We start from the raw sequence: 57,385 nt of genomic DNA on the forward strand, positions 1-57,385 counted from the left end.
TCGACAACACGCCGGGCCTCACCGTGCTGATGCTCGCCGCCGGCCTGAAGCAGACCGACATGGTGAAGCTGCTCCTCGAGAATGGCGCGAATCGCAACCTCTCCACGAAAGGCAAGTCGAGCTTCCTCGCCCTTTACTTCGCTGCGTGGGCGAACAGCCCCGAGACCATTCAGGTGCTTCTCGGCCAGGCGCCGAGCAAGCGCGATTACTACATCGAAGTCTCCCTCGACGAGCAGCGTGTCTGTTACTACCGCAACGGCCAGCTCGTCCTCTCCTCGGAAATTTCCACCGGTCGCGACGGCTACCCGACGAAGCCCGGCGAGTACGTCATCACCGACAAACATCTCGAGCACCACTCCACGCTCTACCACAACGCCAGCATGCCGTATTTCATGCGGCTGAGCTGCCAGGCCTTCGGCCTGCACGAGGGCTACGTCACCGGCCGCCCGGAATCGCACGGCTGCATCCGCCTCCCCGGCGAAGTCGCCCGCCGCCTCTTCAAGGAAGCGCCCATCGGGACCTGGGTGAGCGTCAAGTAAGGACTCTTACTCTTAATCTTACTCTTACTCCCCTCGGGAGAGATTAAGATTACGATCAAGATTAAGATTAAGAAGCAGACGTTACTTGCTCCGCCCAAACAAGCTCCACCCCGTCCCCTTCTCCGCCTTGTTCTGCTGCACTTTCAGTTGCCCGAGCAGCGACTGCAGGCCGAGATACACCTTGTGCCACGCGCCTTCCACTGCCGGGATCGCATCTGGTCCATCGGCCAGATAGCGCAGACTCGGCGCCTGGGCGAAGAGATGATGCACCTCTTCCTTCTTTGGTCCGCCTTTTTCCGTCGAGGCAATGATCGCCTCGAGACCCTGCGCAATCACGCTCTTGAGCTCCAGGAATTGCATCTCGTCTTCCCGCGCGAATTTTTTGTCCCGCGCCAGGTTCACGTAGTGGTTAAACTGCTTCCAGCACTCGATGTAATTCTCGAGGTGCAGGATGAATTCTTCAATGTTCTTGTAATGCATGGCGGGCGGCGTGTGCGTGTGGGGGAGCTGCATCGTGACGGGTTGGAGGAAGATCAGCGCTCCGCCGCGCAGCTCACGGGCGGTAATGCTCAGGCCGCTGAAATCCAGGTGCAGGTCGGAGAGCGCCAGTTGCGCTTCCTCCGCCTTGCGGAAGATTTTCAGCACTTCCTCGCCGATCTCCAGGATCTTGTTTTCCGAAAAGGTCGAGGGCAGCGTCGAGGCCACGAGCCCGCCCTCGCGGTGAATGGTGAAACAGCCGCTGGGCAGCCGCTCCGGGCTCAACGCTTTGTGCTGGCGGGAGAAAGGTTTTAGGAGGCCCATTTCGCTTCGATCTGTTTCATGGTTTCTCGAATATGCGGCAGGCTGGCCGAGCGCGTAAAGCCTATGCCGAGGTCCTGCTCATCACTGGAAAGAATACCCACGTGCCGCTGCGGCCCCAGCGCCTCGATCTGCTCGAGCTGCCCGGCCTCCAGCTTGTCGCCCAGCGTGCGCAACGCCCGCGTCGTCTCGTGAATCCACGCCGCCATCCGGTCCGGATTCTCCGCCGCCCAATGCTCGAACGTCGTCTTGTCGCTGCCTTCCACGGCGATGACGAATTGCACGCCCTTGTATTTCGAAAACGAGGCCAGCGAATTCGTATCCTCGCCCGTCACCAAATCCGTCGGGCTCGTCTCATCGATCGTCTGCGCCGTTTCCATCAGCAGGTTTTCGTAAGACGAGAAAATCGTCCGCGGCCGCGGCGTATCGTTCGGCAGAATCTCAAAGCTGCCCGCCTTCCAACGCAGCATCTCGAGAAATGCATCCTTGCCCAGGAAATCGCCCATCGCCGCATCGATGATTTCCCCGCGCTGGATCCAGATGCGCCCTTCGCCCGTCGCACTCGCGATTTTCAGAATTGCCGAGCTCTGCGTGAGACACTCGAGCTGCACGATATCCACCAGCGTCTTGCTCTGCACCCCGCGGAAGCCGCCCACATCTTCCTTCTCCAGCATCGACTCGATGCAATCGACAAAGTTGATGATCTCCTTCCCGGTCTTCGGCTTCTCGAGATAGAGGTCGATCCCCATGGCGTAAGCGCGGGCGCGGAATTGTTCATCCTCCGCCGCGGTCATCACCACCACGCGCAAGGTGGGGAATTTGCGCCGCACGATCGCGAGCACCTGGAAGCCATCCATCGTCGGCATGCGCAGGTCGACGAGGAGGAGATTGAACGGTTCGCTCTCGAGCAACGCGATTGCGCGGGCTCCGGCGTCGGCCGTGTGGATTTCCGGCTGACTGGGCAGCCGGGCGAGGATCTCCTGGTAAATCTCCAGGATGTCGTGCTCGTCATCGAGAATGAGAATTTTTTGCCGGGCGGGCATAGGTGGGTGGGAAAGTATTATTTACGTAACTTAACGAGGTACGAGGCGGTCAAGACCGCGAATTTCGTCTCGGATTCTCAGCACGTCACGCGCCAAGTTTCAGAGAGAACAAAAGATTTTTTCAGACGTTTGACTACATGGCATCACTGTTGCTAGCCAATAGCGTCGCCCATCCCAGACGGTCACATGCTTTCGATCTTCAAAAAAATATTCGGTAAAGCCGAGCCCAAAGCCGTTGCGCCCGTGCGTGCCGTGGCCGCGACGGCCAAGGCCGTGCCCGCAGCGCCGCACACCCCGATGCCCACCATCGAGGTTGCCCACCTCTCGCTCGCCTCCATCATCGAACGGTTCCCCGACGAACTAAGAACGCTCGTGGTCAGCCAGCCGGATGCCACCGCCACGGTCGCCCTGCCGATGCCGACCATCCTCAAGCAACTGCCCACCGGCAGTGTGAAGATGTCGCTCGCCAGCCTTCATCGCCAGGCCCACGGCTGCATCGCCCCGCTCCCGGCCGGCGACAAGCGGACCGTCGACATCCCGCTCTCGGAGATTTTCCGCCACGTGAAGCCGGAGGCCCTGCGCCGCCGCAACGACCAGCGTTATATAGATATGCCCGAAGACGCGTTCAGCCTCTTCGGCGATTCCAACAATCCCTACGCGATCGCCCCCGAGCCCGAGCCCGCCTACGAAGAGCAGGCTCAGGAAGAAGTGCTCGACATCGACGAACCCGTCGAAGAAGCGCCCGCCGGAGGCCAGCGCGTCGTCCCGATGGATGACGGCCTGCGCGCGCAGTTCCATAATAATGGTGCTGCCCCGGAAGCCGAGGCCGAAGAGCAGGTCCAGCAGCCGCAAATCCCGCGGGCCATCGCCCCGCCATCCGAATTCAAGATCGCCGCACCCCAGGCCGCTCCAGCGCAACCTCCCCGTTCCACCGCCCAGCCACCGCGTTCGACGACCCAGGCGCCTCGCTCCGGGGCCCAACCGCCGCGCTCCGGCGTGGCCCAACCCCCGCGCTCGGGCGCTCAACCGCCCCGCTCCGGCGTGCAGCGCGCCGCTGCCGCTGCTGCCCCGGTCGCCAAACCCACTGGCCCGACTTTTTCCATCGCCCTCGCTTCGATCTGCGGCGCATGGCCCGACGCCATCAAGGCGGAAATCTCCGCGCTCGACCCGGCCACCACCGTCGCCCTGCCGGAAAATGAACTCTCCGCCGGCCTCGCCAAAGGCCGCGTCAGCTTCGCCTGGAAGCAGATCCACGCCTGGCTCACGCCCGACGCTCCCGCGACCGCTGCCGCCGGCGACACCGCCCTGCAGCTCCCGCTGAAGGTCCTCGCCCCTCTCTTCCTCGCCAATAAAAAGCCCTCTGCGGAACGCAAGACGTTCCGGATGGACGAGACCATCCCGACCCTCTTCGCCGATGCCCGGCCGCCGCAGGAAAAACCCGCGCCGCCGCCACCGCCGGCACCCGAACCGGTCGTCGAAGAAATCCCCGCACCCGTCGTCGAAGAAGCGCCCGCCGCTCCTGCGATGGAAGCCGCGCCCGCCCCGGTCGAAGAACCCGCCCCGGCTGCTCCCGCGGAACCCATTCCGGCTCCCGCTCTCGAGCAACCCGCCGCGCCCGTCGAAGCCGAAAAAGCGCCCGAACCCGCTCCTGCTGCCGAGGCGGCTCCCGCCCCCGCCGCGGAACCGATCCCCACACCGGCCCTCGCCGCTCCCGCCGCACTGGCCGCCGCCGTCGAGGCGCCCACCGCTGCCGCTCCGGTCCTCGAGACTCCTGCTGCGGTTGTTCCCGCTACCGTCGAAGCACCTGCTGCCGCCGCTCCGGCAAAAGCCGCCCCGCAAACCGTCGGCGAAATCTTCGGCAACCCGAAAAAGCAAAGCTGGACCCCCGCCGAGCTCGTCGCCGGCCTCGTCAAGCTCCCCGGTGTCGCCGGTGCCATCGTGGCCCTGCAGGAAGGCCTGCCGGTTGCCGCTTCCCTCCCGGAAGGCGTCAAGAGCGACGTCGTCGCCGCCTTCCTTCCCCAGATTTTTGCGCGTCTGAACCTATATGCGGGCGAAATGAAACTCGGCGATGTGGACGATCTCCTGTTCACCACGCATGGTGCCCACTGCCAGATCTACCGCCTCGGCTACATCTACTTTGCCGTCCTCGGCAAAGCCGGCGAGGCCCTGCCCTGGCACGAGCTGCACCTCATCACCGAGGAACTCGCGCGCCACACGCACAAATAACTACCCAGCCCAGAGACACACATGGCCATTATCAACCAAGCGACCAAGGAGCTTCAGGTAAAGATCGTCTACTACGGTCCTGCCAAGAGCGGCAAGACGACCAACCTCGAGCAGGTGCACTCCAACGTGCAGGTCCCCAATGCCGCCTCCAAGGGCAAAATGACTTCCCTTGCCACCTCCAGCGATCGCACCCTTTTCTTCGACTTCTTCCCCCTCGAAGCCGTCGCCATCAAAGGCTTCAAGACGAAATTCGCCCTCTTCACCGTCCCCGGTCAGGTCATCTACAACGCCACCCGCCAGATCGTCCTCCGGGGCGTCGACGGGATCGTCTTTGTGGCCGACTCCCAGTACGATAAGATGGAGGAGAACATCGAAACCTTCAAACACCTCGAGGAAAACCTCAAGACCCTCAACCTCAACCTGAACGATATTCCCTACGTCATGCAGTACAACAAGCGGGACCTTCCCGAAGTTGCGCCTGTGGAATATCTCGATTTCGTTCTAAATAATCGCGAGATTCAGGTTCCATCCTTCGAGGCCGCAGCCTCCAAATGTGACGGCGTCTTTGAAACGCTGAACATGATCACCCGGATGTTGCTTCACAAATTCCTCAACGACGGCGTGCGGAAATAATTATTATTATTCATTATTAGTCCCGCACTTATTTCGCACTCATATTAATATGGGCCAATTCCCACAGCTCAATCAGGAAGATGTCGATTTCATTAACGGCGTGATGCGTGATTTACTCTCCAAGAGTGAAGCACACGTCGCACTGCTCGTGGAGAAGGCCGGTTACCTCATCCACCAGTGTGGCAACCCGGATTCCATCGATACCACCACTTTCGCCACCCTCGGCTCGAACGCTTACAACGCCGTGCAATTCATGGCCCAGCTCGTGAATGAGAACAACTTCACCAGCATGTACCAGCAGGGCGAAAATTTCAGCACCCTCATGGTCAACGTCGACGAGAACAGCCTCCTCGTCATCGTCTTCCCCACCCACCTCACCGTGGGTTCCATGAAGTACTACGCCAACCCGGCCGCGCGCACTATCTCGGACCGCATCGATTTCGCCACCAAACGCGGCGGCCCCGGCCTCGATCTCAGCGACCTCGACCCCACCGACGTTCAGACGCTTTTCCAGAAAAAGGAATCGCCGTAAGGCGATCCCTCCGCACCTTCCGGGGAGCCTGGCTGGGGCGTGTCGTTCATCTGCTTTACTGAATACTGAATTACTGATCACTGATTACTAGTCCCCGGACGCGGTAAGCAGTATTCAGTAACCAGTAGCCACCACCACGACATCCGCCCTCCTCCCCAGAATGTTCCTCATCCTCAAAGTGCTCACCCAACCGATCCTGCAAGCTCTCCTGGCCACCGCAACGATCGCCGCCACGGCCCTCTTTCTCGGCCGCCGCACCGAACACCGCCTCCAGCAAGTCCGCATCCCCGTCGACTCCCCGCGCCCCCGCAAGTCACGCCGCCGGTAACGCCGAGTGACCCGACGTAGGAACGCGCCGCGACAAGCTCCAAAGATGGGGAACGCGCCGGAGCGCATCCCCCTGAGGGGCTACCTCAGGACCACAGCCGCTTCCACCATTTCACCACGGAGTCGACGTCGTGGGCGTGGGCTTTCTCCACGGCTTGTTCGACCGCTTCGCGGACGACGTCGCTGGTGTGGGCGTAGGCTTTCCGGCCGCGCTTGGCGCCGGTGGCCAGGGTGTCGCGGATTTCATCGACGATCTCCTGCCACGGTTCGCGCCGCAGAGCTGATTCGACCCAGCGGGTCATTTCTTTCGATAGGTCTGCGAGAAAGCCCCGAACGATGTGAACGGCCTTGTCAGCCAGGGTCCAAAATACCGAGGCGTCGACGGATTTCGTCGGGATTCTTCCTCAGATCGACCACCGCTGCGACGACGAGTCGAGACCCGTGTATACGATAGAAGATGCCGTGGTCGAATCTCAGAAGCAGGAGTCGGCGGAATTCGCCGGCATAGAGTGGAGCCGAAGCAGGAAACCGGGCAAGGCGCTGTAGGCCGCTGAGCACGGCTTCGTCGAACTTCGCGCCGAGGCCGGGATTCAGATTTTCATAGTGGACCCACGCGGTCCACAAGTCACTTTCCGCGCCGGCGAGAATGGTTACTTCCACTGCCGCTTACGCTCCGCGAGACGCGCGAAGGCTTCGTCCGCAGGGCTGCCGGTCGTTTCGGGATTGGCCAGGTATTCCGCAAAGCGGGCCTCGAGCAAGGCGACGGTCTGGGCATCAGCAGGAGAGCTTTCCAATTGGCGCGCGAGGTCCCGCCAAAGTTCATCGATGAGGAGCCACTTTTCCTCCGGCGCGAGGGATTGAACGGCGGGCAGTTTTTCCAGCAGCATGGGGCAAGGTTACGCTACGGGAGGGGCCTATTCAATCACAGAGCGAGAAGCGACGGGCAGAGCCACCGAAGGCCTGCGTCACGACCACAACCGCTTCCACCACTTCACTACGGGATCGACGTCGAGGTCGTGGGCTTTTTCCACAGCTTGTTCGACCGCTTCGCGGACGACGTCGCTGGTGTGGGCGTAGGCTTTCCGGCCGCGCTTGGCGCCGGTGGCCAGGGTGTCGCGGATTTCATCGACGATCTCCTGCCACGGTTCGCGCCGCGGGGGCGGGTTCGACCCAGCGGGTCATGATGCCGATGGCAAAGCCGATGCCCAACGCGGTGAGGACCGCCGGGACCGGGTTGGCCCGAATGCAATTGTCCGTCTCGCGCAGCAGGTCCTGCGCACGTTCTTTGGCGTCGTGGGTGTTCATGGCTTCGGTGAAGTGGAGAGTGAAGGTTAAAGTGAGGCCTGATCTAACTCGAAAGCTTTTGAGGCTTTGCGGGCGTCTCTCTTCTGGTGAGAAGCCGAAGGCCGGAACCAACGGCGGCCTCGGGCAGGAAAAAGCGGGTTATTTTTTCTTCTGAAATTCCTCGTAGAGCTTGACGGCGCCGAGGACGAGCAGGAGCGGGCGGGCGAGGGCAAAGACCAGGCGGACGAGCGCGGAAATGAGTCGGCCAATGGGCAGGACGGTGAGGAGCACGCCGGCAAAAAGGGCGATGCCGACGGCTTTGGCTGGGTCTTCGCGCACCAGTTTTTCGGTGCAGGAGCTCAGGTCATCGACGGCTTTGCGCCAGTCGCCGCAGCAGGTGGTGGATGACGAGGTTGGGTTCTGTTCGTCCATAAAAAGGGTGTGGGTGGATGCGGGACGATTGCAGCCGAATGGTTGACGGCTGGCAAACTCTTGCGGCACTCCTCCCAGACTTCGTGGCGGGGGCGCGGGACGGACGCCTGCCAAGGGAATGAAAATATCCGGTTGGCAAGCGGACGGCTTTTGGTATCTTGCGCGGCTCCAAATCAAAAATGGTGGCCATAGCTCAATGGTAGAGCTCCAGATTGTGGTTCTGGCTGTTGCGGGTTCGAGTCCCGTTGGCCACCCCATTTTCCTTCCGGGGGAAATGGGGAAGGACGAATGACGAATGCGTAATGGCGAAGCGGAAGAAGGCGGTCGTTCTCTATCAATCCGTGGAGTGCCGTCTCGGTGGCGGATGCTCAAAGTGGCAGCGGCTTCCAGTTGCTGTCGGACTTTGGCAATTGAAGGCGTCTATAGATGAGTATTCGCCTTCGAATAGGTTTTTTCTCGCAAATATATGATGCCAGAGGGCCTTCATTTTCTAAGTCCGACAGCAACTTCCAGCCGCTGGGCGTAAACGAATCGCCACTTTCTCTGCTGCTTGCGTTCCCAGGCACCTCTCGGTGGGTGTCTCGTTCACGCGCGAGCAAGGAAGCGACGGAGCCCTTCGACAAGCTCAGGGTCTTGAGCCTGTCGAAACGACGCTTCCCCTCCAGTTCCGCTTTGGTGCTGGTCGAGAACGCAATCTACTCCGCCGCTTTCGATACCACCTTCGACCCCGCTTCCCCGGGCGCTGGCGTGAGGCGTTCGTCGGGGAAGACCACTTTCACGTGGAACTCGTGGCCGTCGCTGAACGAGGCGGTCAGCCATTTCCCCACGAAGATCTGCACTTGCTGGCGGGCGATCTCTTTGACCATGGGGATGTGTTCCACGGCGCGCCGGTGCAGGGCGGGGGTGAGAGTGGCCAGGAGGCGGTTGCGGACGGCTTTGTCGTCCTGCCAGACATGCCCTTCGATCGTATAGAAGGTGAGCTTGGATATGTCGGATGCCGGAGTGCTGGGTACGAGCACCGGCGGGTAGACGGTGACGGCGCCGTCCTGCTGCTGGAATTCCCACGGGCCGTCGAAGTCGAGGTAGTAGCCGTATTCCACCGGGACATCGGCCTGGACGACGATGCTGGGCAGCGGGATGAGGCCCCAAGCGAGACTGTTGCTCTCCTTGCGGCGGAAGGTCTCGTGTTCCTGCAGGGTGGCCACTTGCAAACGGCGCGTGCCGGTGAGGGTGGCGGCGCTGCTGAGGAATTCCTCCCGCACATTGCGCTCGCGGAAGGCGTGGGCGACGGTGGCAGCCTGGTGGCCGATCTCTTTGACCATGGCAGTCCCTTTGTCGAGGGCTGCGAGCGGCAGGGTGGCGATGCTTTGCCAGGCCCAGACGCCGGCGCCGATGGCGGCCAGCCCGAGACAGAGGATCACGCGAGGCCAGGCGTGGCGCGCGCTGGACGGCGAGATGGAGGTATCGGGCGACAGGGACATGGCGCGATGCTTTCCGCTATTCCACAGAAGTGCCCACAGGTCAATGGATGCTACTTGGCGTTTGCGGTTCCCGCGCCCAACATGCAAAGATCGGCATGATGGCCCCCAAATGAATCCGCTCGAACAGCGCATCAAATATAAATTTCGTAATTCCCTGCTCCTCGCGGAGGCGCTGACGCATCCCAGCCTCGGCCACGAAACGCAACGGCATCACTTTGACAATCAGCGGCTCGAGTTTCTCGGCGACGCGGTGCTACAGCTCATCTTCACCGAGTATCTTTTCGATCAGTTCCCCAGGCTTCAGCGAGGGGGCAACTGACGGAAGATCCGCGCGCGGATCGTCTCGCGCGAGGGCCTGCGGGTGGCTGGCCGAGCGGATCGGCGTGGGCAAATACTTGATGATGGGCCGCGGCGAGGAATCCAGCGGCGGGCGCGAACGGGCTTCCACGCTCTCAGACGCCTTTGAGGCGCTAATCGGGGCGATGTATCTGGATAGCGATTTCGTGACCGTGCGGCGCATCGTGCTCACGGAATCGCGCGATCTGCTGGAGGACTTGGAAGTGGATCCGCCGGATACGAACCCGAAAGGGCGGCTGCAGGAGCTGTTGCAGGCGATTTCGCCGATTAGCCCGACGTACCCCATTGTCGATCAATCGGGTCCGGAGCATCAGAAGCGTTTTGTGGCCAAGATCGTGTGGGATGGGAAAGAACTCGGTTCCGGCGATGGCCGCAGCAAGAAGGAGGCGGAGACGGCCGCCGCCCGCGATGCGCTTTCGAAGGAGCTGTGGCGTGGGCGCGACGGCAATGGGAAGGCCGCTCAGGGCAACGCGGAGGATGCCCAATCAAAATCCGAATAACCGACCAATAACTGTGAAGAAATGGGGAATAACCTTGGGCATCCCCGACCTATTGGCAGTCATTGGTCGTCGACAGAAAACTTATTCGCAGCCTCGATTCGGCGTGGAACCGCGTAAATGCTTAAGTGGAACGCCATTAGGGCCAGTTATTCACACGCTTAAGAAGAAGAAAGAGATTGGTAAAAATTATTTCATTCTTCTGTACACGGTGAACAACTTTGGTCAGGAAAGCAGCCGTCCCGCCATGGTGCTGGGTGTCTGTTGAACATCCAGAAACAGGTGTTCGGATGTTCTGGAAGTGTTGCCCACAGGGTCTGACTCATCCGGGTCAAGCCTTCCTCCGCGCGGTCATTCTTGGAGTAGAGGGAGTGTAACGACTGGAACGCAGTCGAAAGCCGAGTCTGCGAGACGCCTATGGGACTGCGGGGCAAACCCGGCGGAACAACCAGCGATGATCTCTGGTAAAGCGACGGGGTTTGCCCCACAGTCCCATAGGCGTCTCGCAAGCTCGGCTTTCGACTCCGTGCCCGCCACCTCACCACCGGGCACTCCAAGAATGACACGCGGGGGGAAACGGCTATTCATTTTACAGTATTCAAAAGACTGTAAAATAAACCCCCAGAAAGATCTTTTGACCCGCGAATCACGCAGGTGACCCGGATGAAAAATACTCTATTCGTGCCATTCGCGTGATTCGCGGGCTCTTTTCCACCGCCCCCTTAGAATGCCCCTTCCGGCGGCTTCTCGAAGAGCGGCAGCTCGTCCTTGAAGACCGGTCGCAGTTCCGCCGCGGCGCGGAGGAGGTCCAGGGCCTCCTTTTTTTTGCCGGCGTAAAAGGCGAATACCCCGAGGTGCCATTTGCGGAAGCTCATGATCTCCGGCGGCATGTCCTTGTCGATGAAGGAAAGCCCCATCTGGTAGGCCGAATCCGGCGACAGATCGGACCACGGCATCTTGGCCCCGCCCGCCTTGAGGGTCAGTTGCTGCTGATCTGCGGTGGCTACCCCGCCGGCCACTTTATCGCCCGATTTATTCTCGATCGGCTGCGCGTAGCCTTTCTTGGCCAGATCCTCGATGAGTTGGGACTTGAAGTTCGCCAGCCAGGAAACCTTTTTCGTCAGCAATTCCTGCTCATCACGTGCTTTCTCGGTCTTCAGGTTTGCGTCGCTGATCGCGGTCTTCGCCTCGGCGAACTGGAATTTGTCCATCAGCTCCTGGCGTTTCGTTTTCGCGTCGGTCAACGCCTTGTCATCCGCGGCCATTTCATCTGCGGACGTCTTGTTTTTCGCGGCGATCATCGCGGAGGCCTTCGGCTCGATCTCGGCGATCAAGCCGTCCAGCGTCTCGCTCATCTTCGAGGTCAGCTTCATCTTCGCCCGCGCGGCCTTGGCGGTCTCCACCGCGGCCATCTGATCCTCCGGCGCGGCTTCTTTCGCGGCCACCAGCGCCTTGTTCGCCGGCTCAAATTCCTTGTAGTCGTTGACGAAATTATCGCCGATCGATTTCAGCTTCTTCAGATCGGCAGGACCGTCGGCCCACTCGACCATTTTTTCCGGCGCCGCATCGTTGAATTGCCGGAAAAGAGCCGTCGCGTCGTCATACTTTTCCATGTTCCAATCCTTCAGCCCCAGCGCCAGTAGCGAGATCCCTTCGTACGACCACTTGTCGTAGTCCCGGCCTTGGGCCGGTGGAATCGGATCCTTCGAGTGCAACTGCTGTGCGATATTCACGAACCACTGCGCGATCTGCGAATCCGACCCCGCCTTGGTGAAAGGCCCATCGGACTCGATCTTGCCGAAGACCACCTGTGCGTCGGTCTGCTTGCCGGCCAGCAACAGCGCCAGCCCTTGGTGGAACTCGATCCAGGTCTGCAGCGGCTGGCGGATCTTCGGCACGGTGAGGATGTCCTCAAACGACTTGGCCGCGTCGTTGAAATGCCCGTCGATCATCTGCGACCGCGCTTCGGTGAACCGTACTTCGGGCGAGCCGAGGTAGGGCTTCTTCTCCGCCTTCGGCTTCGGCGTGACGGGTTTTTGATCGCACGACGTCAGCACACCGAGGAACAGCGAGGGAACAACAAGCAGGGTGCAAAATTTCCGGGTCATTGAAAATGGGGCAAAGGGAACGTATTAGCGCGCAAATTATCGCGCTGGCAGATGGAGAACGTCAATAGGTGCACGGTGTCAATCCTTCGATGACACCTTCCTCTGCATCCATTTTGCCACGCGATCAGAATTCTTAATCTTACTCTCTCCGACGGGATTAAGATTAAGAGTAAGATTACGATTAAGATTAAGAGGGCGCCCCTCCGTCCCTCTCTTATTGCTGCCGAACGGTTACCGCCTCGTGGAAAAAACAAAAGAGGGCGCCGGTTTCCCGGCGCCCCCTGGCGTTTGATTTTCGGAAATGGCTTCCGAAGAAGGCCTTAGATGAACTCGTTGATGAGGTTCTCGAGGAATTCCTGGCGTCCGCTGGCGGCGCCGCCGGCTTCACCCTTCTCCAGGGCGAATTTCTCCAGTGAGGCAAAGCTCTCCTTGCCGGCTTCGATGCTCGCGCCGAGACCGTTGTCCCACGAGGCGTAGCGATCCTTGACGAATTGATCGAGACGGCCATCGGCGCGGATGGCCGCGGCGATCTTGAGACCGCGGGCGAAGGCGTCCATGCCGCCGATGTGCGCGTGGAAAAGATCTTCCGGGTCGATGCTCTCGCGGCGGACCTTGGCGTCGAAATTAACGCCGCCGGTGGTGAAGCCACCATACTTGAGGATGCCGAGCATGCACTGCGTGGTGAGATAGACGTCCGTCGGGAATTGGTCGGTGTCCCAGCCGAGGAGCAGATCGCCGGTGTTGGCGTCGATCGAGCCGAGTGCCCCCGAGGCGCCGGCGACTTCCATTTCGTGCTGCATGGAGTGGCCCGCCAGTGTGGCGTGGTTCGTCTCGAGGTTCAGCTTGAGGTGCGGCAGCAGGTCGTATTCGCGCAGGAAGTTCAGGCAGGCCGCGGCGTCGGCATCATACTGGTGCTTGGTCGGCTCTTTCGGCTTGGGCTCGATGTAGAACTGGCCCTTGAAGCCGATCTGCTTGGCGTAATCGACCGCCATGTGCAGGAACTTCGCGAGGTGATCGAGCTCGCGCTTCATGTTGGTGTTCCAGAGCGTGGAGTAACCCTCGCGGCCGCCCCAGAAGGTGTAGCCTTCACCGCCGAGTTCCTTGGTCACTTCCAGTGCCTTCTTCACCTGCGCGGCGGCGAAGGCGAAAGCCTCGGCGTTCGGGCTGGTCGCCGCGCCCTGGGCGTAGCGGGCATGGGCGAAAAGCTGCGAGGTGCCCCAGAGCAGCTTGATGCCCGTGCGCTGCTGCTGCTCCTTGAGCAGGGCGACGATGGCATCGAACCACTGGTTGGATTCCTTCAGCGTCACGGCATGCGGGGCGACGTCGCGATCGTGGAAAGCGTAATAGGGTGCGCCGAGCTTTTCAGCGAACTCGAAGAAGACGGGCACGCGCGCCTTGGCCAGCTCGAGCCCGCTCTTGCCCGCCTCCCACGGGCGGATCGCCGTCGGCCCGCCAAACATATCGGCGCCCTGGCCACACATGGTGTGCCAGTAGACCACCGAGAAGCGCAGGTGATCCTTCATCGTCTTGCCCTCGACGACTTCCCCGGGGTTGTAGTGTTTGAAAGCGAAGGGGTTTTTCGACTTCGCGCCTTCGTAGGCGATCTTGCTGATGTTCGGGAAATAAGTGCTCATAGGGATGGGATTGGGAGTTGATCGTAGCCCGCCTTGGCGTCATGTGTGACGACAAAGCCTATGCCAAATACGCCAGCGCCAGCCCGTCGCGTTTCCTCCCGTGCCCGCCTTCAGCGGTTGGAACGCGAACGCGCCGCGTGGCTGGCCGAGGTGCGGCCGAGCGACCATTTTCACGTGCTGTTCGATCATCTGCCGGGGGTTTGCTTTTACTGCAAAGACCTCCAGGGCCGCTTCATGTTGGTCAACCGCAACTTCATGCAACACTACCAAATGCGCCACGAGAGCGAGATCCTTGGGTTCACCGATTTCGATGTCGCGCCGCTGCACATGGCCTCCGGTTACGTGCGGGATGATGCGCGGCTCCTCTCCGGCAAGGCGCGCCTCGTGGAGCGGGTGGAATTGTGGTTCGACAAGCAGGGCGTGCCGGACTGGTTTCTCGTCACCAAGCTGCCGCTCCGCGATGCCGAGGGCCAGGTCTGCGGGACCGCCGGCGTGGTGCGCCGTGCGGCGGAACACGAGATGCAGTTACCGACGATTCAGAACGTCGCGCATGCCATCGAAATCATCCGGCGTGATTTTGCCGGGCCGATTTTGCTCAGCGAAGTGGCGCGCGCCTGCGGGCTTTCCATGCGGCATTTTCAGCGACGGTTTCAGGACGCCTTCGGATTCAGCCCGCAGGAGTTTCTGATCAAGACGCGGGTCATCGCCGCGATGAAATTGCTCGAGGAAACGAATCTCTCCGCATCCGAAATTGCCGTCCGTTGCGGCTTCGTCGACGGGAGCAGTTTCGCCGAGCAATTCCGCGCGCGGGTCAGCCAGACGCCGAGCGCGTATCGTCAGGCGATGCGGAGTGGCGTGTCTGTGCGTAGACGGCGATGAGAAGTTGGCTCACCCAAACATTCCCCCACCCTGCCCCCACATCGGCGCCTTCACGTCGTGAAAGACGGTGAAAATACGTCCACTTGGAACATGGAGATGATTCGCCACCAAAGTACAAAGCGACGCGGCGATCTTCTCCACACCACCAGCCGGAAACCCAATGCTCTTCAGCTCGACAAACGCCGCCGGTTCATCCGATCCCGCGAAGAGCATCGATTGCGCGGCTTCGAATTTGACCATCACGTATTGCTCCGGTTTGCCGGTGCCGACGGCCACCGCGAGCGATGCCTCTTTCAAAAATTGCTTTTCCGCTCCCGGGGAAATCTCCGCATTCGTCGAGACAGTGAGGTAAGGCATGCGCCGATGAAATCCGATTCCGGTTCCGCTTGGCAAGCGCCCGAACCGCGCGGCTTAACCCGGGCTCCGCAAAGATCAAAACCTCGCCGGCTACTTGCGTGGAGCGCAAATTGTTGTTTCCATCACGACGTGGAAGCGCTCGCTCCAACATCCGACGATGAAGGCGTCTCCGCCCCGGCGTTCAGTCTGGCCCCTGCGTCCTGGTACTACATTGGAACAGTCGCGGAACTGCAGCGCAGTCCGCGGCGCCTGGATCTTCCCGACGGACAGCAATTCGTCGCCTTCCGCGAGCGGGATCGTCCCGCAGCGGTCTTGAGCGGACGTTGCAGCCACATGGCGGCAGATCTCTCCAAGGGCTGTGTGAAGGACGGGCGCATCGTGTGTCCGCTGCACGGTTGGGAATACGGGCGCGATGGGAAATGCGCACACATTCCCGCGCTCTCCGAGATTCCGCCGTTCGCCCGGCAGGTAGCATTCCCCGTCGAAGAACGCGGCGGGTTGGTTTTCTTTTTCAATCGCCCCGAAGCGCGCTTTCCTCTCCCCTTTTTTGAGGGCCGGGACGACACGGAGCTCCTGGCCGCGCCCGCGTTCGAATTTACGGTGGACGCCCCGTGGTATCTGCTGAGCGGCAATGGCTTTGACGTGCAGCATTTTCGCTGCGCGCACGATCGCTCGCTCGTGAGCGATGTCACGATCGACTCACCGCATGCTTTCGCCTGGCGCTTGCGCGCGAAATTTCGCGTCACCGGTAATTCATGGCGCGACCGGATGATTCGCTGGCTCTCCGGCTCGGAAATGGAAATGACCGTCGAGAATTGGGGCGGGAATCTGGTGCTGGTGACTTCCCGATTTCCACGCACCTGCAGTTATGGGTTGGTGAGCTTCGTGCCGCTCGACAAAAACCGCACGTGGGTGCGCAATATCGTCTGGATTCCCCGCCGCCAAAACGCGCTGGCCCGGCGCTGGCTCGATCCGCTCGACGCCATGATCCGGCGCTATTTCATCCGCGAGTTTGTGCGTGCGGATGTGAACAGTTCCGAAGGCCTGCGTTATCATCCGAAACGGATGACCTCGGCAGACAAAGAGCTGGCCGATTATCTCCACTGGCTGCAAAACATTCCGCGTTAACCTCCGCTACCCCGCGCCTTTATGAAGAAGCTATTCGCCCTGTTGCTCCTAACTCTGACCTTTACCCTTCCCGCCTGGAGCGAGCCCGAGGCGTCGAAAAACGACGCCGAGGCCACCGCGGCTATCGCCAAACTGCGCGAAGGCCTCGTGACCAGCTTTAAGAAAGGCGACATCGACAGCCTGCTCACCTATCTCGATCCGCAGGTGGTGGTCACGTGGCAGAATGGCGAAGTCTGCAAAGGCCCCGCGGAGGTCCGTGCCTTTTACGACCGCATGATGACCGGCCCGAAACGCATGGTGCGGGAGATCCAATCCAACCCGGAGGTGATCGGCCGGCATGTTTACGGCGACTGGGCGGTGTCGTGGGGAAATTTGCACGATCAATTCGTGCTCAGTAGCGGCGCTGAGCTGCCCTTCAACAGCGTCTTCACCGCCACCATCGCCAAGCGCGGCGACCGCTGGCTCGTCGTCGCCTTTCATGCCTCCGTCAATGCGTTCGACAATCCGGTGCCCAACGCGGGGTCTCAGAGGCTGGCGGAGTGGGTCGGGGCGGCAGGCCTGTTTGGAGGGATTTTCTTCGGATTCATGGCGCGGCGCATTTTCCCGCCGAAAGAGCCCATCCTATGACGCAAATGCTCGCCCGGTTGCGGATCGAATGGCGGTGGAAGCTATGGCTCACCGTCGCTCTCAATCTCGTCTTCTGGGGCGGGTACGAATTATTCGGGCGCCACGCCTTTTTTCCGCTGCGCCCGGTGCCGATGACCTGGCTGGATCGCCATATCCCTTTCCAGCCAAGTCCCTGGGGATGGATCTATCTCTCGCAATTTAGTTTCACCGCGGTCGTTCCCTGGCTGCTCACCACGCGCGATGGCATCCGGCGCTATGTCGCCGGGTTCGTGATCATGATGGTGGTCAGTTTCCTCATCTACCTTTTCCTGCCGACCATCGCACCGTGGCCGGCGGACGGCGGGTCTACAGTGCCGATGTATATCATCCTCCACGGTTCCGGGCCGATGAATGCCATTCCGTCGCTGCACGCTGCCTTTCTCATCTACATGGGTGCGCTGGCCTGGCGAATGTTCGGCCGCGTAACCCCGTTCTGGGTGATCCTCGTCGCGATCGTTTGGGGCGGAGCGATTCTCTATTCCACGATCGCCACCCGCCAGCACTACGCGCTGGATCTCGCGGCGGGCATGGTGCTCGGCTGGATTGCCGATGCCCTGGCGTGGCGGGGCGCGAGCGCCGCCGCGACGATGCCCGTGAGGGTGGACAGCGCGTCCTGTTCCGGCGCGAGATAGTGATCGAGGCCCCAAAGCGGGCAGACGATTCCCGGCAGACGCGCGCAATCGGCGAGCAGGATGCCCCCGCCATCATTCGGCCCGAGGGCCGCGAGTCGCGAGTAGCCACGATGAGCCCATGGATGAAACAGGTGACGCGCGCACGGAAAACCCAGGACGTGCACGGCCGTGAGGTGTTCCGGCAAAGCCGGCCAGGTATCCAGCACGGTGCCCGGCCCATGGCGTAAATCCTCGAGCGCCCGTGTCGCGCAGCCATACCACCACAGTTGCAAGCGCACGCCCCACCAGCGCAGGGGCTGGCGGCGCAGCCAGGCGATCAAAGGCGTGCCCTGGACCAGGCCGCTGAGGCTGACCCAGGCGGAGACATCGGCAAAGGCGGCGGGCGCCGCGGCCGAAGCCAGCGCCCGCTTCACCTCCGCGCCGCCTTTGCTGAGGCTCACCAGCGCGATTTTCCGGCCGCGCTGCGCGGCCAGCCAGCGGAGGATGACCTCGGCGGTTTCGTCGATCTTGCCAAAACTTGGCGTCGGAATGACGGCCGCTTCGCAGCCCAGCTTCCGGGCGATGGCCAGGACACGCGCGCCGTCTGCACCGGTATTTCGGTGCTGGCGATGAAATGCCCCCGGCACGATGCCGATGAGATCCGCGTTGAGCTCGGCCGGTGGTTGTTGCGCGGCCTGCCAGAACGCTGCGTTGGCGGGCACGCGTTGCACGCGATCGTATAGGACCGCCGTGGCGAAATCCAATCCCTCGCGGTGGGCCAGGTCGGCCAGGCGCGGGGCGCTCAGGCTGGCCAGATCGCGATCCTCGGCGTGCGCGGCGGCGGCCGCGAGCAACCGCTTATCGTCGTCCGCCGTGCGGATCACGGAATGACCTTTCCGGAATGAGGATTGGACACGCGTTCGGTGGCCCGCCGCGGCCCGCGCCACATGCGCACATAAGCCAGGAGCAAAAATCCGCGCCCGGCTTCCTCCTGCGCGCCAGTCTGCGGAAGATATGGCCACGGGAGCGAAGGATTCTGGTGATGGGTGAGGTGCCAGTTGTGATTGAGCCAGAGCAGGTCGAGCGGTTTCCAGATCCACAAGTTCCGCGCGCCGCGCGTGACGTGCCGCTCCGTGCCGTAGTGGTGCACGTATTGCATGCCCGACCACATCAGGCCGAAGCCGGCATACATCGCGAGATAGTGCGCGAGCGGGATGTGCAGGAACCAGACCAGCCCGCCGTGCAGCGCGAGGGCGGCGGCGCATTCCAGGCGAATGATCCACCGATAGCCCGGGTTCAACGATTCCATGAACGCCACCGAAGCCTGGTCGACCTGCCAGTATTTCTTGTCCTCGCGGAAAGGCAGGATGAGAAACACGACGTTGCTCAGCGCGACGATGAGGTAATAGAAGCCGGTGAGGATTCCGTAGAGGACGAGGATTTTCCAAAGCTTGTGATCCTCTTCGAAATAGAAATCGAACGCCTCGTCATCCGTCCGGTTGCGCAGGTGATGCCCGAGATGCCCCTGCCGGATGAGATGAAACGGCGCTGGAAAAAAGAGCGCCATGAAAGCGCCGGCAAAGTCATTCCATCCGCGATGGGAGAAGAGCATCGCATGCTCCGCCTCGTGGATGGTGGAGTAGACGGAATTCATGATCACCCCGAAGACGAGCGCGAGCAGGAGCAGCGGCCATCCACTCGCGACGTGTGATACCTGCCATCCGCAGACGCCGATGGCCGCCAACTGCAGCACGAGAATGCCGAGGTTCAGGCGGTCAGGGATGCGTTGATCTTTCATGATGGGAAACCCGCTGCATAAATGCGATCGAGGGCGGGCAAGATGTCGGCGAGCACCGCAAACTCGGGATGCTGGGCGAAGCGGGCATAAGCTCGCGGCGTGACTTCACGGGAATAAAGCGTGGCCAGGAAGGCGGGGTTACTCTTCAGGCCATCCATTTCTCGATCGAGCGGTTGCCGGTCGAGAAACGGATACTCCGCGACGAGCTGCCGGATCACGCGTCGGGAAGAACGCTTCGGCAAAAGAAAATACTCTCCGAGCATCCAGCGCAGGAGCCACGCATGGAGACGTCGCATCGCCGGTCCGACCCGCGGCCACAGCCAATCCAGCAAATCCTCATCCCATCGCACATGACCGATTTCATCGGCGAGGTGGGCGCGATGCGTGGCGACAAAATGTGGCTCCAGCTCGGAAGCGTGTTCGAGACAACCCCTCGACCAGTAAAGCGAGCGCTCTTCCTGCAGCAGCGTGAGCCAGATCAACAGCGGGAAAAGAAAAGGCTGCGCGGCCGCCGCCGAAATCGCCGCGTCCAACGCCCGCGGCGCGGAAACGAAATACCGCTCGCCCCCTTCGTAGAGCTCCGGTGCGCAACGGAGATTGAGCTCACGAAATTGCGCGGTGTGCCGCTGCTCCTCGGCAAAGAACACGCGCAGGCCCTTCTCCAAGTCGACCGGTGGCGAGCGGCGCAACAAGGCGAGCAAGAATGGGCTGAGAATCCCCTGCTCAAAGAAAGCGATCTGTTCGTTGAAGTAGAGCGCGTGGAGCTGATTGTAGCGCAAGCGCACCGCCCCCGGCAGCCCGGCGTAGATGCGGGTGTGAAAGAGCGGCGTGAATACTTCGGCGATAAAAAGACGCGTGAAATCGATGGCCGCTTCGCCGGGTTCCGGCACGGATGGCCCGCTCTGCGCCGAGGCCCGGCCCGTTGCATGTCGCATCGCGTTCATTTCAAAACCCATTCTTATCCGAAGGCTGGCAATTTCCGAGATTGAAAAACTCAATGGCCGCCGCCGGTATTTTCAATTTTCCCGAACGGGCGTTGGCGGCTACGCTTCGCCCCGTGATCAAGATCGCGTTGATTTCTCCGAAGGGCCCGCTTTACCGGCATCGTGGCGGCATTTGGAAAAAGTCGCTCCGCTACCAGCCGCTCACGCTGACGACGCTCGCCGCCCTGGTGCCGCCGGATGTGCCCGCGGAGCTCGAGCTGATCGATGAAGGCATCGCCAATGTGCCGCTCGATCTGGAGGCGGACTTGATCGGGCTGACGGTCATCACCGGGACCGCGCGCCGGGCCTACGAACTGGCGGATCATTTCCGCGCGCGGGGCATCACCGTGGTGCTCGGTGGGCCGCACGTCACCCTCATTCCCGAAGATGCCGACCCGCATGCCGATGCCGTGGTCGTGGGTTATGCGGAAGATACCTGGCCGGAATTGCTGCGCGACTTCATGAGGGGGTGCTTGAAGAAGTTGTATCGTCAGGCACCCGGTCTCGATCTGGCCGGCCGCCCCTTTGCCCGGCGGGAGTTGCTGCCCAGCCGCCGCTATCTGACCAGCGATGTCTTCGAAGCCACCCGCGGTTGCGTGCATAGTTGCGACTTCTGCGTGGTGCCGACCGCTTGGGGACGGAAACCGTGGCAAAAACCGGTGGTGGAAGTCGTGGCCGACATTCGCCAGCAGGGCGCGCGGAAGTTGATCTTCGTGGACCTGAACCTCATCGCCCACCGGGGTTATGCCCTGGAGCTTTTCACCGCCCTCATTCCGCTGCGTTTGCAATGGTACGGCCTGGCCACGGTGTTGCTGGCGGATGATCCCGAACTGCTCGAACTTGCCGCGCGCAGCGGCTGCAAGGGACTGCTCATGGGCCTCGAATCCATCTCCACCACCAACCTGCGCCAGAATCACAAAGGCTTCAACACGCCGGAGGATTACGGCCGCGTGGTCGAGCGTCTCCATGCGCAGGGCATCGCGCTGCAAGGCTGCTTTGTCTTCGGGCTCGATGACGATCGCCCCGATGTTTTTTTGAAAACCGCCCGCTTCGCCGTCGAGGCCGGGATCGATCTCCCCCGCTTCGCCGTGGTGACGCCGTTTCCCAATACGCCGCTCTACAAACGCCTGGAAGCGGAGGGACGGATTCTGACGAAAGACTGGGAGCTGTACGACGGCCAGCACGTGGTCTTTCAGCCGCGACACATGAGCGTGGAGGAATTGCAGAGCGGCATCGAGGTCGCGTGGAAGCATGCCTACAGTCTGCCCTCGATCATTCGGCGCATCACCCGTTCGCCCGCGCCGTGGCCGGTGCGGCTGGGCACGAATCTCGGCTACCGTTTCTACGCGCAGAACCTGAGTCGCTTTTACAACTGCGACTGGATCATCGGCCGCGCGCCGGCGAAGAAAACAGGCAACGTCGAAGAGGCGGTACCGGTATGAGACTCACCATCATCCATCCCTGCATCGGCCGGCGGCGCGGAGACCGCGGCTACATTCGCACCTGGCAGATGGAGCCGCTCCCGGCGGCGACGGTGGCGGGCCTCACGCCGCGCGACGTGGAGGTGAAATTTTACGACGACCGAATGGAAACCATTCCCTTCGACGAACCGACCGATCTGGTGGCGATGAGCGTGGAGACCTACACCGCGAAACGCGCTTATCAGATTGCCAGCGAGTACCGCCGCCGGCGTGTGCCCGTGGTCATGGGTGGCTTTCATCCCAGCCTGTGTCCCGATGAAGTCGCGCGCTATGCGGAGGCCGTGGTGACCGGCGAGGCCGAGGAATTGTGGCCGCGCGTCCTCGACGACGCGCGTCATGGACGCCTGGAAAAATTCTATCGCTCCACGTCGCGGCCCACGCTCTCGGGTCTGCGCCCCGATCGCTCCATCTTCCGCGGCAAGCGCTATCTGCCCATCGGCCTCGTCGAGGCGGGACGAGGCTGCCATTTCAAGTGCGACTTCTGCGCGGTGCAGACGGTCTTTGCCCAGAGCCAGACCCGCCGCCCGGCGGGCGATATCCTCACCGAGCTCGCCGCCAACCGGCACGGCAAGAAGCTCTTCTTTTTCGTGGATGACAACATCACGTCGAATCTCGCGCAGGCGAAGGAATTCTTCCGCGCGCTCATCCCGCTCGGCATTCGCTGGGTCGGACAATCGAGCATCAATGCGGCCCATGATGAGGAGTTTCTCGACCTGCTCGTGCGCAGCGGCTGCCAGGGCGTGCTCATCGGATTCGAAAGCCTGAATCCGGCCAATCTCGCGGTGATGAACAAGACCTTCAATACAGCGCGGGGTGGCTTCGTGCAGGCGCTGGCCAATCTGCGCAAGCATCGCATCCGCGTCTATGGCACCTTCGTCTTCGGCTACGATGGGGATAGGACGGAGAGCTTTGCCAGCACGGTCGATTTTGCCGAGGAGCACGCGATGTACATTGCGGCTTTCAATCATCTCACGCCGTTCCCCGGCACGCCGCTCTATCGACGCCTCGCGGGGGAGAACCGGCTACTCTATGATGCTTGGTGGCTCGATGATCGCTACAGCTACAATCGCATTCCCTTTCAACCACGCTGCATGAGCACGGAGGAGTTGCAACGCGGTTGCCTCGCGGCGCGGCGGCGCTTCTACTCGTGGAAGAGCATCCTGCGCCGCAGCATCGATGTGGTGAACCGGGCGAACGGTTTCATGTGGCGCAATTTTTTCCTCATCAACGCCATGCACCGCGGCGACGTGAGCATGCGCGATCACTATCCGCTGGGAGACGAATCATGGCAGGGACCGTTGCTCACCGCGAATTGATCACTGCTCGCGGCGTTCGCTTCGCGGTGGCCGAAGACGCGGACGACGCGGCCATCCGCCGACTTCTGCGCGAGAATGCCATGGAAGGCGCGATCTGCGTGACCTTCGAGCGCGAACCGGCCTACGCGCGCGGCGCGAATATTGCCGGTGGGCGTGATCGGACGATCATCGCTTTTTCGCGCGACCGGCTGGTATGCATGGGGCGTTGCACGCGTCGCCCGACCTGGGTGGCGGGGCAGGAAGCGTCGGTCGGATACCTCGCGGAACTGCGACTGGACGCAGGCGCGCTGGGACGCCTCGACATTTTGAAAGGCGGCTACCGCTTTTTCCGCGAGACGGAAGGCGATAACCCCGCGGCTGCTTATTTCACGAGCATCGGAGCGGATAACGATCGCGCGATTCGCCTGCTGGAGCGCGGCGGTCTGGGTTTGCCAGCCTACGAGTTTCTCGCGGAGTTTGAGACGTTTCTCGTCACTGTCGCGCGTCACTCGCGAAGACCGTTGACCGTGGCCTCTCCCGAGCATCTGCCGGCGATGGTGCGCTTGCTGAATGATCACGGGCAACGCCATCAACTCAGTCCGGTCTGGTCGGTTGGGTCCTTGCTCAGTCTCGAACAGCATGGCCTGCCGTTGAGCCGATTTCGCCTGCTCTTCGAGGGGGGCGAGCTTGTGGCCTCCGGCGCTCTTTGGGATCAACGCGCTTTTCGGCAGACCGTCATCCAGCGCTACGCGCCTTTGCTCTCCTTCGCGCGTCCGATCCTCAATGCCGTGGGTCGTCCCTTTGGTCTTCCGCGTTTGCCGCGGCCCGGTGCGACATTGCCGGCGGCGTTTCTTTCACCCCTGGCTTTGGCCGATGGGGCGGCGGCGTTGCTGCCGGATTTTGTCGAAGGATTCTTCGCGCCGGCCGTCGAAGCGGGCGTGGAATTTCTCACCGTGGGCCTGCCGGCGCATTCACCGGAGGCAGCCGCGCTCCGACGCCGCTTTCACCTTCGCACGTGGCGCAGTCGTTTCTATCAAGTCCAGTGGGCCGAGAAATCCGTCGTCGATCTGCGCGGTAACCGTGCAGTCTATTTCCCCGATGTCGCCCTGTTATGAATAGCACCGCCGTCCTGCCCGAGATTCCTGGTTTGCTCCCGCGCGAGTCGCTCTCGATCGATCAGCGTGACGAGATGTTTGCCCTGCTCTCGCGGCATTTCGAGGGAGTGACGCGGCGGCAATTTGAAAGCGACCTCGCGGAGAAAAACTGGGTCCTGGAAATCCGCCGCGACGGATGCCTGTGCGGCTTCTCCACTTTGTTGATGATGGAGGTGGATTTTGCCGGCAGCCTGGTCACCGCGATCTATTCCGGCGATACGATCGTTGCTCCCGAAGCGTGGGGTTCGCCGGCGTTGGCCCGTAACTGGATCGCGGCGGTGAATCATTTGCGCGCGTCGTTTCCCGAGCGGCCCTGCTATTGGCTGCTCCTCACCTCCGGGTTCCGCACCTATCGTTTTCTACCGGTCTTTTGGCGTGAATTTTACCCACGGTGCGACGTGCCCACACCAAATGAAACGCAGCAATTGCTCGATCATCTCGCGCAAGCCCGTTACGGCGCGGCGTTCGATCGGGCCGCGGGAATCGTCCGGTTTTCCCAGCCCCAGCGACTGTGCGCGGATTTGCGCGCGACGGCGACCGGGCGGCGCAAAGACGAGCACGTCGCCTTTTTCCTCGAGCGCAATCCCGGCCACCAGGAGGGTGACGAATTGGTCTGCATTACCGAGATTGATGACTCCAATCTCACCCCGGCCGGCCGGCGCATGGTGACGGGCCTGTGAAAGCGGCCGCGGCTCTGACTAATGGATTGTGGCTCGGAGCGAGCACGGGCGCGTGGGTGCGCTATCAACGCGCCCTGACGCGGCCCGAATCGACCCAGCGCGACGTCCTTGCCCGACTCATCGCCATCAACGCGGACAGCGCCTATGGACGCGCCCATGGTTTTGCAAAAGTGCGCAGTTACGAGGACTTTTGCCGGCGGGTGCCGATCGTGGACTACGACACGCTGGAGCCCTGGGTCACGCGGATCAGGGATGGTGAATCGAACGTTCTTACCGACGAACCCGTCGCCCGGCTCGTGCCGACCAGCGGCTCCAGTGGGGCGCGCAAACTCATCCCGTTTACCCGCGGGCTGCAACGTTCCTTCAACGCCGCCATCGGCGCATGGATGCTCGATCTCGTGCGGCAATATCCGTCGATCACATGGGGTCCGGCCTACTGGTCCATCTCGCCCGCCATTTCGGCTGGCGCCGAGGAAAGTGCGGCCGTGCCGATCGGCTTCGACGATGACAGCGCTTATCTCGGTGGAATCCGCCAGCGATTGGTCGAGGCTACCTTCGCCGCCCCTTCGGCGCTGCGCCTGGCCGCGGACACCGATTCATTCCGTTACGCGACGCTCCTCTGTCTCCTCCGCCAACCGGAGCTCCGGCTCATCTCCGTCTGGCATCCGTCGTTTCTCACACTGCTTTGGGATGCGCTCTCCAACGGGTGGAACGAGTTGGTGGCCGATGTGGCATCCGGCGATTGCCAATGCCGGGACGCTTTCCCCGCGGAAGTGCAACCTCTCCTTGGTGCGACTCCATCGCCCAGGCGTGCGCGAGTCCTCGAAGCGGCTGGACCTTCGGAAATAGCCAAACTCTGGCCGGGTCTTGAGGTCGTCAGTTGCTGGGGCGATGGCCAGGCCGGGCTGCCGTTCCGGGATTTGCAGAAGCGACATCCGCACGTCGCCATCCAGGCGAAGGGGCTGCTCGCGACCGAGGCTTGTATCTCGATTCCTTTCGCCGGACGTCATCCGATCGCGATTACTTCCCACTTCTTCGAATTTGCGGACGCCCAGGGGAACACGTGTCTCGCGCACGCGTTGCGGGAAGGCGAAGTCTACACGGTGATCGTCACTACCGCGGGCGGCTTGTGGCGATATCGCCTGGGCGATTTGGTGGAAGTCGACGGCTTTGTCGGGGCGACACCCTCGCTCCGCTTCCTTGGGCGGGAAGGCGGGATCTCGGATCTCTGCGGGGAAAAACTCGCCGAGCCATTCGTCACCCACGCGCTGGAAGAAGCCTGCCGCCGGTTCCATCTGGCGCCGCGCTTTGCCCTGCTCGCCCCCGAAGTCGGCGAAAATCAAAACCGCCATTACACTCTCTTTATCGAGGGCGATTTTCCCGCCGCGCTGCTTCCGCATTTGGATGCTCGGTTGCGCGACAATCCCCATTACGCCGTGTGCCGCGAACTCGGCCAGCTCAAGCCGGTCCACGGCTGCCGGATTGCCGCGGATGCTTATGAAATCTACTGTCGGGTGATGTCCGCCCCGGGTTCCCGGATCGGCGATATCAAACCGCGCATGCTCTCTACGCGCACCGATTGGCGGAGTCACTTCCGACGAAACGCTTGATCCACCTGCCGCGCCGCGCACACTCGGCGGCATGATGCCCCTCCCCTCCCGTCGCTCTTTTCTCCAAGGTCTCGCGGCCACTGCGCTCGCGCGCAGCCTGCAGGCGCAGGATGCCCTGAAGTATCCGCGGATTCGCGCGATCACCCGCGGGCCGAAGTTTCATTGGTTCGGGTATTACGACAAATTTCAGTTCGATCCGACTGGCCGCTTCGTGCTCGGCAACCAGGTCGATTTCGAAAGCCGCTCGCCCCAGCCGGAGGATAAGATCCAGGTCGGCATGGTGGACCTGCAGGACGGCGACAAATGGATCGAGCTCGGCGAAACGCACGCCTGGAACTGGCAGCAGGGTTGCATGTTGCAATGGCTGCCCGGCAGCGCGAACGAGGTGATGTGGAACGATCGCGAGGGCGATCACTTCGTCTGCCACATCCTGAATGTGCAGACCGGTGCAAAACGCACGCTGCCCACCCCAGTCTACACCGTGAGCCCGGACGGACGCTGGGGACTCGCGCCCGATTTCCGGCGGCTGAACGATTGCCGCCCAGGCTACGGCTACGCGGGCATCCCGGACCCGAATCGCGACAAGCTCACGCCCGACGATGCGGGCATTTGGAAAATCGACATGAAGACCGGCGAGTCGAAGCTGCTCATCACCTTCGCCGAGATCGCCGCGGTGCCGTGGGAGATGGAAGGCGGCTATGGCAGGAACGCGAAGAATTGGTTTAATCACCTGCTCTTCAATCAGGACGGCTCGCGCTTCATCTTCCTGCATCGCTGGCGCGCGGAAGACGAAAAGATTTCCACCTTCCACACGCGCATGTTCACGGTGAATGCGGATGGCAGCGATCGTTACGTCATCGATCCGAGTGGCTTCACCTCACACTTCGTCTGGCGCGATCCGAAGCATGTCTTTCTCTACACTTATCATCCCTCGCACCAGCAACGGTTCTATGTCTTTACCGATAAGACGCGCGAGTTCGAGGCCGTCGGGCCGGATGTCATGACGGTGAATGGACATAACACCTATCTACCCGGGACGAACAATGAGTGGGTGCTGAACGACACTTATCCTGACAAGGCGAACCTCCAGCACGTGTTTCTCTATCACGTGCCCACGGGTCGCCGCGTGCCGCTGGCCGATCTGGAGAGCAAGCCGCCGTACCGCGGCGAGTGGCGCTGCGACACGCACCCGCGCAGCAGCCACGATGGGCACTTCGTCTGCGTCGACAGCGCACATGCGGGTGGAAGGCAGATGTACCTCATCGATGTGCGTGGGTTGGTTTAAAGCCGACCGGCGCGACTGATAAGTTAACGAATTACGCGACAGCGTTTTGGAGCAACGCTGCTGCCTAAGCGTTACCCACATCTTTGCGCGGTGTTTAGACGTCGATACGGATAGCGCCTTGGGAGCGGCGACTTTCCAGTCGCCGACCGTAACAAACGCGCGGAGCGCCATCTTTGTGGCGTCGCTCCGCGACTCAGGGCGACTAGAAAGTCGCCCCTCCCAGTGCGCCGCAGCCGAATTCACCGCTGTCCCTAAACCGACCAAGGATGTGGGTAATGCTTAGGCCGCTGCGCCGCTTTGGGAGTCGCTCCTCGAAAGCGACGTAGCAGCGCCGCTTCCCAAAACGCAAGCGCCGGGTGCACGCGGTTCGGAATTCGCAAACTTCAGCCAAAAAAAAGAAAACCCGGGGCAGGCGCCTTCTATCGCGCCCGCCCCGGGGTCTGAATTTTTAGCACGCTTCGGAGTCACTCACCAAGGGCGGCGACTCCATCAAAGCGCAGCCGGCCCCTACGCCAGATCGAAGCGATCCAGATTCATGACCTTGTCCCACGCGGCGACGAAATCCTGGACGAATTGCTTCTCCGCGTCGGAACTGCCGTAGACTTCCGCGAGGGCGCGGAGGATGGAGTTCGAACCAAAGACGAGATCGACGCGTGTGCCAGTCCATTTCACTCCGCCGGTCTTGCGGTCGCGGCCTTCGAAGACCGCGGCTTCGGTCGAGACCGGTTTCCACTCCGTGCCCATGTCGAGCAGGTTCACGAAGAAGTCATTGGTCAACGCCTCGGGACGCTTGGTGAAGACGCCATGTTTGTCGCCGGCGGCATTGGTATTCAGCACGCGCAGGCCGCCCACGAGCACCGTCATTTCCGGCGCAGTGAGGGTCAGCAATTGCGCCTTGTCGATGAGCAGCGCTTCGGCCGGCACTTTGTAACGGCCTTTGACGTAATTGCGGAAGCCATCAGCAGCGGGCTCGAGCACGGCGAAGGATTCCACGTCGGTTTGGTCCATCGAAGCATCCGCGCGGCCCGGGGTGAAGGGTACGGACACGTCGTGGCCGGCATTCTTCGCCGCCTTTTCCACGCCGGCGCAACCGGCCAGCACGATGAGGTCCGCGATGGAAACCTGCTTACCGCCGGCGTTGAATTCCTTCTGAATTCCTTCCAGTGCCTGCAGCACCTTGGCGAGTTGGGCGGGTTTGTTGACTTCCCAGCTCTTCTGCGGAGCGAGGCGCAGGCGGCCACCGTTGGCCCCGCCGCGCTTGTCCGAACCACGGAACGTCGAGGCCGAAGCCCACGCGGTCGAGACGAGTTCCGAAACCGACAGACCGGTCGCGAGGATCTTGTTCTTCAGCCCGGCGATGTCCTGCGCGTCGATCAAGGGATGATTCACCGCCGGAATCGGGTCCTGCCAGAGGAGTTCTTCCGCGGGAACGTCCGGCCCGAGATAGCGCGAGCGCGGGCCCATGTCGCGGTGCGTAAGCTTGTACCACGCGCGGGCAAAGGCGTCGGCGAATTGCTCCGGATGATCCTTGAAGCGGCGCGAAATTTTCTCGTAGGCCGGATCGAATCGCAGGGCGAGATCCGTGGTGAGCATGGCAGGGGCAATCTTTTGCGACGCGTCATGCGCGTGCGGCACGGTGCCAACGCCGCCGCCATTCATCGGCTTCCACTGATGCGCCCCGGCCGGGCTCTTCGTGAGTTCCCAGTCGTAGCCGAAAAGGTTTTCGAAGAAGCCGTTGTCCCACTTCGTCGGCGCGTTGGTCCAGGTCACTTCCAGGCCGCTGGTGATCGTATCACCGCCCTTGCCCGTGCCGAAGCTGTTCTTCCAGCCGAGGCCCTGTTCCTCGAGACCGGCTGCTTCGGGTTCGTGCTTCACGTTGGAAGCCGGACCGGCGCCGTGGGTCTTGCCGAAGGTGTGGCCGCCGGCGATCAACGCGACGGTTTCCTCATCGTTCATGGCCATCCGGCCGAAGGTGTCGCGGATGTCTTTCGCGGCCTTGATCGGATCAGGATTGCCGTCCGGACCCTCGGGGTTGACATAGATCAGACCCATCTGCACTGCGGCCAGTGGGTTTTCGAGGTTGCGGCTGTGGATATCCCCATCCGCCGGCTCATCGCCGGAAAGCACCGCGGTGCCTTTCTCGATGCCTTCGGAACCGTGCGCATAGCGGATGTCGCCTCCCAGCCAGGTCGTCTCCGCGCCCCAGTAAACATCATGGTCCGGCTCCCACGTGTCCTCGCGTCCGCCGGCGAAGCCAAACGTCTTGAAGCCCATCGTCTCGAGCGCGACGTTGCCGGTCAGGATCATCAGATCCGCCCAGGAAATCTTGCGGCCGTACTTCTGCTTGATCGGCCAGAGAAGGCGGCGCGCCTTGTCGAGGCTCACGTTGTCCGGCCAGCTATTGAGCGGCGCAAAACGTTGTTGCCCGCGTCCGCCACCGCCGCGGCCATCGCCGATGCGATAGGTCCCGGCGCTGTGCCAGGCCATGCGGATGAAGAGCGGCCCGTAGTGGCCGAAGTCCGCCGGCCACCAGTCCTGCGAGTCGGTCATCAGCGCCGCGAGATCTTTCTTCACCGCCGCGAGATCCAGGGTCTTGAACTCGGCGGCGTAATTGAACTTCTCCCCCATCGGGTCGGACTTCGAGGAGTGTTGATTGAGGAGCTCGACTTTCAACTGGTTCGGCCACCAGTTGTGATTCACGGTGCCGCCGCCGGCAGTGTGATGGAAGGGGCATTTGGCTTCGGATGACATAGGATTTCGTCGGTTTGGTTCGGTTGAACTGAATGCGGGGAATCCGGAAAGTCGACCATATCGCGAACCATTGTTGAAATACTATTTTCCTGTCATTACCATAGGCACTGTCTATGGAGATGAATCAGCTTCGTTACGCCGTGGTGCCGTCGCCCGCGCGGGAAACTTCACCCGCGCCGCCGAGCAGTGCCGCGTCTCGCAGCCGTCGCTCAGCCAGCAGATTCAAAAACTGGAAGAGGAACTCGGGGAACGGCTCTTCGACCGGATGAAGCGGCAGACGAAACTCACGTCCTATGGCGAAGCCTTCGTGCGCCGCGCCGTCCGCATCCTCGAGGAAGCGGAAATGGCCCTGCGCGAAGCGACGGATGCGAAGAGCCTGCTCTCCGGCATGCTCACGATCGGTGTCCTGCCGACCATCGCGCCCTACCTTTTGCCCGAGGCGATCAGCGCGTTTGCGCGAAAATATCCCGGTGTGGAGGTTGTGGTCCAGGAAGACACCACCGGGCATTTGCTCAAGCACCTCACGACTTACGAAATCGATTTCGCGATCGCCAGCAACCCGATCGAAGACAGCCGTTTTGAAATCCAGGAGTTGTTCGCCGAAGAATTGCTGCTCGCGCTGCCCGCCGGCCATCCTCTTGCCCGCAAGCGCACGGTGCCGGCTTCGGCTTTGAAAGGAGAACGGTTAATCGTCATGCGGGAAGGACATTGCCTTGGCGACCAGGTGCTGGGCTTCTGTGAGCATCGCGAGATGAAGCCGACGGTGAGCTTTCGCAGCGCGCAATTGGAAACGATCTATGCGCTCGTCGCCGCCGGGTTGGGCCTGTCGCTGATTCCCGCGATGGCCGCTGCCACCGAACGCGCCAACGCGCTCGAACTGCGCTCCATCCAGGCCCCGCGTCCCGAGCGAAAAATCCTCGCTGTCTGGCCGAAGCAGCGTCCCCTCGGGCGCGCCGCCCGGGTGTTCCTCGACCTGATGTCCGCGCGATCCAAAAGGTGATTGGCGGCGCGCGTTTCTCGGTAGAGGACAACACTGCATTGCGGGGACAAATCCGTTCTGCCTACCATTCCACCATGCTTGGCAGTCGGCTTTTCACGGAACTTAATGCGCGGTTCTTTCGCATCCTTACGGGGCCGAACGCGCGCTTGTACATCGACGCGCTCGATGCCGTGGAGCGGGAAATGCCGAGCCGTGGCGATGCGCTCGAATACGCCGAAACCCTGGCCATCATCGATGGCGTCCTCGAAAATCGCCAGCTCGAGCCGGAAGAAGACCCCGAACCTGCGGACCCGGCGCAGCCATCCAGCATCATTTATCGACGGCTGCTGGCGGCCGGTTGGCTGGAGGAAGAAAAGCATTCCGACTACCGGCGCCTGGTCTTTCTCGATCCGGCCGCGCAGACCTTGCTGGAAGCATTCCGGACCATCATCAGCCAAAGTGTCGCCTCTTTCACCGGTCGCCTGCGACTGGTCTGCGACCGGTTGGCCGAGCTGCGAGCGCCGCATTCCCGCATGGAGTTGATCTGGGAGGAGTTGAAAGCCTGCCTGGCCCAGACGCGTTCCGGCTTGCGCGAATTGCGGCTCATTCGCAAGCAGGTGGAACGCTACGCGCAACGGCAATTGAAGGCGGTCACCATCTCGGAAGCGCTGGACCTCATCTACAATGAGTTTTCGCAGCTCATCACCCAGCGCTGTTACCGGGAGTTGATCCACGCCCGGCTGCCGGAGCGGCTGCGGGAAGCCATGGCCGGTCTCGCCGAACTCGAGCAGGATGATCTCGCCCTGCAACGGCTGCGCGAAGACTTTGTGCGCACCCAGCCCGACGTGGACGCCGGCCGCGCCATGACGGAAATCGTGAATACGATCGAAGCGCTCTCCTTTGCGCTCGGCGATGTCGAACCCACGGCCGATCGCGTGGATACGAGTACGGCGGACTTCGCGCGGCGCTCGCGCTCCCGCATTCGCTATATCCAGGATGTGGGTTCGGCGCGGCGCCAGCAGGTGAAGACCATTTTCGATTACGTGCGCGAGCATTTGCCCACCACCCGGCTGGCCGATCTGGAGGAAAAGATCGCGCTACCCGCCTTGGCGATCGCCGATACCGGGCTGCTCGGCGTCGCTTCGTTGCGCGCGCGCCGCGAGGTCGCTCCCCGGGTCCGCCGCCGGCCGGTAGTCGCGGAATTGACGGAAGCGGATCGGGAGGAAAGTCTGCGCGAGATGCAAAGCAACCTGCGCAACGCGCTCCGCCTCGATCGGGCCAATCATTTCGTGGAGCGCCACGATCTGGCCTCCGGTCAGCGGATCCGCTCCAGCGAAATGAAAATCCAATCCGAGGACGACATTCTCGACGTGATCTCCTGTCTTGTCTTTGCGCCGGCGGGCAGCACCAACTATCGCCTCACCACCGATCGGCAAGCCGACCCCTCGGCGCCGGTCGCTTTTGACGCGAAGGCCGGTTTCGAGATCGAACGGTTTGAAATCGAACGCAAATGATCGAAGAGCTGCCATCTGCCCCGTTGCTGGGGAAGTTTCTCCCAGAGCTATCCGACTCGGATCGCGAGCAACTCCGCGCCACGGTCAGCGAGCTATTCTCCCGCCAGGCGATCCTGCGCGATCTGCCCGGCGACCGTGAGCTCTACGACTGGGGCCGGACGCACTTCACGTGGGTGCGCGAAGTCTGCTCGCTCATCGGCTTCGACGTGGTCCTCAACGAAGACGACCAAATGCTTTACGCGCTGCCGTGCGAACGAACGACCTTGCGGCGCTTGCGCGCAGAGTGGACGCTGGTGCTGCTCAGCCTGTGGTACGATTTCGATGTGCAGCTTCGCGCCGAGGGAGCGCCCGTCATCTTTACGGTGGAAACGTTTAATGAATCCTTGAAAACCAAGCTCGGTGACCGGCAGCCGACGATCTCCGCGTTGCGGGAAATCCTCGCCTTCTTTGCCTCGCGCAAACTCGTGCGGATGGAGTACGCGGACGAATTTCATCGTTCGCGGATCGAGGTGTTGCCGACGATTCGCTTCGTGTTGCCCTTCGGCGAAATTGAAAAGGTGGCGACGATGCTTTCCGAGCTGATGCACGGCCCCACGGAGGAGGCGGAGGCGGAGCATGGCTAGTCGTTGCATTCGTCTCACCCGCGCGCACGCCATCCAGTGGTTTGGTTACTGCGACACCTTCGATGTGCACGGGAATATCCTCATCGCCGGCCGCACCGGCGCCGGCAAATCGGTGCTGATGGATTTGCTGCAGTTGGTCATCATCGGTGACCAGCGCGCGCGGTACAACGCCGCGAGCGATGGGCGCGGCCAAACCTCGGGCCGTGACAAGAAGAGCTATTGCCTCTGCGACACGCAGGAGGATGTGAATGGCGTCCCGCAGTTTGCCCGCGAGGGCGGCATCACTTATATCGCGCTGGAGTTCACCTGGCCGGACGGTGAGACGTGCGAAACCTGGGGCATGCGTATCGAGTACGCGGACACCGAGACGCAAACTCCGGAGGAAGAATTCTTCCGCATTCCGGCGCGGCTGGAACGCAGCGATTTCGTGACCGCCGATGGCTTCGCCCTGGAGCTCGACGGCTTCCGCCTGCTGCTGAAAAAACACGACGGCGAGACCTATCGCAACGTCACCGAATATCGAAAGCGCCTGGCGGATCACCTGAACTTTCACCGCGAGACCGTCGACTTCCTGATGCCCTCGGCGATGTCCTTCGCCTTTCTGCCGAAGTTCGACGAGTTCTGCCGCCGTTACATTCTGCAGGCCGAGGATATCAAAACCGAGCCCGTGCGGCAGAGCTATGCGAGTTATCTCAGCATCACCGCGGACCTGGCCAAGCTCCGCGACAAGCGGGATCGCCTGGAACGCGTGGTCAGCACCCAGCAGGAGTTGGAAGACGCCACGCGAGACAGCGACGTCTATCGTTTCCTCGAGGCGGAATTCCGCCGCGAGGCGGCCCGCGCGGAAAATACCGAGCTCGAGAAAAAGCTGGCGGAGATCGATCGGCGCCAGGCCCGGCAACGGGAGGAGTACGATTCGGTGATCGAGACTTTTGCCACGAAAACGCAGGACCTCGAATCGCTCAAAAATCTCTTTCGCGACGAAGGCGGAACGCTGCTCCTGGAGCTGGCGGATCGAATCAGAGCGGCCACGGCAAAGATCGAGCAGCTACAGCGGATCGGCAAAACGGTGGAGGAAGAAAAAGCGCGGCGCCTCCGCCTGGCGACGGCGTTTCAAAAAGAAGCGGCCGCCTTCCTTGCGGAGCGGAACAGCGGCAAGACCGCCGAGCTGGAGCACGCGCTGACGATCTTGCGCGAGGCGCGGCCGGATGATTTGAAATCCGCCCTGCACCAGTTGGCCCTGGCGATCCGCGGTGTGGCCGAGCGACTCCGCACGTCGATCAAGGGCGAGAGCGAGACCTATCAAAAGACGAAAGGCGAACTGCAGGGCCTTCAGGAACAGCTACGCAACCTGGACTTCAACCGCATCGTCCCCTCACCGCTGCTCGATGAGTTGAACAAGCGGCTGCCGCGGCGCGGACGGGAGAACCCGGCTCGGCAGCTCCGGGAATTGTGCGAGGTGAACGACGAGGATTGGCGTCCCGCCGTCGAACTCGCCTTTGCGCGCAAGTTCGCGATCGTCGTCCATCGCGACGACTACGGCGAGGCGCTGCGCATCTACAAAGACTTCCCGCAGGACAGCGAACGCGAATCGCTCGTCGATCCCGAGCGCGCCCTCGCCCGGCAATCCACCGCCCGCGAAAACTCCCTCGCGCGGAAACTCGAATGCGCCGACCCCGTAGCGCGCGCCGTGGTGGACGAACTCTTCGGCAATGTTATCTGCGTCGATGGCCTCGATGATTTGCGCAAGCATCCGGACGCGATCATGCGCGACGGCTTCCGCCTGCGCGGGCTTTTCGCCGAACGGCCGCGGCGCTACGACCAGCGCCCATGCATCGGTAGCAAAGGTCTCGACCGGCTAAAGGCGCACCTTTCGGCGCGAGCGGATGAATGCTCCGCCCGCCTGCGTCACATCGAACCATTGCTAGCTCGGGAGGCGAAACTCGAGAGCTCGATCAGCGAGCACCGCCTGGATTCCGAAAATATCGAGGCCGACCTCGCGGCGGCGAAACAACTGGGTGAGCTGGAAACGGAACGCGCCCGGCTCATCCAGCGCAATACCGATGCCACCACTCCGGCGCTCGAAGAGCGGATGGAGACGATCACCCGCCTGGACAACGAATTGAAGGTCCTCGACCGACGCCGTCTCGATCTTCATGGCCGCCTGCAGTCGAGCGAACGCGGCGATGCCGAGACCAAACTCGAGGACGCGCGGGGAACCCGGGACCGCGCGGAAAAAACCTACGATGCCGTCGTCGGTGAAGTCGGCGAAAAGCTGGTCATTGCCCGCTGCGACGAGTTGCGCACGCAATTGCGCAACGATTGCGGGGCGGACTCCATCGCGGCAGCCCGCGCCGGCCAGCGTCGCAGTGAACTCGATGCCAGACTGCCCGGTATCGCGGATCGACTCGTGTTGCTCCGGCAGGGCTTGGTGGACCAGCATCCCGAGCTGCGTGCCGAGCCGGACTTTGACCCGCAGACCAAGTGGAATCCGTCTTATCAAAACCTCCTGGAACGAATCCGGGTAAAAGACATGGAGGAACGCGAGCAGCAGGCGCGGGAGGAAGAGCAGCGCTGGCAGGACCTTTTCCGCACCACGGTCGCGGCGCGGCTGGCCAGCGCAATTCGCGATGTGCGCAAGACGATCGGCGACCTGAATCTGCAACTGCGCAAACCGATCGGCGACAGCCAGTATCACATCAAGGTCGACGACAATCCGGCGCGCGAATTCCAGGAGTACCGGCGCGTGCTCGACGCCTGCGCGTTGACTCTGGATGGCGAATCGATCTTCGCCTCGCTCGAAGCCGACACGCGCAATGCCGTGGAGCACGTCTTCCGCGCGCTGGTCAACGAACCGGAAGGCAAGCTCGCGCAGGCGTTCCTCGATTACCGCAGTTATTTTCGTTACGACATGGAAGTCAGCGATCCGCGCCGGCCCGAGCTGCCGCCGAAGAGTCTCAATCGCCACGCCGATAAATTCAGCGGCGGGGAAAAGCAGACGCCCTTTTACATCTCCATCCTCGCTTGCTACCTGCGCGCCTACAAACGGCACCTTCCCCAGCGCTACACCGAGCCATCGCTGGGACTGGTGCCGATCGATGAGGCCTTTTCCAAGATGTCCGGCGAGCGCATCACGGATGCGATCAAGGCACTGCGCGACGTCGATCTGCAGGGCATTCTTTCCATGTCGAGCGGCAACTGGCCGTACGCGATCAGTGAATGCGACCAGGTGCTGGCCGTGCACCAGCGGGAGAGCTTTGCCAATGGCCGCAAGCAGATCCGCAACATCGCTGCGCTGCTCAATCGCCAACAGGCGCTCGAGCGTTCGAAGGACTGGACATGAGCCCCGCGGTTCGACTGGTGGCCAGGTTTTACCGCGAACGGCGGATCGGCCGCCGCGCCTCGGCGGTCCGCGATCTGATTCTGCATTTCAACAATTTATTGCGTGACGCGGGATGCCTGCACGGCCCGCTGCGCACGGAGGCCGAGCAGGAGTTTCGTGACCTCGAGCGCCGCGGCTTGGTGAAACTGGAATGCGCTTCCCGCGATTTCAGTGCCATTCTTCATGTGCGCGTGCCGCCCGCCAGCGAGGCATCGTTTTTCGCTCACGTCGGTGAAGTGGCGCCAAACGCCGAGCGCCACCAATTGGCGGACCTCTTTGAAAAAGCGGCGGAATCGCCCGTGCCGGAGGAGCTGGCCGAAGGATGGCGCGTCTTTTGCCAGGAGTGCGCACAGATCGCACGCTCTGGAGAGGGCCTGGCTCCGTGCTTCGATCGCCGCAGCCTGGAGCAGACCGCGCAGATCCTCGATGCCTTGCCGCGGTTGCTGGCCTGGAAAAGCGAATCGTTTCTCCGCTTCGCCAGCGCCGCGCTGTTTGGCAACTCAAAGACGCTCGAGGAAAAGCTCCAATCGAAAATCGAGGCCTGTCTCCACCGTATCAGCGCCGGCCGATTGCAGACCCTTGCTGATCTGGGCATCCGCGAAAATCCGCGCGGTGTCATCCTGCACGGCCCTTTGCAAATCACCCTGCCGGACCGGACGCTCGATCTCGGTGGCCTGCGGCTGCCGGTGCAAATTTCCGCCGCGGATCTTCAGGCGGCGAATCTCCGTACGACAGCCACGCGCTGTGTGACCGTCGAGAATGCGGCCATGCTGCACGAGCTCGCCAAATTTCAGAGCGGCATCCTCCTGGCCAGCAGCGGCAGCAAGGGTGGCTTTGCCCACAGTGCCATTCTCGATTTCCTGCGCGCCCTCCCCGGGACGCTGGAGTTCTTTCACTTCGGCGACTCCGATCCGGCGGGCTTCGACATCCTGCGCCATCTCCGGGAACGCACCCAGCTCTCCATCACCGCCTTGCACATGTCGTATCGCCCCTCGGCCGTTCCGGTGCTGTTGAGCAAGGAGGACGTCAAAATTCTTCTTCGCGCGCTCGATTCCCCCTATCTCGGGGAAGACGAGAAGAACACGTTGCGCGAAATGGAACGGTTGAATGACAAAGGCGCCTTCGAGCAGGAAAGCCTCGGCCTGCCGGTGAGCCGCTGGCCGTTTTACGTGCGCGGGTAGTTTCTGAACCTGTCGGCGCGGCTAATTTAAACGCAGAGGACGCAGCGCGGCAAAGCCGCAACCAAAAGGGGAGCCACGAACATGCGAAAAGACAGGGAAGGAAAGTGACCCGCGAATCACCCGAATGACGCGAATGATCTGCCCTCATTCGTGTTATTTGCGTGATTCGCGGGCCAAAAACTCTACGCGTCGTGCGGACATTTTCATGGTTAGCACTGCGGAGAACGCGGAGGGCCGCAGAGGAAGAGTGCCATCCCTCCTTTCCTCTCTCAAAATTCTCTGCGTCCTCTGCGTTGAATTCGGGCCGCCCCTTTCGAGTGATGCCGACTACAGTGTTATAAAGTGGGACCAGGAGAATCGGTATCTTTCGAACGGTTTTGCGCTTCCATACCCGGCGCTTCCCGACAGCACCAAGTCTCTACTTGGCAGCGAGTTCGTTCAGATATTCCTCCAGCCACGTGTAGCCATCCGGGGGCTGCGGTTGAGCTTCCGCCGGCTTCTTCGGATCGAGCCCGTGGCGGCGTTTCCATTCGCTGGGAATGCCGTCCTGTTCATCTCCTGTGGGCGACGCGCCTTGCACGACGGCATAGCTCGGCCAACCGCCGACTTCCTCCTGCGACGCGATAATCCTGCCGGTCCGCTCGCGCACATCCGCGATGACCCGACGATCCGCGGCGTCGCGCTTGGGCGAGACCGCTCCCGCGCCGGAGAGCACTCGTTCGAGTGCAGTGTCCGCCGGATCCATCGGCATATCGATCATCGGGAATGGCGTGGCGCGGAGGACATCCCGCTCGCGATCCATGCCCAGCGCATTGTCGGCGGTGATTTCCGGTGAGCCGTCCAGGACGTTTCCCGAGAGGTACAACGAACTCGCGAGCTCCGTAGCGTTGCCGGTGAGAAAGCGGCGCGCGCTCCGCGAGGTCGATGCGCCCGGGCGCAGGTAGTTGCCGGCGTAATTCAATTGGGTGAAACCGCCCTGGCCCGACGTCCCGCCCCAGTCGTAGATGACGTTGTTGCGGAAATCGCAGGAAGGCTCACCCGCGAAATTGGGATTCCGGCTCCCGCAATGCGCGAAGAGATTGTGGTGCCAGGTGCTGCGTCCGCCACCGAGCAGCGAGGCCATGCTGTGCTTCTCGTAGTTGAGCCCTTCGGAGATGATGGACCACTGCACGGTGTAGCGGTCCGACACTCCGGTGACCGAGAGCGTTTCGTCCGTCCCAAAATGCGTGGAGCAATGGTCGATGATGAAATCCGTGCTGTCGTAAACGCTGATCGCATCGCCCCCGTCGTCGAACCGGGCGGGGCCGCTGCTTTTGCCGCTCTGCGCCCGGAGAAAGCGCACCACCACGTCGTGGGTGTTGCTGAGCACGAACGTATCCGCGTGAATGCCGTTGTCGGCCCGCACGCAAATGCCATCGCCCGGTGCGGTCTGTCCGGCAATGGTCACGAAGGGTTCGCGAATGGTCAGCGCGGACTTGAGCTGGATGACACCACCGACGCGAAAGAGAATCGTGCGCGGCCCCTTCGTCTCAATCGCCGCGCGCAAGCTGCCGGGTCCGGAATCGTTCAGGTTCGTGACGAAGAGCACGCGTCCACTGCGTCCCCCTTTGGCAAAAGCGCCGAAGCCTTCCGCTCCAGGAAACGCGCGCGGGGCGCTGGTATCGACCGGCTTTTCCGCGGCGCTCTCGCGGCTGATCAATTCGCGTAGTCCGGCATCCACCTGCGCCGCGGTGACCGCAAACGGTTTCGCCGATCGCTCCGCGTGATAGGGCGTGTGCATGCCGCTGGCGGAAACGAGCTGCGGATGCGTGAGCACGACATCGGTTTGTTTCGCGCCACCGCGATAAGTGATCGTCCATTCATAAGTCTGCCCCTGGAACTCCGCGCGGACCGGGCTGCCCTCGGGCAAATCGGTAAAGACGCCGTTGCAGGGTTTTGGCATCCGGACGAGTGGGATATCGACGCCCGGCGGTTTGGCGAGCAGACCGAGACGCAGCCGGCAGGTGCTCTTGGCGGCGGTGTCGACGAAAGCGATGGGCGACGCTTTCGGGTTCCAGCACACGATGGGCGTCACGCCGCCGCCGTCGATATCATAGGCGAGCTCCGTTTCGCTCGACCCCTCCGCCTGGCTGCGCACGCCGACCCAAAAATAATCGAGGACCAAAATCGGTTGGGCCGCCGAGCCGACAATATGGATGCGTCCCTGCGAGCCGAGTCCCCAGCCCAGCGTCAAATGCCGCGTGACGATACTCCCTCCGCGCACTTCCAGCTCACCACGCGCGTGCCGGTCCGAGCCGTCGCCCGGATTCGAGCCGGCGACGAAGATCTCCACGGTGCGAATGTCTCCGCCCGTCTGAACGACTTTGCCGGAAGCGCCGGTCATCTCGCCGATCCGCAGATTGCCGGGGAGCGTGAGCATCCCGCCCTCCATCGTCAGCGAACTGTGCGCCGCGTGAAAGGAACCGACATCGAGTTGATGCAAGACAACATCGCCCTGCGTGAACGCGACCTGCCCATCGCCCTCGATGGCCGCGCGGTCGTTGGCACCAAACTCCCCGCCATCCCAGCGCGCCTGTTCTCCCCAATTCCCCGCCCCGCCTTTCCAAAGATGCGAGACCTGTCCCGCATGCGATTGGCCTAGCAGGGCGGATCCGAACAACAGGCAGAAGCAAGCGACGCGCGGAACGCGCCAAGGGATGGGAGAACAAACAGCCATAAGCTACCTTCCTATGACCCATGAAGTGGCGCGGACTGAGTTGGAAAAGGGGAGAACTGAAGGTTTCAGGTCAACCTAAATCATGTCCACCTAAAGAGAACGGCACGAGAACTTGCGTTCGGCGAGCGGGCCACTTGGTCTGTGCGAGTGGCAAAGCTGATAGAAAGTCTTTGCTTCCCTCCCCAATGAATTCCTCTTTTTCCCTGCTCCGTATTCGCGTCCTCCTCGTCAGCTTTCTGACACTAATTTGCATCCTCCTCCCAAGCTTGCCCTGTGCGCATGCCACGTCGGCTACGCCGGTCGGCGAAACGCACGTCGCCAAATGGAAGGGAAACAGGAAAGCCGTCTTCCTGCTCATGTTTGACGACAGCTGGCCGAGCCACTGGCAGGTTGCCGTGCCGGAACTCGTCAAGCGCGGCATGGTGGCCACCTTCTACGTCGTGCCGAGGAAGGGCGAATATTCCAAGTTCGAGAAGGAGTGGAAGAAAGTGGTCGAGCAAGGCATGACGCTCGGCAATCACACGATGACGCACGATGGTTTTCAAGGAGCGGAGGACTCCGAAATGGAAATCGGTGGATGCACCCATTACCTGCTCGATTTCGTGCCTGGAAAGAACCCGCGGCTCATCTCGTTCGCCCTACCGGGAGTTACCGACTATAACTTCGGAGAAGGCAACAGTCTCAAGTCGCTGCTGGGCCAAACATCACCTCGTGGACCGTGGTGATTTCAAAGGCCACGGGGCGGTTTATCATTTGAAAACGACCGCGGAGATGATCGCCCTTGCCGATAAAGCCATCGCGACGGGCGGGTTGGAGTATCTGGTCATCCACGGTGTCGAGCGCATCACTCCCAACTGGGGCTATCAGGACATGTGGGCGCTCAAGCAGGACATTTTTTCTGCCGCTTCTGGACCAGCTCAAGGAGCGGATGGATCGGGGGGACCTCTGGATCACCGACCACATCTCCGCTCACCAATATGAGACCGAGCGTCAAAGCGCCAAGGTGCGTGTGGTCGCGGCGGACCTGAGAGCCATTCGACTCGAGTGCACCAGCGAGGCAGACCCTCAGTTCTATGATCTGCCGCTCACCTTGCAAACGTCTGTCCCGCCCGCGTGGCAACGGTGCCGTGTGGTTCAGGGTGCTCAACAAAAGGAGGTCAAAGCAGTGAACGGCCTCGTTCAGTTTGAAGCGCTCCCCAACGGAGGCGTCATCACGCTCCAGGCGATCCAGTAAAACTCCGCGAATCGGATAAAGAACCGCCCCCTTTTTTTTCGTCGTCCGCCGTCTTTTCGGCTAAACCCTCGATCGTCAAATGAAAGCACGTCCTTTGATTCCTGTTGCTCACCGCCTCGCGCCCGGCCACTCCTTTTTCAGCGTGAGCAGGCGACGGCTCTCTCTGGCGGCGCGCATCCTGGCGCTGCTGGTGCCTCTCGATTTCGCGGCTGCGGCGGGAGCGGAGAGCGCTGCGCAACCGAACTATTTTGACCGGACGGTTTATGTTCACACGGAAGTCCTTCCAAACCGGCCTTATGCCGATGACCGGAAAACGGACACGCATTCCGCGAGCGGCTTCTTTGTCGAGCACCAGGGACACTACCTTTTTGTCACCGCCAAACATGTGGCGCTCGAGACGACGCCGGATACGGAATTCTGTTTTCTCACTCCGGCCGGCGATTCGCATTACGCGCGCCTGGTCGGGCTGGTCGCGGACACGACCCATCCGTGGCACATGCATCCGGGGACCGATCTGGCCATATTCCCAGTCACCTTTTCGTCCAAGCTCGAAAAAGGAATCACCGAGGAAATTCGCGCCCTGGCCATCCCATTCTCCGCCCTCAGTAGCAACGAGGTGATACGGGCGAGCCGGGTCACGGTGTGCGGTTTTCCGATCGAACTTGGCACCTGGAAAAAAATCTCGCCCCTTGCGATGACCGCTTATGTCGCCAGCCGGGAAATGGAAGTTCCGATGGAAGGAGGATCCACCTCGATGTTCCTAATCACTCCAGCGATCGGCGCCGGATGCAGCGGCGGTCCCGTCTTCTCGACCACGGATCGCGGTGAAGCGGAGGCCGTGCTCGGGATTTACGTTTCGACGTATTTCGATTCTTCCGGCGGCAAGCTCAGCAGCGTCGTGCCGGCGAGACAGATCGCGGAACTCATCACCGAAGTCGTTGGGGACAGGAAGGAGAAACCGTGAGGGAATGGCTGATTTGAGCTTCGCTGAACCTCTCCGTCTTCCATGCCCGCCAAGAAAAATACCGGCCAGCCGTTCGTTGGCGAAGCATTGATCAAAGAGACCTGCCGCCGCATTCGCGTGGCTCGCGGGTATTGGGATGCTCATAACAACCGTGCCTGCCGCGGCGAACGCGAAAAAGCTCTCGCTCTCTATGAAAGCCTCAGCAAGGCAGACCGGGAAAAAGTTCCGCAAGTCCTCCGGGTCTGGCTTCGCTATCGCAGCGAAAAGTATTTTGGGGAAGACCGCACCCCTCCGCGCAAAAAGTCGCGATAACGGAGGCTTCCGACCGCGGCCTTCCTCTAGACCAGACTTCCGAGACGCAAAAGCCGCAAGGCCGGCTCACCTGCGGCCCGGGATCCAGCAAGATCGACATCGAACTCTGCCACCCAGTCATTGGCCTCCGCAGGATCGATGAGCATTTGCTGAACGCGCCAACGTTTCCGGTCCTCGGAGACCGTCACGTAGGTGTGACGCACGTTGCGTGCTTCGGGATCGAGGCGGAGGGTTTCGTGTTCGACGTAATATGCTTCCCAGGCCTGGCGAAGGCGCTCCGGAGTCCAGGACTCGTTTTCGGCGGCCGGTTGCGCTTCGAGGGTGGTGAGGGCCGTATCGAAGTCGCCGCTGACCACCGCGCGCAGAAAGGAAAAAATGCGGTTGCGGATCGCCGCGGTGAACGCTTTCGGATCACGGGTGATGTCGGCGGCGGCTTCGTCTGAACCAGGCGGGCGCACTTCCGCTTGCTCATCGCGCGGCCGGTAGTTCGGGTCGCGCATCTTTTCCCATTCCTCCAAAAGGCTGGAATCGATCTGCCGCAACATCGTCGCGAGGTAGAGTTCCATCTCGCGCAACGTGTCGTTCTTCGCGGCGTCGGGGACGGTCTGGGCGAGAGCCTTGTAGACGCTGGAGAGATGACGCAGCAGCAGTCCCTCCGCCCGTTGCAATTCGTAAAGCTTGACGTATTCGGCGAACGAACGGAACTCTTCGAACATCTCCCGCGCGATGGATTTCGGGCGGATATTTTCCTGCCCGACCCACGGGTGCCGCGCCGCGAAAGCATTGAACGTCGCGTAGATGAAGTCGCGGTTGGGCTTGGGATATTCGAGCTTCTCGAGTTCCTCCATCCGCTGGTTGTATTCGATGCCCTGCATCTTCATCTCGGCGATGGCGCGGTCTTTGACCTTGCCGAGTTGCCGGCGCAGGATCAGCTCAGGATCTTCGAGGATGGACTCGACGAGCGTGAGCACGACGAGCGCATAGTCCGGCGCTTGCGGATCCATCAGCGGGAGTGTGTCGTGAACGTAGAGCGAGAGTGTCTGGTTCATCGAAAAATCCTCCTGCAACGCCACGTTGACCCGCACCTTCGCCCCCTCTGGCGTCTGCGGGATGAACTCGATGATCCCGCGCTCGACCAGGGCGCGGAAGAGTTGCCAGGCGCGCCGGGTCAGCGCCTTCTTCGCCTTGGCCGGCTCATGACAGCGGGCGATGAGCTCTCGCATCGCTTGGCAGCCATCACCCGGCCGGCTGAGCACATTGAGCAGCATGCCATGGTCGACTTGAAACTGACTCGTCAACCGCTCCGGCGGGGCGGCCATCAGGCGGGCAAAGGTCTGCTTGTCCCAGTTCACGAAGTTCCGTTCCGGCGGCTTGCGTTTGACGAACTTCTTTCCGCTGGCCGCCTGCTTCTGCTCGAGTTGCAAGTTCTCGATGACGTGCGCGGGCGCTTGCGCCACCACCCAGCCCACGTCGTCAAAGCCTTTGCGTCCGGCCCGCCCGCTGATCTGGTGAAAGTCGCGCGCGCTCAGGATACCGGTCTTCTGCCCGCTGAATTTGCAGAGCTGGGTGAAGAGCACCGTCCGGATCGGCACGTTGATCCCCACCCCCAGCGTGTCGGTCCCACAGATCACCTTCAGCAAGCCGCGCTGCGCCAGTTGCTCCACCAACACACGGTACTTCGGCAGCAACCCGGCGTGGTGCAGCCCGATCCCGTGCCGCAGCCACTTCTTGATCTCCGGTCCATACGGACTGCTGAACTTGAACCCCTCCAGCGCGTGGCCGATCGCGGCCTTTTCCTCGCGCGTGCAGACGTTCGTGCTCATGAAATCCTGCGCGCTCTGCGCCGCGTCCGCCTGCGTAAAGTGGACGACATAGACCGGCCCCTTGCCGCCGGTCAGCAGCGCTTCCAGCGTCTGGGCCAGCGGCGTCTCGGCGTAGGAAAACTCCAGGGGCACCGGTCGATCCTTCGAAGCCACCGTCACCGTTTCCCGCCCGTTCAGCCGGGTCAGTTCCTCCTCGAAAAACGTCGTGTCGCCCAGGGTCGCCGACATCAGCAGAAACCGGGTATGAGGCAGGGTCAGCAAGGGCACCTGCCAGGCGGTCCCGCGTTCCCGATCCGCGTAGTAGTGGAACTCATCCATGACGACGTCATGCACTGGGGCGGTCGCGCCCTCGAGCAAGGCGATCTTGGCGAGAATCTCCGCCGTGCAGCAGAGAATCGGAGCCTCGCGGTTGACCGTCGCATCGCCCGTGCTCAGCCCCACATTCTCCGCCCCAAACTCCCGGCACAAGGCCAGCCATTTTTCATTCACCAGCGCCTTGATCGGGCAGGTGTAGACCGAGCGCCGCCCTCGGGCCAGGCTCTGCAGATGCAGCGCCGTCGCGACCAGCGATTTTCCCGATCCGGTCGGTGTATTCAGGATGACATTCTTCTCATCGAACAGCTCCAAAATCGCCGTCTCCTGCGCTGGATAGAGCTGTAACTTCCGGCCTTCCACGAATTCGAGAAACCGCCCGAGCAGAGCTCCGTTATCGAGGGGGCGGTCAGTGGCAATGAGATTGAGAAGCGGGGTCACGAAGCGCCAACCTTAGCCCACCTTTGTCCGGTTGTTGACCTCCAAAGAGGACGATCGACCGGCCAGCCACCGACGAGGAGCGGGCAACCGGCCCTGGAAATAGCGATTAAGATTTATTCTTTCTGTCGATTAACAATAACGACGCTTCAGAGTCTCACTATGGTGAAAATCCCCCCACCGAGTCCTGCCTTGGCATCCTGCGCATGTCGCGGTCTTGGACGTCTCGCCCTGCGGGACTACGCGGGCATCGCCGATCACGCGATTAGCAAGCAATTCTCGCCGGTTGCGCCGCCAAAGGAACAATTGGTGCAGCTCCTGACATAGCGATTCTCCTGCAGCGACGTTCTTAACCAGCCGGAACGAACCGGCCCGATCACCAAGACCCAACGATCATGAACATCCAACGTAAACAATGGCAGATCAGCCGGCGAACCTTTCTCCGGGCAGCCGGAGTGTCGCTGGCGTTACCGTGGTTGGAGGCGATGGGGGCGAACTCCACCTCGTTCAGCAATGCCGGGAGTATCGCCGCCGGGGAGATTCCCCGGCGGGCTTACTTCTCGAACTGGGGATTTTTCGAGGTCATGGCCGGCCTGCCCAAGGACACCGGTTTGGACTACACGCTGACGCCGACCTTATCGGCCATGGCGCCCTTCAAACGGGATTTCACGCTTATCTCCGAGCTGCGGGCTTTCAGCGGCGGCCACTACCAACAGCCCTGCCTGCTGACCGGCATGGATACGCCTACCAACGGCATGAAACTGGTCTCGGTCGACCAGCAGATTGCCGATTTCTACCAGGGCCAGACCCGCGTCCCTTCGCTGGTGCTGGCGCAGGACCGCCAGCCGACGCTTTCCTTTAGCCGCAACAAGACTCCCATCAATCCCGAGTTTAGTCCCAAGGCTGTTTTTGATCGGCTATTTGGCGTTGAAACCGAGGAACACCGCGCCGCGCGCCAAAGTGAGATGAATCATACTGGCAGCATCCTCGACCGGGTGAAGGATCAGGCCAAACGGCTGGAAATGAAACTCGGCAAGGATGATCGCGCCACGGTGGATCAATACCTCACTTCCATCCGGGATTTTGAGGAGAGAATCAAAATTGACCGTGCCTGGCTGGACAAACCCAAGCCGCAGGTGGCGCCGCTGGATTTCGGCACGGCGCCACCGGAGACCCTGGCGATGACCAATGATGACGGCACTCACATGCGGAACTATCTCCGGTTGATGTTCGATGTCATCGTGCTGGCGTTTCAGACGGACAGCACCCGCGTGGTATCCCATTTTCCCAAAGGAGAGGGTGGACCGGTCTTCAAGGATCGCACCAGGATTCCCCACGACTACCACGCGCTCACCCACCACGGCCAATTGCCCGAGAAACTGGAGATGTGGGCGCAGGTGGACCAGATCTATGTGGAATTCTGGGCTTACTTCATCGGCAAACTAAAAAGCACCAGGGAAGGCGACGGCACGCTGCTCGACCACACCATGGCCGCGTGGGCGACCACCAACGGGTACGGCGGCCATGGCCGCGATCACCTGCCGCTCATGCTGTGCGGCGGATCCGCACTGGGTCTCAAGCATCAGGGCCACCTCATCAAGAAGGATGTGATGATCGCCGACGTCTGGAAAACGATGGTCGATCGGATCGGCATGCCCATACCGGAGAATTTTCAGGGGGGCCTCGCCAGGGACGTGATCAAGGAGGTGCTCTGATCCCAGGTCATCACCATGGCGCAGGCCACTCGTCCATTCGCACTGCTACCAATACCGCGACGAGCTGACTTTCCGTCCTGACTGCGCCGGGCAATCCGATCCATCTCAACCGCTACCTACTCCATGAACTCAGTTCTTCGACTGGCAATGTTATGTCTCCTCGCCGTCCTGGCGGAAGCGAAAGCGGACATCGCTGAAGATCAGCCCCTCCTGGCCGTCCGCGGCAGTCTCTTGTTTGAAGACGATTTCTCACGACCCGACCTCACGCCGAAGTGGAACGTCGGACTGGGCCGATGGGAGATCAAAGACGGTGTCGCCACGGCGGCGGAGAAGCCGGAAGATCATCACGGGGCGTACGCCTTCATCAATCCCAACACGACTTACAAGGACGTGATCGCTGAATTCGATTTCAAGATGAACGGCGCGAGCGATCTGGTGCTCAATATGCGCAAGCAAGGCTTCAAGGGGTCGCAGGCCGGACACATCCTGCGCGTCTCGATCATGCTGAACAAAGTGCAACTCGCCGACATGAAGGAGGGCGGAATGAAGTGGGAGTATTATAACATCAAGAAGGACCCGAATGCGACGGCGGAAGCAAAAGCCGCTGTCGATGCCAAACTGAAAGACAAACAGGCGACCTTCACCACCACCTATGAATACGGTGCATGGCATCACGCGCGGGCCGAGGTGGCGGGCGACGAGTTATTGTTCATGGTTGATGGCAAAGCAGTCGGCTATTTGAAGTCACCGGGTATCGATCATCCGACGAAGAACATGCTCGGCTTCACCATCGCCGGGAAGAATATGAAGACTGCGTCGATCAAGAATCCAAAGTTTTGGCATGCGACACCGAACCCGGAGTGGGCGAAGCGACGCGATGAGGTGCTGGCAGGTTTGACGAAGTAACACCCAGGGAGGCCTATTGCACCATTCCTCTCCGTGACGTCATCCATGAAGATCGCGCTGACTTCTTTGCTATTTGCTGCGATGTACCCGGCGCTAATGGCGCCCGCGGTCGCTGCGCCACTCTCGGCGGAATCCCAGAAGCAGTTCGATCAGACCGTCAAACCGTTTCTGGAAGACCATTGCTACAGTTGCCACGACGAGGAGAAAACCCGCGCCGGGTTTCGCATCGATACGCTGGGTACCGATTTTCTGGCGGATAAAAACGCCGACAATTGGAAGGAAATCTACGACAACATTGGCCTGGGCAAGATGCCGCCGAAAAAGGAGACGCGCCCAAGCGAGAGCGAAGCGAGGGCTGTCACCGACTGGATCGACCAGGAAATGCGCAACGCGGAACGCGTTGCCAAAAACTCACCCGGTCACACCCGGCGACTGAACCGCACGGAGTATTTCAATACGCTGCGCGATTTGTTCCATCTGGATGAGGATTACGTCCGCAGTCTCGAGGACGAATTGCCGCCGGATGGCAAGGTGGATGGCTTCGATCGAGTGGGCGCGGCGCTCTATATCGACCAAACGCAACTGGCCAAGTATTTCGAACTGGCGGATCGGGTGTTGAACGAGCGGATCCTGACGCCCCAACCGAAGGAGGTCGTTTCCGCCAAGGATTTCGCCAAAGATATTCAATTCAGGTCGGAGACTGATGGCGGCAAGCTCACGATCTTAAAGCCCACGGAACGCTTCGGGACGATTTTTCTCGGGCCCAGTGGGTGGACCAAATCCCTGGCTACTCTCCCCACCGGTGCGAAGATTTTCGAGATGAAAAACGGGGGGATCGAATACCTGGCTGGCGGCAAAGCCTCGCCGATTGGAAGCCATGGCGCCTATGCCACCACGGGCGCGGGCGCGGGCGGCGGGTACTGGGCCAGCCGGGTGTACACTTTTTTGTCTAAAATTACCCAGCAGGGTAAGTATCGTTTGAAACTTCGAGCCGGAGCCTTCGCCGGAAAGGGCAAACATGCCGTCGAAAATGTGAAGGTGCAGTTTGAGTTCGGCAAGGACAGCGGGAATATGGATCGGGCCTCCATCCTGGTGGATGCTCCACTCGATCAACCGAAGGATTTTGTCGTCGATGTTTACTTGCATCCGAGGCCGGAAATTGCCGCGGGCAATCGGACCAATTTTTATTGGAATGGGGTGCCTTCGGGCTCGCAGGCGGCGATCGAGGGAAAGTTAGTTCAAACGGGCCTGGTCATTCGGGCGCCTGAGTTGTGGCAATTTGAAGATGAGAGCGTCATCGCATACAATCGCACTGCTTATGTGGAAGGGAAAAAGGGCACTTCGCAGCAGCGAATCAACGAGTTGATGACAGCGCAGATTCCAGCGGTGAACGAGAAGTACGATCGGCTGATTGCGGATTACGTCAGCGCGGGTAAGCCGGTCTTTTTCTACAACCCCGACTTCGACCTGGAGTCGATTCCAAGGCTCTTCATCGAGTCCTGGGAGGTGGAAGGGCCGATCGTGGAGTGGCCGCCCCAGGGAAGGAAGGAGTTGTTCGCCGGCGGCGAAGAGCGGCCGATCGATTCGAGTTACATCCACGAGATCTTCGCGCGATTTCTGCCGCGGGCGTATCGCCGGGCTGTTGAGCCGGCTGAAGTCGACGACTGGGTGAAGTGGGTGCTGCAGGCGCAGGCCGACTTTAAACTTTCCGGCATTGATGCGGTGAAGGAAGGGATCAAAGCGGTCCTCTGCTCCCCTGGGTTTCTCCTCATCCAGGAGGTCCCGGGCGACGCCAGCCAGCCGCAACGCCTGACGGATTATGAACTGGCATCGCGACTCTCCTACTTCCTGTGGAGCACGATGCCCGATGACGAGCTCTCTCATTTGGCTGCCGCCAACCAGCTGCACGACTCAAAAACTCTGGAGGCACAGGTGAAACGAATGATCGCCGACCCCAAGGGGATGGGCCTGATCAAGGATTTCGCCGGCCAGTGGCTCCAGGTTCGCGATTTCGGCAAGACGATGACCGATCGCAACCAGTACAAGTCCTACACCGATGAGTTACGAAAATCGGAATGCCAGGAACCCTACGAATTCTTCAAGGAAGTCCTGCGCGGCGACCTCTCGATCCTTACTTTCCTGGACAGTGATTTTGTGGTCATCGACAAGCAACTGGCGGATCACTATGGAATCCCCGGAGTGAAAGAGGTGGATGGCTTTAAGAAGATAGCCATCAGCCCGGGGCAGCATCGTGGCGGAGTTCTGGGAATGGCGGGGATTCTGACCTATCTGACCGATGGATTCCGAACCCTGCCGGTGCGCCGGGCCGCCTACGTGAAAGATGTGCTGTGGAATGAGCCGGCGAAACCGCCGCCCCCGAACGCCGGCGATCTCCCGGCCATCAAGGGAAAAAATCTGACCGTCCGGGAGCGTCTCGAGCAGCATCGAAACTCGGCTAGTTGCGCCAGCTGCCACGCCCGTCTCGATCCGTTCGGGATTGCCCTGGAAAACTACGATGCAATCGGCAAATGGCGCGACCGTCAGAATGGCGAAGGCATGCGCGGTGATGAGAAATCGCCGCCCCTGGAAGTGCGCGGCGCCCTGCCCAGCGGGCGGGAGTTCAATTCCCTGGTGGAATACAAGCAGGCCCTCCTGGAGGAGAAGGACCACTTCGTGCGGGGCTTCACGAGCAAGATGCTCACCTACGCCCTCGGTCGTTCCATCGGGGCCGTCGACCGGGAACTCATCGACGGCGTCGTCGGCCAGCTGGAACGCCATGACTATCGGATGCAGACATTAGTGGAGGCCGTGGTTGCCACTGAAGCCTTTCAAACAAAATGATCGCAGGGCGACTCCACGGATTGATTTCGATGCTGGAATCGATATCCTCGGCCGCATTGTCGAAGTGGTTTCCGGCCGGCCATTCGAGGGGTTCTTGCACGAGAGAGTATTCCAGCCGCTCGGCATGATGGACACCACCTTCTACCCAACGGAGAAGCAACTGACCAGGCTGGCGACCATGTACCTCAAAGACAAGATGACCGGCAAGCTGGTCGCGGCGCCCAGCGGAACGATCGGCCCGCCAAAGGACGCGCGTTACCCCATTCCCGCCGGAGGCCTTTATTCCACAGGACCCGACCTGGCCAGACTGTACCAAATGATGCTCAACGGCGGCGCCTTGAATAATCAGCGGATTCTCTCCGCTGAGAGCGTCAAAGCGATGACGATCTCCTACACCGGCGATCTGCCGGCAGGTTTTTCGCCGGGCATGGGTTGGGGATTGGGCTGGGGAGTGGTGCGGAAGCCGGAAGGCGTGACCGAGATGCTCGCGCCCGGCGCGTACGGCCACGGCGGCGGCACCGGCCCCCAAGGATGGATCGATCCCGAAAAGAACCTGTTTCTCATCATGCTCATCCAGCGCCCGGATATGTCGCGCGCAGACGAATCCAGGATTCGTCACGCGTTCCCGGCGGCGGCGGTCGAAGCAATGAAGAAGTGAATCTCCGCGTCTACGCGCAAAAGGGCAGCCTCTTCACTTGCAACGGGGCCCAGCGCGCCATCGATTCTGACCAGCACCCGCGGCGGAAAGACCGGCATCGGCTGGGGAAACTACAATTCCACGTGCCCGGATCCATCGGCCCCGGCCATCTTCTGGACGCATCAGGAATACGCCGCTGATCCCGGTCCCGACCACTTCACCACCTGCTGGACCGCCTTCAAATTGAAATGAAGATGTTATTCGTAGATGACGGCTGCCGCAATGAGACCAACTACCGCGCCAATGAAGAGGACTCGGGTCCAACGATCGGATCGATCGGCGGCCGCCGTCCGGCCAAGACCACGCAGATGCTCGCTCAAGAGCACGGAGACGATCTGGAGAAGTCCGAGCGCAAAATAGACGTAGAAGGCGTATTCGACCGCCACGGTGTAACCAATGGCCCCCAGCTGCGAGTTCACCAGATTCAGCAGGACCATCCCGGTCAGGACAGCCGTCATGGCCACGCCGATCTTGGGTTGCACCAGCACGGGCGGAAAATAGAGCGACGCATACAAAATGCACGTCATCAGCCAGAGCGGCAGGAGTGTCTTCATCAATGTGGTCAGGGACCGCCGTTGTAACTCGATCGTCACGGCGTGACCCGAGAGTTCGCGATAGTTCTGCAGACCGATCCGCAGCGGATCGCCCAGCGAAGATTTGGCCACGAAGTTTTGGCGCCATTGGTGGGCGCTGACAAATTTCCATTGGGAGAGCCCACGAAACGCCTCCGCCGAGACGCCGGACGGTGTCACGCTGCGGCTATCCATGGTGTCCGGTGCGCTTTCGTCGAGAGCGTAGACGATCCGGTCGGCCGCGGCGCGGGCGTTGTAGAAACGCAGGGTCAAGGACTGCCGGTCGAAAGGATAATGGTGGAGATCGAAAGGACTCCGGAACTCACCTTGCACGCGCCAGAGACGATAAGAAGTGCCGTCGGCCATTTCCCTTTGTTCCACGGGGTGCTCACGATCGAAGTGTCCCGTGGACAGATCCGGAAACTTGATTTCGGTGGGGTCGGCCGCTTCCGCCCCGGCACCTTTGGCGAAGCGGAGCCAGACATAGAAATCCGCCCCGAAAGTAAAGTGCGCCTGATCGATCCACATGAGCTCGTTGAGATACAGCCCGGAATAGATGACTTGCTGCAGGCGGACATAATTTCCCGGCCGCAATTCAAAGACGGCGCCGGACTCCACCTCCGCCTCATGGGGGTGAAGGACGGGCACAATCTGCAGCGGGGCGGATTCAAATCGGCCGTGGTTGAAGCGGCCAATGCGCAGAGCCGTTTGCCGCCCGCGTCCCGAGTCGAAGACGAACGGCCCGAGCAAGCCCGGAAGCGGACTGCCTTGCTTGTCCAAGGCGAGCAGATTGTGGAGTGCGGAGGTCCGCAGCGCGGATGTCGTTGCGCCTGGATCGGCGGCCGCAGTTTTTCGAATCGTTTCGATGGCCAGCCGTGCCGCATCGAATCCGGCCACCGCCAGCCACCCGGGATCGTGCCCGACCTGTTGCTTGAAGCGCTCGGCGAAGGCGAGGATGTCGGCGTTCGCCGAGTCGAGCAGCATCGGGGTAATTCCATAGAGATTTTCGCAGAAATAGCCGGGGTGTTGCTTCTCCTCGGGTGTATCGGCGAAGTGCGAATTGAAGTTTTCAATCCCAAAGGCATCGCCGCCGAGAAACGGCCCCTTCACGCCGAGCCGGCGAAGGATGGTCAGGAGCCTGGCGCCTTCGGTATCGAGCATGGCCAGGACGACCGGCCTCTCCGCGCTCTCGGCGACGGCCTTCCTGGCGGCCTCATCCATCGGCTCTCCCGGTTTGAGGATATAGTAGTTGGCCTCGATTCCGAGTCGCTCGGCCGTGTCGCGGAAGCCTTTCTCGATCGTTCGTCCATAACCGTCATCCATCACCATCACGGCGGCGCGTTTCAAGCCGAGCACGTAGGCGAGAAAAGTCGCCAGCATCTCCCCTTGGTCGCTGTTCTTGAAGAGAATGCGGAAGGTGGTCGGGTTATCGGTGATGAGGTCGGAGGTGGCGGTGGTCGTGATCGAGGCCAGGCCGGCTTTGGCGTAGATCGGTCCAGCGGCGAGCGAGGCGACGCTGATCGCCGGCCCGAGCGTGAGGACCGCATCGCTGGCGGCAATCTTCGCAGCCACCTCCCGGGCGCCGTCGGCGGTGCTGCGATCGTCATATACCTTGAGTTCAATCCGTGGTCCGAAACCGCTGCGGTTGGCCTCGTCGATGGCCGCCTTGATTCCTTCAAGGCTCCCGCCTCCGAAGCTACTCGAGTCACCCGTGATCGATAGTGCCGCGGCGATCTCCACCTTCTGCACCCCGTTGGCCTCAAACGTCGCCAGGCCAAGAAAGGCAGCGGTGAGGAGTGCGAAAAGGACTCCTGGTCGCGCGGTCGGCCAGCCCCGGCCGCTTTTCACCTTCCAAAGCCGCGCCGGAGAAGAAGCCAGGAATATGAATCGGTCGCGAATCAATTCCAGATAGTGCGAGGGGAGCGCCCGAGGATTCATGGGAGATCCGTGACACGTTGAGGCAACCGCCGTTTCAGCACCTATCGGACCTTGGTCCTACATGCCGGACCCGAATCGCTGCACGCCGGCGGTGCGGTGACGCTCCGCGAATCTACGCGAAAACTGCGTAAACTCGCACGGAACTCCGAGGCCAGCTCGCCATGCCCCCATGCGGTGTAGGACCAAAGTCCGATGCACAGGTGGGAGCCTGGCGGTGAACATTCATCGCACCTTCGCTCCCTGCTGAGGGTGCGTATTCCCCTATGAACGCCATCCTCGCCCTCGACCAGGGCACCACGAGTTCCCGCGCCATCGTCTTCAACCACGACGGCTCGATACGGGCGGTTGCGCAGCAGGAGTTCCAGCAGATTTTCCCACAGGCCGGCTGGGTCGAGCACGATGCGAATGAGATCTGGCAGACGCAGCTCGAGACGGCGCAGGCGGCGCTGGCGAAGGCGGGGCTGACGGCGGCGGACATCGCGGGGATAGGAATTACGAATCAGCGCGAGACGACCGTGATTTGGGATCGCAAGACGGGCGAGCCGATCCACAACGCGATCGTCTGGCAGGATCGCCGCACGTCGGAGTTCTGCGATGGCCTCAAGGCGGCCGGGCACGCCGAGCTGATCCAGCAGCACGCGGGGCTCGTCATCGATGCCTATTTTTCCGGTAGCAAAGTGCGCTGGCTCCTCGACCACGTCCCAGGTGCGCGCGAGCGGGCGGACCGCGGCGAGCTGGCTTTCGGCACGATCGATTCCTGGCTCGTGTGGAAGCTCACCAATGGTGCCCGACACATCATCGACGTGACGAACGCGTCGCGCACGATGCTCTACAACCTGCGCGGCGATTGGGATGACGAGTTGCTCAAGGTGCTCGACGTACCCCGCGCGCTGCTTCCCCGAGGTGCGCTCGTCGAGCGAGGTGTATGGCGAGACGACGCTGCTCGGCGCGCCGATCAAAATCGCCGGCATTGCGGGCGATCAGCAGGCGGCGCTCTTTGGGCAGAATTGCTTCGAACGCGGCCTGGCGAAGAACACCTACGGCACCGGTTGCTTCATGCTGATGAACATCGGCACCGAGCCGCAAATTTCAAAACATCAGCTGCTCACCACGGTCGCATGGAAACTCGACGGCAAAACCGAATACGCGCTCGAAGGCAGTGTCTTCATCGGCGGCGCGGTCGTGCAGTGGCTGCGCGACGGACTCGGCATCATCAAGACTTCCGCCGACGTGGAAAAACTCGCCGCGAGCGTCCCGAGCAGCGGCGGGGTTTATCTCGTGCCCGCGTTCGCCGGGCTTGGCGCGCCGCATTGGGATCAATATGCGCGCGGCACGATCACCGGGCTCACCCGCGGCACCACTGCCGCCCACCTGGCGCGCGCCGCCCTCGATGGCATCGCCTTCCAGGTCGCCGATGTGCTCGAGGTGATGAAGCAGGATACCGGTATCGCGATGAACGGCCTGCGCGTGGACGGCGGCGCGTGCGCGAACGACATGCTGATGCAATTCCAGGCGGACATCCTGCAAGCGCCCGTGGTGCGACCGAAGGTGATCGAAACGACCGCCCTCGGCGCCGCGTATCTCGCCGGACTCGCCACCGGTTTTTGGAAGGATCGCGCCGATGTCTCGCGCGGCTGGCAGGTGGAGCGGACTTTCGAGCCGCAGATGAGCGCCGACAAAGCCGCGCACCGTCGCGCCCGATGGAGACAGGCGCTGGCCCGCGCGCGCGAATGGGAAGAGCGCGAATGATCACCCGCAGCCCCAAGGAAAACCAACGCCATGATTTCCAATTCACCCCTCCAACGCGATGCCTTCCTCCAGCGCGCAGGCGAGCGCCGGGAGCCGTGGGACATCGCCGTGATCGGCGGTGGCGCGACCGGCATGGGCATCGCGGTCGATGCCGCGACGCGTGCCTACAGTGTGGTCCTGCTCGAACAGCACGACTTCGGCAAAGGCACCTCGAGCCGCTCCACGAAGCTCGTCCATGGCGGCGTCCGCTATCTGCAGCAGGGCAATATTTCCCTCGTGATGGAAGCGCTGAAGGAGCGCGGGCTCCTGCTGAAAAACGCGCCGCACCTGGTCCGCGACCAGCAGTTCGTCGTGCCGAATTACGAATGGTGGGAGGCGCCATTCTACGGCATCGGCATGAAGGTCTATGATCTGCTGGCGGGGAAATACGGCTTCGGCCCGTCGCAGATTCTCTCGCGCGAAGAAGTGCTCGCACGCATCCCGACGCTTTCGCAGGACGGGCTCCGCGGCGGCGTGAAGTATCACGATGGGCAGTTTGACGACGCCCGTCTGCTCATCGATATCGCCAGCACCGCGGCCCAACACGGTGCGTGTCTGCTCAACTACTGCAAGGTCACCGCGCTGACCAAGGACAACGAGGGCTTCGTCAACGGACTGACCTTTCGAGACGAGGAAAGCGGCGCGTCGCACACCCTGGCCGCGCGCTGCGTGATCAACGCGACCGGCCCATTCTGCGACGAGATGCGCCGGGTGGACGATCCTTCGACGAAGCCGATCATCGCGCCGAGCCAGGGCGTGCACCTCACCCTGTCGCGCGAGTTTCTGCCCGGCGACACCGCGATCATGGTGCCGCACACCCGCGATGGGCGGGTGATGTTCGCGATCCCGTGGCATGGCCACACCGTCGTCGGCACGACCGA

General features: G+C 61.6%; 49 protein-coding genes, 1 tRNA gene and 1 pseudogene (2 of these 51 cut by a window edge). 34 read left to right on the forward strand and 17 right to left on the reverse strand.

What is annotated here, in order from left to right; translation table 11 throughout:
• On the forward strand, positions 1-539 hold the end of the coding sequence (locus CFE428DRAFT_RS33055; RefSeq protein ID WP_006978537.1) for an ankyrin repeat domain-containing protein. Its footprint begins 1,012 nt before the window's first position; only the last 539 of its 1,551 coding nucleotides appear in the window; the start codon falls outside the window, past its left edge; it ends in the stop codon at positions 537-539.
• An 81-nt stretch (positions 540-620) separates the two neighbouring features.
• On the opposite strand, the gene CFE428DRAFT_RS05825 is transcribed toward CFE428DRAFT_RS33055, so the two are convergent.
• On the reverse strand, positions 621-1,340 hold the full coding sequence (locus tag CFE428DRAFT_RS05825; RefSeq protein WP_006978538.1) for a hypothetical protein: 720 nt from the start codon (positions 1,338-1,340) through the stop codon (positions 621-623).
• Entirely contained in the window at positions 1,328-2,380 is a 1,053-nt protein-coding gene (locus CFE428DRAFT_RS05830) for a response regulator (protein ID WP_006978539.1), read from the reverse strand. Before CFE428DRAFT_RS05830 ends, CFE428DRAFT_RS05825 begins: the two co-directional genes overlap by 13 nt.
• 186 nt (positions 2,381-2,566) lie before the next feature.
• On the opposite strand from CFE428DRAFT_RS05830, the gene CFE428DRAFT_RS05835 reads away from it, so the two are divergent.
• From CFE428DRAFT_RS05835 to CFE428DRAFT_RS37010, 4 genes are all read left to right on the forward strand, one after another.
• Positions 2,567-4,606 (forward strand): roadblock/LC7 domain-containing protein, encoded by a 2,040-nt coding sequence (locus CFE428DRAFT_RS05835; protein WP_006978540.1) that lies wholly within the window; start codon positions 2,567-2,569, stop codon positions 4,604-4,606.
• Between the two features lie 21 nt (positions 4,607-4,627).
• A complete protein-coding gene (locus CFE428DRAFT_RS05840; RefSeq protein ID WP_006978541.1) occupies positions 4,628-5,239 on the forward strand; it encodes a GTP-binding protein in 612 nt (203 codons plus the stop codon).
• 49 nt (positions 5,240-5,288) lie between these two features.
• Entirely contained in the window at positions 5,289-5,771 is a 483-nt protein-coding gene (locus tag CFE428DRAFT_RS05845; RefSeq protein ID WP_006978542.1) for a roadblock/LC7 domain-containing protein, read from the forward strand.
• A 160-nt stretch (positions 5,772-5,931) separates the two neighbouring features.
• On the forward strand, positions 5,932-6,099 hold the full coding sequence (locus CFE428DRAFT_RS37010; RefSeq protein WP_006978543.1) for a hypothetical protein: 168 nt from the start codon (positions 5,932-5,934) through the stop codon (positions 6,097-6,099).
• 85 nt (positions 6,100-6,184) lie between these two features.
• Here the strand turns inward: CFE428DRAFT_RS37010 and CFE428DRAFT_RS05850 are convergent, their stop codons facing one another.
• The 5 genes from CFE428DRAFT_RS05850 to CFE428DRAFT_RS05870 all read right to left on the reverse strand — a co-directional run bounded on the left by CFE428DRAFT_RS05850 (position 6,185) and on the right by CFE428DRAFT_RS05870 (position 7,814).
• Entirely contained in the window at positions 6,185-6,400 is a 216-nt protein-coding gene (locus CFE428DRAFT_RS05850) for a hypothetical protein (RefSeq protein ID WP_006978544.1), read from the reverse strand.
• 49 nt (positions 6,401-6,449) lie between these two features.
• Positions 6,450-6,758: a type II toxin-antitoxin system RelE/ParE family toxin gene (locus tag CFE428DRAFT_RS05855; RefSeq protein WP_006978545.1), complete on the reverse strand. Its 309-nt coding sequence runs from the start codon at positions 6,756-6,758 to the stop codon at positions 6,450-6,452.
• Positions 6,749-6,985, reverse strand: a complete 237-nt coding sequence (locus tag CFE428DRAFT_RS05860) for an addiction module protein (RefSeq protein WP_006978546.1) — start codon at positions 6,983-6,985, stop codon at positions 6,749-6,751. The genes CFE428DRAFT_RS05855 and CFE428DRAFT_RS05860 overlap by 10 nt, the downstream gene beginning before the upstream one ends.
• A gap of 235 nt (positions 6,986-7,220) precedes the next feature.
• Positions 7,221-7,403 carry a hypothetical protein gene (locus CFE428DRAFT_RS05865; protein ID WP_006978547.1) on the reverse strand — a complete coding sequence of 61 codons (183 nt, stop codon included), beginning with the start codon at positions 7,401-7,403 and terminating at the stop codon, positions 7,221-7,223.
• A gap of 138 nt (positions 7,404-7,541) precedes the next feature.
• Positions 7,542-7,814 carry a hypothetical protein gene (locus CFE428DRAFT_RS05870; protein ID WP_006978548.1) on the reverse strand — a complete coding sequence of 91 codons (273 nt, stop codon included), beginning with the start codon at positions 7,812-7,814 and terminating at the stop codon, positions 7,542-7,544.
• 182 nt (positions 7,815-7,996) lie between these two features.
• Here CFE428DRAFT_RS05870 and CFE428DRAFT_RS05875 point away from each other — a divergent pair.
• Positions 7,997-8,071, forward strand: a tRNA-His gene (locus CFE428DRAFT_RS05875).
• Between the two features lie 438 nt (positions 8,072-8,509).
• Here CFE428DRAFT_RS05875 and CFE428DRAFT_RS37015 read toward each other — a convergent pair.
• Positions 8,510-9,295 (reverse strand): hypothetical protein, encoded by a 786-nt coding sequence (locus tag CFE428DRAFT_RS37015; protein ID WP_006978549.1) that lies wholly within the window; start codon positions 9,293-9,295, stop codon positions 8,510-8,512.
• Between the two features lie 109 nt (positions 9,296-9,404).
• Here CFE428DRAFT_RS37015 and CFE428DRAFT_RS40305 point away from each other — a divergent pair, with 109 nt between their 5' ends.
• On the forward strand, positions 9,405-9,614 hold the full coding sequence (locus CFE428DRAFT_RS40305) for a ribonuclease III domain-containing protein (RefSeq protein WP_006978550.1): 210 nt from the start codon (positions 9,405-9,407) through the stop codon (positions 9,612-9,614).
• Positions 9,615-9,678: 64 nt separating this feature from the next.
• On the forward strand, positions 9,679-10,152 hold the full coding sequence (locus CFE428DRAFT_RS33065; protein ID WP_083805001.1) for a ribonuclease III family protein: 474 nt from the start codon (positions 9,679-9,681) through the stop codon (positions 10,150-10,152).
• 719 nt (positions 10,153-10,871) lie between these two features.
• On the opposite strand, the gene CFE428DRAFT_RS05890 is transcribed toward CFE428DRAFT_RS33065, so the two are convergent.
• Both CFE428DRAFT_RS05890 and xylA read right to left on the reverse strand, forming a co-directional pair.
• Entirely contained in the window at positions 10,872-12,257 is a 1,386-nt protein-coding gene (locus tag CFE428DRAFT_RS05890) for a cell envelope integrity TolA family protein (RefSeq protein ID WP_006978553.1), read from the reverse strand.
• Positions 12,258-12,577: 320 nt separating this feature from the next.
• The gene (gene xylA / locus CFE428DRAFT_RS05895; protein WP_006978554.1) at positions 12,578-13,891 is read right to left on the reverse strand and encodes a xylose isomerase; all 1,314 of its coding nucleotides are present in this window, start codon (positions 13,889-13,891) and stop codon (positions 12,578-12,580) included.
• A gap of 117 nt (positions 13,892-14,008) precedes the next feature.
• On the opposite strand from xylA, the gene CFE428DRAFT_RS05900 reads away from it, so the two are divergent.
• Positions 14,009-14,770 (forward strand): AraC family transcriptional regulator, encoded by a 762-nt coding sequence (locus CFE428DRAFT_RS05900; protein ID WP_202797367.1) that lies wholly within the window; start codon positions 14,009-14,011, stop codon positions 14,768-14,770.
• A 9-nt stretch (positions 14,771-14,779) separates the two neighbouring features.
• Here the strand turns inward: CFE428DRAFT_RS05900 and CFE428DRAFT_RS05905 are convergent, their stop codons facing one another.
• A complete protein-coding gene (locus tag CFE428DRAFT_RS05905) occupies positions 14,780-15,127 on the reverse strand; it encodes a phenylpyruvate tautomerase MIF-related protein (protein WP_006978556.1) in 348 nt (115 codons plus the stop codon).
• Between the two features lie 129 nt (positions 15,128-15,256).
• On the opposite strand from CFE428DRAFT_RS05905, the gene CFE428DRAFT_RS33070 reads away from it, so the two are divergent.
• From CFE428DRAFT_RS33070 to CFE428DRAFT_RS35430, 3 genes are read left to right on the forward strand one after another with little or no spacing between them, the layout of a single operon-like run.
• Complete coding sequence (locus CFE428DRAFT_RS33070) at positions 15,257-16,255, forward strand: Rieske 2Fe-2S domain-containing protein (RefSeq protein ID WP_006978557.1); 999 nt, start codon at positions 15,257-15,259, stop codon at positions 16,253-16,255.
• Positions 16,256-16,276: 21 nt separating this feature from the next.
• Positions 16,277-16,882, forward strand: coding sequence for a YybH family protein (locus CFE428DRAFT_RS05915; RefSeq protein ID WP_006978558.1), 606 nt, complete (start codon positions 16,277-16,279; stop codon positions 16,880-16,882).
• Entirely contained in the window at positions 16,879-17,553 is a 675-nt protein-coding gene (locus CFE428DRAFT_RS35430; RefSeq protein WP_006978559.1) for a phosphatase PAP2 family protein, read from the forward strand. Before CFE428DRAFT_RS05915 ends, CFE428DRAFT_RS35430 begins: the two co-directional genes overlap by 4 nt.
• Positions 17,554-18,412: 859 nt before the next feature.
• Here the strand turns inward: CFE428DRAFT_RS35430 and CFE428DRAFT_RS05925 are convergent.
• Together CFE428DRAFT_RS05925 and CFE428DRAFT_RS05930 are read right to left on the reverse strand one after the other, a co-directional pair.
• Positions 18,413-19,330 (reverse strand): fatty acid desaturase family protein, encoded by a 918-nt coding sequence (locus tag CFE428DRAFT_RS05925; RefSeq protein WP_006978561.1) that lies wholly within the window; start codon positions 19,328-19,330, stop codon positions 18,413-18,415.
• Positions 19,327-20,274, reverse strand: coding sequence for a diiron oxygenase (locus CFE428DRAFT_RS05930; RefSeq protein WP_157447433.1), 948 nt, complete (start codon positions 20,272-20,274; stop codon positions 19,327-19,329). Before CFE428DRAFT_RS05930 ends, CFE428DRAFT_RS05925 begins: the two co-directional genes overlap by 4 nt.
• A gap of 41 nt (positions 20,275-20,315) precedes the next feature.
• On the opposite strand from CFE428DRAFT_RS05930, the gene CFE428DRAFT_RS05935 reads away from it, so the two are divergent.
• From CFE428DRAFT_RS05935 to CFE428DRAFT_RS05960, 6 genes are read left to right on the forward strand one after another with little or no spacing between them, the layout of a single operon-like run.
• Positions 20,316-21,755, forward strand: coding sequence for a B12-binding domain-containing radical SAM protein (locus CFE428DRAFT_RS05935; protein WP_237705442.1), 1,440 nt, complete (start codon positions 20,316-20,318; stop codon positions 21,753-21,755).
• Positions 21,752-23,110, forward strand: coding sequence for a B12-binding domain-containing radical SAM protein (locus tag CFE428DRAFT_RS05940; RefSeq protein ID WP_006978564.1), 1,359 nt, complete (start codon positions 21,752-21,754; stop codon positions 23,108-23,110). The genes CFE428DRAFT_RS05935 and CFE428DRAFT_RS05940 overlap by 4 nt, the downstream gene beginning before the upstream one ends.
• Positions 23,107-24,204 (forward strand): hypothetical protein, encoded by a 1,098-nt coding sequence (locus CFE428DRAFT_RS05945; RefSeq protein ID WP_042724501.1) that lies wholly within the window; start codon positions 23,107-23,109, stop codon positions 24,202-24,204. The genes CFE428DRAFT_RS05940 and CFE428DRAFT_RS05945 overlap by 4 nt, the downstream gene beginning before the upstream one ends.
• Positions 24,201-24,923 (forward strand): GNAT family protein, encoded by a 723-nt coding sequence (locus tag CFE428DRAFT_RS05950; protein WP_006978566.1) that lies wholly within the window; start codon positions 24,201-24,203, stop codon positions 24,921-24,923. The genes CFE428DRAFT_RS05945 and CFE428DRAFT_RS05950 overlap by 4 nt, the downstream gene beginning before the upstream one ends.
• Positions 24,920-26,533, forward strand: coding sequence for a GH3 auxin-responsive promoter family protein (locus CFE428DRAFT_RS05955; protein WP_006978567.1), 1,614 nt, complete (start codon positions 24,920-24,922; stop codon positions 26,531-26,533). Before CFE428DRAFT_RS05950 ends, CFE428DRAFT_RS05955 begins: the two co-directional genes overlap by 4 nt.
• A gap of 31 nt (positions 26,534-26,564) precedes the next feature.
• Positions 26,565-27,818 carry a hypothetical protein gene (locus CFE428DRAFT_RS05960; protein WP_006978568.1) on the forward strand — a complete coding sequence of 418 codons (1,254 nt, stop codon included), beginning with the start codon at positions 26,565-26,567 and terminating at the stop codon, positions 27,816-27,818.
• 507 nt (positions 27,819-28,325) lie between these two features.
• Here CFE428DRAFT_RS05960 and katG read toward each other — a convergent pair.
• A complete protein-coding gene (katG, locus tag CFE428DRAFT_RS05965; protein ID WP_006978569.1) occupies positions 28,326-30,569 on the reverse strand; it encodes a catalase/peroxidase HPI in 2,244 nt (747 codons plus the stop codon).
• A gap of 73 nt (positions 30,570-30,642) precedes the next feature.
• Here katG and CFE428DRAFT_RS05970 point away from each other — a divergent pair, with 73 nt between their 5' ends.
• From CFE428DRAFT_RS05970 to CFE428DRAFT_RS05990, 5 genes are all read left to right on the forward strand, one after another.
• Positions 30,643-31,569: a LysR family transcriptional regulator gene (locus tag CFE428DRAFT_RS05970; protein WP_157447434.1), complete on the forward strand. Its 927-nt coding sequence runs from the start codon at positions 30,643-30,645 to the stop codon at positions 31,567-31,569.
• A gap of 74 nt (positions 31,570-31,643) precedes the next feature.
• Positions 31,644-33,062: a Wadjet anti-phage system protein JetA family protein gene (locus CFE428DRAFT_RS05975; protein ID WP_006978571.1), complete on the forward strand. Its 1,419-nt coding sequence runs from the start codon at positions 31,644-31,646 to the stop codon at positions 33,060-33,062.
• Positions 33,059-33,685 carry a DUF4194 domain-containing protein gene (locus CFE428DRAFT_RS05980; protein ID WP_006978572.1) on the forward strand — a complete coding sequence of 209 codons (627 nt, stop codon included), beginning with the start codon at positions 33,059-33,061 and terminating at the stop codon, positions 33,683-33,685. Before CFE428DRAFT_RS05975 ends, CFE428DRAFT_RS05980 begins: the two co-directional genes overlap by 4 nt.
• Positions 33,678-37,028 carry an SbcC/MukB-like Walker B domain-containing protein gene (locus CFE428DRAFT_RS05985; RefSeq protein WP_006978573.1) on the forward strand — a complete coding sequence of 1,117 codons (3,351 nt, stop codon included), beginning with the start codon at positions 33,678-33,680 and terminating at the stop codon, positions 37,026-37,028. The genes CFE428DRAFT_RS05980 and CFE428DRAFT_RS05985 overlap by 8 nt, the downstream gene beginning before the upstream one ends.
• The gene (locus CFE428DRAFT_RS05990; RefSeq protein WP_006978574.1) at positions 37,025-38,248 is read left to right on the forward strand and encodes a Wadjet anti-phage system protein JetD domain-containing protein; all 1,224 of its coding nucleotides are present in this window, start codon (positions 37,025-37,027) and stop codon (positions 38,246-38,248) included. Before CFE428DRAFT_RS05985 ends, CFE428DRAFT_RS05990 begins: the two co-directional genes overlap by 4 nt.
• A gap of 418 nt (positions 38,249-38,666) precedes the next feature.
• Here the strand turns inward: CFE428DRAFT_RS05990 and CFE428DRAFT_RS33075 are convergent, their stop codons facing one another.
• A complete protein-coding gene (locus CFE428DRAFT_RS33075; protein ID WP_049975559.1) occupies positions 38,667-40,907 on the reverse strand; it encodes a pectate lyase family protein in 2,241 nt (746 codons plus the stop codon).
• Between the two features lie 242 nt (positions 40,908-41,149).
• On the opposite strand from CFE428DRAFT_RS33075, the gene CFE428DRAFT_RS06000 reads away from it, so the two are divergent.
• From CFE428DRAFT_RS06000 to CFE428DRAFT_RS06015, 4 genes are all read left to right on the forward strand, one after another.
• On the forward strand, positions 41,150-41,689 hold the full coding sequence (locus tag CFE428DRAFT_RS06000; protein WP_006978576.1) for a polysaccharide deacetylase family protein: 540 nt from the start codon (positions 41,150-41,152) through the stop codon (positions 41,687-41,689).
• Positions 41,676-41,945, forward strand: coding sequence for a hypothetical protein (locus CFE428DRAFT_RS37030; protein ID WP_157447435.1), 270 nt, complete (start codon positions 41,676-41,678; stop codon positions 41,943-41,945). The genes CFE428DRAFT_RS06000 and CFE428DRAFT_RS37030 overlap by 14 nt, the downstream gene beginning before the upstream one ends.
• A gap of 332 nt (positions 41,946-42,277) precedes the next feature.
• The gene (locus tag CFE428DRAFT_RS06010; RefSeq protein ID WP_006978578.1) at positions 42,278-43,162 is read left to right on the forward strand and encodes a S1 family peptidase; all 885 of its coding nucleotides are present in this window, start codon (positions 42,278-42,280) and stop codon (positions 43,160-43,162) included.
• A 42-nt stretch (positions 43,163-43,204) separates the two neighbouring features.
• Complete coding sequence (locus CFE428DRAFT_RS06015) at positions 43,205-43,474, forward strand: hypothetical protein (RefSeq protein ID WP_006978579.1); 270 nt, start codon at positions 43,205-43,207, stop codon at positions 43,472-43,474.
• A gap of 26 nt (positions 43,475-43,500) precedes the next feature.
• Here CFE428DRAFT_RS06015 and CFE428DRAFT_RS06020 read toward each other — a convergent pair whose 3' ends face one another.
• A complete protein-coding gene (locus CFE428DRAFT_RS06020) occupies positions 43,501-46,050 on the reverse strand; it encodes a DEAD/DEAH box helicase (protein WP_006978580.1) in 2,550 nt (849 codons plus the stop codon).
• A 189-nt stretch (positions 46,051-46,239) separates the two neighbouring features.
• On the opposite strand from CFE428DRAFT_RS06020, the gene CFE428DRAFT_RS40310 reads away from it, so the two are divergent.
• The 5 genes from CFE428DRAFT_RS40310 (at position 46,240) to CFE428DRAFT_RS06040 (ending at position 52,167) form a co-directional block, all read left to right on the forward strand.
• Positions 46,240-46,374 (forward strand): hypothetical protein, encoded by a 135-nt coding sequence (locus tag CFE428DRAFT_RS40310; RefSeq protein ID WP_272941097.1) that lies wholly within the window; start codon positions 46,240-46,242, stop codon positions 46,372-46,374.
• A gap of 68 nt (positions 46,375-46,442) precedes the next feature.
• Positions 46,443-47,762 (forward strand): DUF1552 domain-containing protein, encoded by a 1,320-nt coding sequence (locus CFE428DRAFT_RS06025; protein ID WP_006978581.1) that lies wholly within the window; start codon positions 46,443-46,445, stop codon positions 47,760-47,762.
• Between the two features lie 123 nt (positions 47,763-47,885).
• Positions 47,886-48,668: a family 16 glycoside hydrolase gene (locus CFE428DRAFT_RS06030; protein ID WP_131989746.1), complete on the forward strand. Its 783-nt coding sequence runs from the start codon at positions 47,886-47,888 to the stop codon at positions 48,666-48,668.
• Positions 48,669-48,764: 96 nt separating this feature from the next.
• On the forward strand, positions 48,765-51,509 hold the full coding sequence (locus CFE428DRAFT_RS33080; protein WP_420196872.1) for a DUF1592 domain-containing protein: 2,745 nt from the start codon (positions 48,765-48,767) through the stop codon (positions 51,507-51,509).
• The gene (locus CFE428DRAFT_RS06040) at positions 51,481-52,167 is read left to right on the forward strand and encodes a serine hydrolase domain-containing protein (protein WP_049975560.1); all 687 of its coding nucleotides are present in this window, start codon (positions 51,481-51,483) and stop codon (positions 52,165-52,167) included. The genes CFE428DRAFT_RS33080 and CFE428DRAFT_RS06040 overlap by 29 nt, the downstream gene beginning before the upstream one ends.
• A gap of 236 nt (positions 52,168-52,403) precedes the next feature.
• On the opposite strand, the gene CFE428DRAFT_RS06045 is transcribed toward CFE428DRAFT_RS06040, so the two are convergent.
• Positions 52,404-54,716, reverse strand: a complete 2,313-nt coding sequence (locus CFE428DRAFT_RS06045; RefSeq protein ID WP_006978586.1) for an ABC transporter substrate-binding protein — start codon at positions 54,714-54,716, stop codon at positions 52,404-52,406.
• Between the two features lie 263 nt (positions 54,717-54,979).
• Here CFE428DRAFT_RS06045 and glpK point away from each other — a divergent pair.
• Positions 54,980-56,465: pseudogene (gene glpK / locus CFE428DRAFT_RS40965) on the forward strand (glycerol kinase GlpK).
• 30 nt (positions 56,466-56,495) lie between these two features.
• On the forward strand, positions 56,496-57,385 hold the 5' portion of the coding sequence (locus CFE428DRAFT_RS06055; RefSeq protein WP_006978588.1) for a glycerol-3-phosphate dehydrogenase/oxidase. 583 nt of this gene lie beyond the right edge of the window; the window shows 890 of its 1,473 coding nt (coding positions 1-890); its start codon is at positions 56,496-56,498; the stop codon falls past the right edge of the window.

The organism is Chthoniobacter flavus Ellin428 (assembly GCF_000173075.1).
GTDB lineage: Bacteria > Verrucomicrobiota > Verrucomicrobiia > Chthoniobacterales > Chthoniobacteraceae > Chthoniobacter > Chthoniobacter flavus.

Coding starts and splice junctions, on each gene's coding strand:
- CFE428DRAFT_RS05825 (WP_006978538.1), bottom strand. CDS start 1,340: ATGGGCCTCCTAAAACCTTTCTCCCGCCAGCACAAAGCGTTGAGCCCG.
- CFE428DRAFT_RS05830 (WP_006978539.1), bottom strand. CDS start 2,380: ATGCCCGCCCGGCAAAAAATTCTCATTCTCGATGACGAGCACGACATC.
- CFE428DRAFT_RS05835 (WP_006978540.1), top strand. CDS start 2,567: ATGCTTTCGATCTTCAAAAAAATATTCGGTAAAGCCGAGCCCAAAGCC.
- CFE428DRAFT_RS05840 (WP_006978541.1), top strand. CDS start 4,628: ATGGCCATTATCAACCAAGCGACCAAGGAGCTTCAGGTAAAGATCGTC.
- CFE428DRAFT_RS05845 (WP_006978542.1), top strand. CDS start 5,289: ATGGGCCAATTCCCACAGCTCAATCAGGAAGATGTCGATTTCATTAAC.
- CFE428DRAFT_RS37010 (WP_006978543.1), top strand. CDS start 5,932: ATGTTCCTCATCCTCAAAGTGCTCACCCAACCGATCCTGCAAGCTCTC.
- CFE428DRAFT_RS05850 (WP_006978544.1), bottom strand. CDS start 6,400: ATGACCCGCTGGGTCGAATCAGCTCTGCGGCGCGAACCGTGGCAGGAG.
- CFE428DRAFT_RS05860 (WP_006978546.1), bottom strand. CDS start 6,985: ATGCTGCTGGAAAAACTGCCCGCCGTTCAATCCCTCGCGCCGGAGGAA.
- CFE428DRAFT_RS05865 (WP_006978547.1), bottom strand. CDS start 7,403: ATGAACACCCACGACGCCAAAGAACGTGCGCAGGACCTGCTGCGCGAG.
- CFE428DRAFT_RS05870 (WP_006978548.1), bottom strand. CDS start 7,814: ATGGACGAACAGAACCCAACCTCGTCATCCACCACCTGCTGCGGCGAC.
- CFE428DRAFT_RS37015 (WP_006978549.1), bottom strand. CDS start 9,295: ATGTCCCTGTCGCCCGATACCTCCATCTCGCCGTCCAGCGCGCGCCAC.
- CFE428DRAFT_RS40305 (WP_006978550.1), top strand. CDS start 9,405: ATGAATCCGCTCGAACAGCGCATCAAATATAAATTTCGTAATTCCCTG.
- CFE428DRAFT_RS05890 (WP_006978553.1), bottom strand. CDS start 12,257: ATGACCCGGAAATTTTGCACCCTGCTTGTTGTTCCCTCGCTGTTCCTC.
- xylA (WP_006978554.1), bottom strand. CDS start 13,891: ATGAGCACTTATTTCCCGAACATCAGCAAGATCGCCTACGAAGGCGCG.
- CFE428DRAFT_RS05905 (WP_006978556.1), bottom strand. CDS start 15,127: ATGCCTTACCTCACTGTCTCGACGAATGCGGAGATTTCCCCGGGAGCG.
- CFE428DRAFT_RS05915 (WP_006978558.1), top strand. CDS start 16,277: ATGAAGAAGCTATTCGCCCTGTTGCTCCTAACTCTGACCTTTACCCTT.
- CFE428DRAFT_RS35430 (WP_006978559.1), top strand. CDS start 16,879: ATGACGCAAATGCTCGCCCGGTTGCGGATCGAATGGCGGTGGAAGCTA.
- CFE428DRAFT_RS05925 (WP_006978561.1), bottom strand. CDS start 19,330: ATGAAAGATCAACGCATCCCTGACCGCCTGAACCTCGGCATTCTCGTG.
- CFE428DRAFT_RS05930 (WP_157447433.1), bottom strand. CDS start 20,274: ATGAACGCGATGCGACATGCAACGGGCCGGGCCTCGGCGCAGAGCGGG.
- CFE428DRAFT_RS05940 (WP_006978564.1), top strand. CDS start 21,752: ATGAGACTCACCATCATCCATCCCTGCATCGGCCGGCGGCGCGGAGAC.
- CFE428DRAFT_RS05950 (WP_006978566.1), top strand. CDS start 24,201: ATGAATAGCACCGCCGTCCTGCCCGAGATTCCTGGTTTGCTCCCGCGC.
- CFE428DRAFT_RS05960 (WP_006978568.1), top strand. CDS start 26,565: ATGATGCCCCTCCCCTCCCGTCGCTCTTTTCTCCAAGGTCTCGCGGCC.
- katG (WP_006978569.1), bottom strand. CDS start 30,569: ATGTCATCCGAAGCCAAATGCCCCTTCCATCACACTGCCGGCGGCGGC.
- CFE428DRAFT_RS05975 (WP_006978571.1), top strand. CDS start 31,644: ATGCTTGGCAGTCGGCTTTTCACGGAACTTAATGCGCGGTTCTTTCGC.
- CFE428DRAFT_RS05980 (WP_006978572.1), top strand. CDS start 33,059: ATGATCGAAGAGCTGCCATCTGCCCCGTTGCTGGGGAAGTTTCTCCCA.
- CFE428DRAFT_RS05985 (WP_006978573.1), top strand. CDS start 33,678: ATGGCTAGTCGTTGCATTCGTCTCACCCGCGCGCACGCCATCCAGTGG.
- CFE428DRAFT_RS05990 (WP_006978574.1), top strand. CDS start 37,025: ATGAGCCCCGCGGTTCGACTGGTGGCCAGGTTTTACCGCGAACGGCGG.
- CFE428DRAFT_RS06000 (WP_006978576.1), top strand. CDS start 41,150: ATGAATTCCTCTTTTTCCCTGCTCCGTATTCGCGTCCTCCTCGTCAGC.
- CFE428DRAFT_RS06010 (WP_006978578.1), top strand. CDS start 42,278: ATGAAAGCACGTCCTTTGATTCCTGTTGCTCACCGCCTCGCGCCCGGC.
- CFE428DRAFT_RS06015 (WP_006978579.1), top strand. CDS start 43,205: ATGCCCGCCAAGAAAAATACCGGCCAGCCGTTCGTTGGCGAAGCATTG.
- CFE428DRAFT_RS06025 (WP_006978581.1), top strand. CDS start 46,443: ATGAACATCCAACGTAAACAATGGCAGATCAGCCGGCGAACCTTTCTC.
- CFE428DRAFT_RS06030 (WP_131989746.1), top strand. CDS start 47,886: ATGAACTCAGTTCTTCGACTGGCAATGTTATGTCTCCTCGCCGTCCTG.
- CFE428DRAFT_RS33080 (WP_420196872.1), top strand. CDS start 48,765: ATGGCGCCCGCGGTCGCTGCGCCACTCTCGGCGGAATCCCAGAAGCAG.
- CFE428DRAFT_RS06045 (WP_006978586.1), bottom strand. CDS start 54,716: ATGAATCCTCGGGCGCTCCCCTCGCACTATCTGGAATTGATTCGCGAC.